Source organism: Pseudomonas sp. D2002 (assembly GCF_013385735.1).
GTDB lineage: Bacteria > Pseudomonadota > Gammaproteobacteria > Pseudomonadales > Pseudomonadaceae > Aquipseudomonas.
This window is the reverse complement of the sequence record NZ_JACAPL010000015.1, coordinates 1-53,132: the sequence shown is the minus strand read 5'-3', so window position 1 is coordinate 53,132 and position 53,132 is coordinate 1. Positions and strand designations below refer to the sequence as shown.

Below are 53,132 nucleotides of genomic sequence, written 5' to 3'. Positions count from 1 at the left end.
AGCGGGCAGCGCCTAGCTGGCCCTTGTCGTCGGAGAACACAATTTCCACCCGGCGGTTCTGCGCGCGGCCACGTTCCGAGGCGTTAGCTTCCACCGGGTACTGGTCGCCATAGCCTTCGACCTGGATACGTTTTTCGTCGATGCCCAAATCCATCAGCACATCGGCCACCGATTGCGCACGGTCGCGGGACAGTTTGAGGTTTTCCTGCTCGCCACCGGTGTTATCGGTGTAGCCCTCGATGCGCACAACGCGCTTGGGGTTCAGTTGCAGAAACTGCACAATCTTCAGCACTGTGCGGTTGGCTGAGTTTTGCAACTGCGCCTCACCTGTGTCGAACAGCACATCGCCCAGGGTCATCACCAGGCCGCGATCGGTCTGAGTGGTGGTCAGGCTGGCGATTTGCTCTTCGAGCCACTTGCCCTGCTGCTGCACGCTGGCCAGTTTGTTTTCGCGCAGAGCCAATTGCAGGCGTTGGCGCTCCAGTTCCAGCTTGGTGCCGCGCTCGGCATTAAGCCCCTGCTCGGTATGTTCGCGGGCGATCGCGCTGTAACGCTGGCTCAGGTAGGCGTAATGCACCACGTCGGCGCCGCTGCCCCAGTAGCTCGACAAGCGATCGGCACGGGCCAGGGACTCACCGGCGCGAATCACATCCTTGGGCGCGAAGCGCAGCACATTGGCGTCTTCCTTGACCTTCTGGAAATCGGCGCCGGCCTGTTGCAACGGCTGCTCGCTGTTCGGCTGGCTCGCGCAACCGCCCAAAGCGGCGCTGCCCAGCAGCAACACACAGCTCAAACCACGGATCATCGGGCTCATTGGGCTTCTCCCAGCTGCAATTGCTTGCGCAGGCGGGTGATGCGCGTGTTCAGCACGTTGAGTTGCTCCTGGCTCTTGCGGGTCAGAATCTTGGCCTCAGCGAGGCGCGCGTCCAGTTCCGCCTGTTCGGCGCGCATGCGTGCGTGTTTGTAGGATTCGTCGGCCATGTCGGCCTTGGCCCTGGCGAACTTGTCTTCGGCCAGTTTCAGCTCAGGCGAATCGTCGGTGCTGGCACCCACGGCGCTGGCTTGTTCCAACGCTTGCTGGGTGAGGCGTATTTGCTCATTCGGCGCAGGATCGGCTGCACATCCCGCCAAAGCGACAACGGCGAGGGCCGCGAAAAGAGGTCGAATAGTCACTGTAAATCCTTACTTTGCTGGGGTGCCGACGGGTTGCTGCAATTGCGCTTTCCAGCGCTCGAGGTTGCGCTGCATCGCTGCTTGCACCACACCGGACGCGGGCAATTCTGTCATCTTTTTGGCGAGCTGTCCGCGCAGCCACGGATCGTTGCAGGCGGAGTTGTGGGAAATCGCCAGGTACAAGCCGGGCTGATCGATCGGCACGTCGCGCGCAATCAGGTCGTTGCTCATGCCCAGGGTCTGGGCCATGGCCATGCCGGAATATCGCCCGGCGAGCACGTAGTCCATTTCCCCGAGCAGCAGTTTCTGGAAGGCCGGCGTCAACGTAGGCAAGCGTTGCAGGCTGAGCTGCTGGGCGGCGAAGGTGTCGAAGTCGGCACTCAGGCGTGCGCGTTCGGAGACCGCGCCCTTATGGCCGTGCAAGTCGGCGGCGCTGGTGTAGACCAGCGGCGAATCCTTGCGGGTCCAGACCAGGTAGTCGATTTGCGTCAACGCCGGGTGGATGTAGTCGAGGGTTTCCAACTCGCCCAGGTTCAGCGGCGCATCGGCGAGAATGTCCATGCGCCCGCTGCGCACCTCATCCAGGGCCAGGGAGCGTTTGCCGCCGTAGAGCAGGTCAATTTTAAGCCCCAGCTCCTTGCCCACTTGTTGCAATACGTCGGCGGTGGCGCCGATCAGGTGCGTCGGGTCTTGTGGGTCGCGCCATAACAACGGTGGTGCGTCCGGGCTGCCGGTGATCACCAAGCGCTCACATTTGCCGGCAGCCAGCGCCAGGCTTGGCAGCAGCGACAAGGCCAACACTACGTGACGCAAATCCATGGCAGTTTCTCCAGGTTAAAAAGGCGCGCAAAAAAAAGCCCGGTCCAAAGACCGGGCTCTTTATAAGTGAAGCGGCTGGATTAGACCAGCTTCTCCAACTCAGGTACGGCTTCGAACAAGTCCGCAACCAGGCCGTAATCAGCCACCTGGAAGATCGGTGCTTCTTCGTCCTTGTTGATCGCGACGATCACTTTGGAGTCTTTCATACCGGCCAAGTGCTGGATCGCGCCGGAGATACCGACGGCGATGTACAGCTGTGGCGCAACGATTTTGCCGGTCTGGCCGACCTGCATGTCGTTGGGTACAAAACCTGCGTCGACGGCCGCGCGAGAAGCGCCGACCGCAGCGCCCAGCTTGTCGGCCAGGGCGTACAGGTGCTTGAAGTTGTCACCGTTCTGCATGCCGCGGCCGCCGGAAACGACGATCTTGGCAGCGGTCAGTTCAGGACGATCCGACTTGGCCAGCTCTTCGCCAACAAAGCTGGAAGTGCCAGCGTCGTGGGCAGCGGAGACGGCTTCAACGGCAGCCGAACCACCTTCGGCGGCAACCGGGTCGAAACCGGTGGCGCGTACGGTGATGACTTTTACCGAAGCGTTGGACTGCACGGTCGCAATGGCGTTACCGGCGTAGATCGGACGCTTGAAGGTGTCGGCGCTTTCAACCGAGATGATCTCGGAGATCTGGTCAACGTCCAGCTGCGCGGCGACGCGTGGCAGGATGTTTTTGCCGTTGGAAGTAGCGGCAGCCAGGATGTGGCTGTAGCCCTTGCCCAGTTCAGCAACCAGCGGCGCGACGTTTTCCGGCAGCTGATGCGCGTAGGCGGCATTGTCAGCGTTCAGGACTTTGCTCACGCCAGCGATTTTCGCGGCGGCTTCAGCCACGGCGCCAGCGCCTTGACCGGCTACCAGCACGTGAATGTCGCCACCGATTTTAGCGGCGGCGGCCACGGTGTTCAGAGTGGCCGGGGCCAGCACTTTGTTGTCGTGTTCTGCGATTACCAAGATAGTCATGGTTAGATTACCTTCGCTTCGTTTTTCAGTTTCTCGACCAGTTCAGCCACCGACTTGACCTTGATGCCCGCGCTGCGTGCAGCCGGTGCTTCAACCTTGACGGTCTTGTTGGTGGAGGCGGTGGAAACGCCCAAAGCGTCTGGAGTAACCGACTCAAGCGGCTTCTTCTTGGCTTTCATGATGTTTGGCAGGGACGCATAACGCGGCTCGTTCAAACGCAGGTCGGTGGTAACGATGGCCGGCAGTTTCAGCGAAACTGTTTGCGCGCCGCCGTCGATTTCACGGGTAACAGCAACGCTGTCGCCGCTGACTTCGACTTTGGAGGCGAAGGTGCCCTGGCCGTAACCGGTCAGTGCAGCCAGCATCTGGCCAGTCTGGTTGTTGTCGCTGTCGATGGCCTGTTTGCCGAGGATCACCAGTTGAGGCTGTTCCTTGTCGACAACGGCTTTGAGCAGCTTGGCCACGGCCAGGGAGGTCAGCTCTTCAGCGGATTCAACCAGAATGGCGCGGTCGGCGCCCAGTGCCAGGGCGGTACGCAGCTGCTCTTGGGCAGTGGTCGGGCCGATGGAAACCACTACGATTTCAGTCGCCACGCCTTTCTCTTTCAGGCGTACGGCTTCTTCCACAGCGATTTCGCAGAAAGGGTTCATCGACATCTTGACGTTAGCGAGGTCGACGCCGGAATTGTCCGCCTTGACGCGAACTTTCACGTTGTAATCGACAACGCGTTTGACAGCTACAAGAACCTTCATGGATTCCTCGTTACTCTCCGGTGAAAAGAAAGTCGCCTAGGCGAACCTGGCGGTTGATGCTCATCGGCACACAAGGGCACCTCCAAAAACCTCGGTGAGTGACTCAGCGATGGGGAAGTGACGACCGTTCGTCAGTGGTGACTGAGAGGTCATTCTTTATCGCAGCGTGTAAACTGCGCGCCATCGTTTGGGCGCGCGTCACCTGTCTTGCTTTTGGACGTGCTCTTGAAACCTGCAGTCTGCCTACGGTAAGCGCGAAACCGACCGTATATTGACCGGAACGCCTATTCTGGTCAATACGGCAAAATAGCCAGTCATAAGCCGCGCCTCTTTGATTTACCTAGCCTGCGGGCAATTCAAACAAACGTTTGTATTGGACGCTGCCAGTGGTGTAGATATAATGCGCCACCTAGAGAGAAAGGTGGGTCATTGCTGCTGCAAATGCTGTGATGACAGACACGACACCGAACCTCCACCCATTAGAAAAAAAGCCTGTTGAGCCTTGAGTAGGAGATAGCCTGTGGAACGCGAATACATGGAATTCGACGTGGTCATCGTCGGCGCTGGCCCGGCAGGCCTGTCTGCCGCCTGCCGACTGAAGCAGAAGGCCGCCGAAGCCGGTAAAGAAATCAGCGTCTGCGTGGTCGAGAAAGGCTCCGAAGTCGGCGCACATATCCTCTCCGGTGCCGTGTTTGAACCCCGCGCCCTGAACGAACTGTTCCCGGACTGGAAAGCACTCGGCGCCCCGCTCAACACCCCCGTAGTGCGCGATGACATCTATGTACTGCGCAGCCCCGAAGCTTCCACCAAGGTGCCTGACTTCTTTGTGCCCAAGACCATGCACAACGAAGGCAACTACATCATTTCCCTGGGCAACCTGTGCCGCTGGCTGGCCCAGCAGGCTGAAAACCTTGGCGTGGAAGTCTACCCAGGCTTCGCCGCCCAGGAAGCGCTGTTCGACGAGAACGGCGTGGTTCGCGGAATCATCACCGGCGACCTCGGCGTCGACCGCGAAGGCAACCCGAAAGAAGGCGTGTACACCCCCGGCATGGAACTGCGTGGCAAGTACACGCTGTTCGCCGAAGGTTGCCGTGGCCACATCGGCAAGCAACTGATCCAGCGTTTCAACCTGGACAGCGACGCCGACGCCCAGCACTACGGCATCGGCCTGAAAGAAATCTGGGAAATTGACCCGGCCAAGCATCAACCAGGCCTGGTGGTGCACACCGCCGGTTGGCCGCTGGACATCATGAGCACCGAAAACACCGGCGGCTCGTTCCTCTATCACCTGGAAAACAACCAGGTGGTTGTCGGCCTGATCGTCGACCTGTCCTACAGCAACACCTTCCTGTCGCCGTTCGATGAGTTCCAACGCCTCAAGCATCACCCGGTGCTGGCTCAATACCTGGAAGGCGGCAAGCGCGTCAGCTACGGCGCGCGTGCCTTGGCCAAAGGCGGTATCAACTCGCTGCCGAAGATGGTCTTCAAAGGCGGCGCCTTGATCGGCTGCGACCTGGGCACCATGAACGTGGCCAAGATCAAGGGCAGCCACACCGCGATGAAGTCCGGCATGCTCGCTGCCGACGCCGTAGCCGAACGCCTGTTCGCCGACTGCGAAGGCGGCGACGAACTGACCAATTACGTCGACGGTTTCAAAGCCAGCTGGCTCTACGAAGAGCTGTTCGCCAGCCGCAACTTCGGCCCGGCGATGCACAAGTTCGGCCCGATCCTCGGCGCCGGCTTCAACTGGTTCGACCAGAACATCCTCGGCGGCAAAATGCCGTTCACCTTGCACGACACCAAGCCGGATTACGCCTGCCTGAAGCTCGCCAAGGACAGCAAGAAAATCGATTACCCAAAACCCGACGGCAAGCTGAGCTTCGACAAGCTGAGTTCGGTGTTCATCTCCGGCACCAACCACGAAGAAGAACAGCCGTGCCACTTGAAGCTCAAGGACCCAAGCATCCCGATCGGTACCAACCTGCCGCTCTACGATGAACCGGCGCAGCGCTACTGCCCGGCCGGCGTCTATGAGGTGATCACCAAGGAAGACGGCGAGAAGCGCTTCCAGATCAACGCCCAGAACTGCGTGCACTGCAAGACCTGTGACATTAAGGACCCTTCGCAGAACATCACCTGGGTGACCCCGGAAGGTGCGGGTGGGCCGACTTACCCGAATATGTAAGCCAGCTGCTTGAACAAAAAGGCTCCCAACTGGGAGCCTTTTTTATGCCCGGTAAAGACCAGCCAACTCGGTCAACTGTGGGAGCGGGCTTGCTCGCGAAGGCGGAGTGTCAGTCAATACATCTGTGGCTGCCCCACCGCATTCGCGAGCAAGCCCGCTCCCACATTTAGATTGTGTTTGGCCTGGGCTAACTAGGCAGCGCGCTCTTCACCGGGGCTGCGCTCAAAATAGCGCTTATATTCGCGACTGAACTGCGACGTACTCTGATACCCCACATTGTGCGCCGCCTGCGCCACGCCCATGCCTTCGACCAGCAACAACTGCTGGGCCTTGAGCAAGCGCAACCGCTTCAAATACTGCACCGGCGACAACAACGTGCAACGCTTGAAATGCTCATGAAACGTCGATGCACTCATGTGCGCATAACCCGCCAAGGTCTCGATATTCAGCGGCTCGGCGTAATGGGCATGCAGGTGATTCAACGACGTGGCGATACGTGAAAACTGCCCCTGCTGCTCGACCAGTGCGCGCAACACATCGGCCTGGGGCCCGCGCAAGGCGGTGAACAACACTTCCCTGACCCGCGCCGGGCCCATGATCCGGCTTTCCAGCGGATCGTGCAGGCACTGCAACAGCCGTTCGACACTGCCGCGCATCGCGTCATCGAGCATCACCGAACTCATCGACTCCAGGGTCTGCGCCGTCGGCGGCGGCCCGGCCTGCATGCCCATGGCCATGACCAATTCACCCAGCACCACGCGATCAATCCCCACCGTCACCCCGTACAGCGGCGCCTCGGGGGCCATGGCGAACGTCTCGCACTCGAACGGCACCGGCATCGCCTGAATCAGGTAATGCCCGGCGCCATACTCCAGCGTCCGTGGGCCCAGGTAAGCGACCTTGCTGCCCTGGGCCACGAACATCAGGCTTGGCTCGTAGATCTGCGGGCCGCGTGCCACGTCGCAACTGGCGCGCAACACCTGCACGCCGGGCAGGTGGGTCGGGGAGAAACCGTCGCAGGGCGTAAGGCCCTCAATCAAAGCCACCAGCGTGGCATTGGCGTCGAGATGGCGAGTCAACAACATGGCAAAAAACTTCGCAAAAAAGGGATGAGAACATCATCGCAGGTCTGAGGGCGCATGGATCCAAACAAGGGGCACTCCCGGACGAATAGGCATGAGACTCGGAGCAATCGCCATGGCCGCATCCGGGCCCGGCGCGGAGAATGCGCCGCCTCCCTAGTTATTCCTGTTGCGAGGTTTCCTCATGTATACCGCCATCGGTTATGCCGCCCAGTCACCGACCACTCCCCTCGCCCCCATGTCCTTCGAACGCCGCAGCCCGCGCGCCGATGACGTGGCCATCGAGATTCTCTACTGCGGCGTGTGCCACTCCGACATCCACCAGGCACGCAACGAATGGGGCATTGCCGTGTACCCGCTGATGCCGGGCCACGAGATTGTCGGCAAAGTCACCGCCGTCGGCGCCAGCGTCACCGCGCACAAAGTCGGCGACCTGGTCGGCGTAGGCTGCATGGTCGATTCGTGCCGCCACTGCGACGCCTGCCACGCAGACCTGGAGCAATACTGCCTCGAAGGCCCGACCATGACCTACGCCACCCCGGACCGGGTTGACGGCAGCAACACCATGGGCGGCTACTCCGACAGCATCGTGGTCAGCGAACACTTCGTGGTGAAGATCCCGGCCAAGCTCGACCTGGCCAGCGCCGCGCCGATCCTGTGCGCCGGCATCACCACCTACTCGCCGCTCAAGCACTACGGCGTAAAGGCTGGCGACAAAGTGGGCGTGCTGGGCATGGGCGGCCTGGGCCACATGGGCATCAAGTTTGCCAAGGCGATGGGCGCAGAAGTCACGCTGTTCACCCGCTCGGCGAGCAAGGCTGAAGAAGGCCGTCGCCAGGGCGCCGATCACGTGATCGTGTCCACCGACGCCGAGCAAATGAAAGCCGCTGCCGGCAGCTTCGACTTCCTGCTGGACACCATTCCGGTGCAGCACGACTTGAACCCCTACCTCGACGTGCTGCGCTTTGACGGCGTGCACATTCTGGTCGGCCTGATCGAGCCGGTGGATCCGCCGGTGAATGCAGCCAAGCTGGTGCTGGGGCGTAAAGTGTTGGCCGGTTCGTTGATCGGCGGCATTGCCGAAACCCAGGAAGTCCTGGATTTCTGCGCCGAGCACAACATCACCTGCGACATCGAAATGCTCGACATCCGCCAGATCAACGAGGCTTACACGCGCATGATCGCCGGTGATGTGAAGTACCGCTTTGTCATCGACATGGCGACCTTGAAGGCCTGACGCTGATCGTTCCCACGCTCTGCGTGGGAACGCAGGCTGTGACGCTCTGCGTCACCATTGTGGACGCGGAGCGTCCGGGGCGGCATTCCCACGCGGAGCGTGGGAACGATCAATTCCCACGCGGAGCGTGGGAACGATCAATCAGGCCTTCGCGCCCAACTCCGCTGACAGCCGCGCTGCGACCTGTTTGATCACAGGGATCAGCTCGGCCATTTTTTCCAGCGGCATGTAGGGCACGGTACTGGCGATGCTGATACCGGCGACGATTCGCCGGCTGGCATCGCGCACCGGTGCCGCCACACACCGGATCGACGGTTCGTTGTCTTCCAGGTCGAACGCATAACCGCCCGCCACGTATTCGCGCATGCGCTGCTCGAACTGTGCCCAGGATTGCTCCGGGTGCTGCGGCCATTGCTGGCTCTTGCCACCGACCGGCAGGCTGGCTTCATACAGGCGCTGCCACTCCTGCACCGAATCATCCAGCAGCATTGCCTTACCCACACCGGTACGCGCCAACGGCATGCGATGGCCGACGCGCGAGCGCATTTCCGGGCCGTTGCGGCCAGGGTTCTTGTGCAGGTAAAGCACGTCGTCGTATTCACGAATGGCCAGGTGGATGGTGTCGCCGGTCAGTGCCGACAGTTCATCCAGGTACGGGATGGCCAAGGTCACCATCGGCAACTCTTCACGGGCCTGGAAGCCCAATTCGATCAGCTTGGGCCCCAGCAGATAACCGACTTGCGGCACCACACGCAGGTAACGCTCCTCCACCAGGCAACTGGCCAGGCGGTGGGTGGTGCTGCGGGTGGTGCCGATGCGCTTGGCGATCTCTTTCAAGTCGCGCGCACCGGCCGCCACCGCTTGCACCACGCCCAGGCCACGCAACAGGGTCTGGGTGCCAGTGGGCGCGGCGTCTTTGACGGGGGTGTGGGCGTTTTCCTGCATATCGGGCCTATTGGGGAAGTACGAAAACGGCGCCATTATGGCAAATAGCGAACCTCAATACAGTGGAGATCCAACTGTGGGAGCGGGCTTGCTCGCGAATGCGGTGTGTCAGTTAACACATCTATTTCTGATACACCGCATTCGCGAGCAAGCCCGCTCCCACATTGGATTTTCAGTGTTGCTGAGACCGAGTTTCTAACGCTGCTTCATACGGTCGATAATCACCGCCAGCAACAGGATCGAACCGCGAATCACGTACTGATAAAACGTGTCGATGTTCTTCAGGTTCATCGCGTTCTCGATGATCGCCAAAATCAGCACACCGGCAATCACGTGCCGAATCATGCCGATGCCGCCGCTCAGCGATACACCGCCCAGCACGCAGGCCGAAATCACCGTCAACTCAAAGCCCTGCCCAATCATCGGTTGGCCCGAGGTCATGCGCGAGGCGAGGATCACCCCAGCCAAGGCGCCGATCAGACCGTGCACGGCAAAGATGATGATCTTGGTGCGATCAACGTTCACCCCGGCCAGCAACGCCGCTTCCTGGTTACCGCCGATGGCCATGGTGTTGCGCCCGTAGGTGGTGTAGTTCAGCAGCCAACCGAAGAACACAAAGCACAGCACGGTGATGATGATCGGCACCGGCACGCCCATCAACTGGCCGTTACCGAACACGAAGAAGCGCTCATCCATCACCCCGACGGCCTTGCCGTTGGAGAAGATGTAGGCCAGGCCACGCACAATCTGCATGGTCGCCAGCGTCGCGATCAACGCGTTGATGCGCAGCTTGGCGATGACGATGCCGTTAATCAGCCCCACCACCAGGCCCATGGCCAACGCCGCCGACACGCCGAGCACCACGCTGTCGGTATCGCGAATCACAATCCCCGCCACCACGCCGGCGCAGGCAATCACCGAGCCCACCGACAGGTCGAAGTGCCCCGACGCCAGGCAGAACAACATGGTGCAGGCGGCAATGCCGACCGTGGAAATCGCCAGGCCGAGGCCACGCATGTTCAGCGGCGAGAGGAAGTTATCGATAAACAACGCGCTGAGCACAAAGATGCTCAACGCGGCGAGCAGCATCACCCAATCATCCAGAAATTTGCGTTGGTTGAAACCTGGCCAGAAGCCTTTTGCAGTCTTTACCTGGGACATCATTCACCTCGAATTCTTCAAGCCCGCGTACGCGGAAGTGCCAGTTGCAATAGCTGTGCTTCGTCCGCCTGATCGCGGTTCAACTCGCCGGTCAGCACGCCTTCACTCATCACCAGGATGCGGTCGGAGATGCCCATCACTTCCATCAGGTCGCTGGACACCACGATCACCGCAATGCCGCTGGCCGCCAGGTTGTGGATGATCTGGTAGATCTCCGACTTGGCGCCGATGTCGATGCCGCGTGTCGGTTCATCGAGCAGCAACACCTTCATCGGCATCGACAGCCAGCGGCCAAGAATGGCCTTCTGCTGGTTGCCGCCGGACAGGTACATGATTTTCTGTTCGGCGTTCGGCGTTTTGACTTTCATCGCCTTGATTTGCTGGTCGGCGTTGCCCTTCTCCCAACCCTCACGCAAGAGCCAGCCAAACGTGGAATGGGCGCCGCGTGCGCTGATATTGATGTTCTCGGCGACGCTGGAGAGCGGAATGATGCCTTCCTTTTTACGGTCTTCCGGGCACAGCAATACACCTGCCGCGATGGCATCGCGGGGTGAGCGCAGTTGCAGGTTTTCACCACCGAGTTGCAGTTGCCCGGCGGTGGAACGCGTCAGCCCGCTCAGCAGCCGAAACAACTCGGTACGCCCCGCGCCGACCAACCCGAACAGGCCAAGAATCTCGCCCTTGTGCACCTGCAGGTTGACCGCTTCACGCAGGCCCGGGCCGAGCAAACCCTCGACCTTGAGCGCCACTTCGCCACGCTCACGCGGGCGATAGTCGTAGATGTCCTGAATGTCGCGGCCGACCATGCAAGTCACCAACTGGTCGTGGGTCAGCGTGGCCATGTCGTCAAAGGTGCGCACGAAACGGCCGTCCTTGAACACCGTCACCGCATCGCAGATCCGGAACACCTCTTCCATGCGGTGCGACACGTAGAGCACCACTTTGCCCTCGTCCCGCAGGCGCGTGATGATCGCCATCAAGCGGTCGATTTCTCGCGCCGAGAGGCTGCTGGTGGGTTCGTCGAAGGCAATGACATGGGCGCCACGGGACAGCGCCTTGGCGATTTCCACCAGTTGGCGCTGGCCCAGCGACAACCGCCCGAGTTTCTCCTGCGGGTCGATTTCATCAGCCAGGCCTTTGAGACATGCCAGCGCCTGCTTGCGCAGTTGGCCGCCATTGACCACGCCGAAGCGCGACGGCAAATGCCCGAGGAACAGGTTCTCGGCCACGGTCATTTCCGGCACCAGGTGCAGCTCCTGGTGGATCACCGCGACGCCGCTGGCAATGCTGTCGGCGGCGGATTTGAAGTCCATGGTCTGCTCGCCGATCTGCACCGTGCCGCTGCTCGGAATGTAGGCACCGCCGAGGATTTTCAGCAGCGTCGACTTGCCCGCGCCGTTCTCGCCCATCAGCGCGTGTACCGAATGCGGCCGCGCTTCAAAGCTGATCTGCGCCAAGGCTTTGACCCCGGGAAAATCCTTGCCGATGCCGTTGAACCGCAGGGCCGCGCCGGTCATTTCCACAGACCGATTTTGCTCAACTCTTCCTTGAAGTTGGCGCGGGTGATCAGGGTCACGTTGTCCAACGCGGTGAACTTGGCAGGTTCCGTGCCTTTGGTCACCCATTCGAACATCGCCGTGGCGGTTTTGTAGCCCGAGGCGTCAGGGCTCAGCAACATCGAGCCATAGAAACCGGTGTCGGACTTTTTCAGTTCTTCGATGGCGTCGGTGCCGTTGATGCCCACGCCGATCACGTTGGCGGCCTTGAAGCCCGCGCTTTCGGTGGCGCGCACGCCGCCCAATACGGTGCTGTCGTTCATGCCGCCGATGATCAGGTTTTTCGCGGTACCCGGCAGTTTCACCAGCGCCGAGTTGGTCGAATCCATGCTGCCCGGCACGTCGAGGGTTTTCTGTGCGCTGAACAGGATATGGTCGGCGGGCAAGCCGGCAGCCTTGAGGCCTTCTACCGAACCGTCGGTGCGTTTCTTGCCGGTTTCCAGCTCGTCAAAGGTGTTGATGACGGCGTAGGTTTCCTTCCAGTCCCAGTTGCGATGCTTGGCTTCGGCGGCCATGGCTTCGCCTTGTTTCTGGCCGATTTTGTAGGCGTCCAGGCCGACGTAAGGCACGTCTTCCATGGGCTTGCCTTTGGCATCGACGAAACGGTCGTCGACGGCCAGCACTTTCAAGCCATTGAGCTTGGCCTTGGCCATGATGGCCGGGCCCAGGGACACGTCCGGCGGGCAGATCACAAAACCCTTGGCGCCGTTGGCCGCGAGGGTGTCGATGGCCGAGAGGGTTTTCTCGCCGTCAGGCACAGCGATCTTGATCACGGTGAAACCCTGGTCCTTGCCGGCTTTTTCGGCAAAGGCCCATTCGGTCTGGAACCAGGGCTCTTCCGCCTGTTTGACCAGGAAGCCGATCTTGACTTCTTCGGCAGAGACGAAGCCGCTGAAGGCCGCGGCGAGCGCCAGGGCGCCGAGTGTTTTCTTGAACATGAACCACCTCGTTCTTGTTATTGGAAACGTTTTTAGTCGTGGTACATCACAGACCGCCCGCCATCGATCATCAGGCAGGTTGCATTGATAAAGGGCGCCTCATCCGTGGCCAGGAACAGCGCCGTCATCGCCACCTCGACCGGCTGGCCGATGCGCTTGGGCGGGTGCAAATCGAAGGCACGCTGGCGCTCGGCATGCGGGTCGGGGAAACCGTTCCAGTAGTCGATGTTGAGCTGGGTTTCGATATAGCCCGGCGCGATGGCATTTACGCGGATGCCCTTGGGCGCGTATTCGATGCCCAGCGCGCGGGTCAGGCCGAGCAGGCCGTGCTTGGCGACCGGGTAGGGAAAGCAGCCGGGGATGATGTGGCTGGAATGGGTGGAGGCGATGTTGATGATGTTGCCGATGCCCTGTTCGATCATGTGCGGCAACACCGAACGGCAACCGAACCAGGCGCCGTCGAGGTCGATGGCGAAGCAGCGGCGCCAGTCTTCGTCGCTCATTTCCAGCGGGTCACGGAACACATTGACGCCGGCGCAATTGACCAGCACATCCACGCGGCCATAGCGCTCGATGGCCAGGTTGACCAGCGACTGCCATTGTTCTTTGGAGGTGATATCGACGGCTTGCGCGACAATCTCGGCGCCACGTTCACGCCAGTGGGCGGCGACTTTCTCAACCTTTTCGGCCTGGATATCAGCGATCACCAGACGGGCCTGCTGGGCCTGGAAGCAGGCGACGATCGCCTCACCAATGCCTTGGGCCGCGCCGGTAATGATCACAACTTTGTTTTTCAGCCGCTCGCCGTAGGTGGGCTCGGGCACAGCGGGTAACGACAACGGTTGGGGCTGCATCGCTTCACCTGTTTTATTTTTGGTAGTGAGTGCTGATGCTGCCGACTATAAACCCATCTTTTGAGATATCTCAATATATAAATTTGCATCCCATATATTGAAACAAAAACAAAAAAATGTGGGAGCGGGCTTGCTCGCGAATGCGGTTGTTCAGCCAATGATTTATTGACTGATGCACCGCATTCGCGAGCAAGCCCGCTCCCACATTTGATCTTCGGTGTTTTAAGACGGGTGATTTCAGCCTTGGGCGAAATCGCGCAGCGCGTCGCCTTCCATGCGGTACCGCACCCATTCTTCCTGCGGCTGCGCGCCGATGGATTTGTAGAAGGCAATCGCCGGCTCGTTCCAGTCCAGCACGCTCCATTCGAAACGTCCGCAACCGTTGTCGCAGGCGATCTTCGCCAGGTGGCGCAGCAACTTCTTGCCTGCGCCGCCGCCGCGTTGTTCGGGGTTGATGTAGAGGTCTTCGAGGTACAGGCAGTTGCTGCCTAGCCACGTGGAGTAGCTGAAAAAGAACACCGCAAAACCAATCGGCAGACCGTCCCGCGAGCAGATCAGGCCATGGGCGGTGGCGCCTTCGCTGAACAGGCTGCGTTCGATGTCCGCCACACTGGCGATCACTTCATGCCGGGCTTTTTCGTACTCGGCAAGCTCGGTGATGAACGCCAGGATCTGCGCAGCATCGCTGGGCACGGCGGGGCGAATCTCGATGGTCATGGGCGAGCCTTGGGCAAATTCAAAGCACACATACTAAGGCGGTTTCATGACGAATTGCAGCGCAATTTAGCGCTGGCCGGGGCGCCTTACTCCGCCGTGGGCTAATGCAAGCACCACCAAGCACAGAACAATCTGTTGCGCTGTGCATGCTAAAAATTGGCCATAACTCTAACGCGCTCAAGGTTTAGCCATGCATGCCACTGCACCCGTAAAAAAACGAAGCGCAAAGCTCTTCGCGCTGTTTTGCCTGGCCAGCTTCCTGCTGTCGCTGTCGTACGGCTCGACGTTTCTGCTGTCGCTGCTGATTCATTCGCGCGGCGGCAACGAGCACGATGCCGGCAGCGTGATCTCCACCGCGATGTTCAGCACCTTTGTGGCAGTGCTGTTCTCCGGGCATCTGGCCGATGCAGTGGGCGCCGCACGCGCGATTGCGTGGACCGGCGTGTTGCTGGTGGTGGCCTGCCTGGGGTTCGCCCTGATGCCAGGGTTTGGCGAGGGCTTGATGCTGTTCGGGCTCTCATTGGGCTTGGGCTGGGGCGTGTTCTACACCTTGGGCCCGATTATCGTCAGCTTGTTGGTGGAGCCGTCGCAGCGGGCCAAGTACTTTGCCTTGCTGTCGGGCAGCATGTTGAGCGGGATCGGCTCCGGCCCTTTGCTCGGCCGAGCGGCGAGTGCGCTGGAGCTGCCGCTGACCACAGCGTTTTACATCGCCGGGCTCGCCAGCCTCGTCGGGGTGGTGATGTTCTGGCGCATGGGCGCGCAACTCAAGCAGCACGCCAATACGCCGACCTCGAGAATTTCCTGGGCCGCCAGCCGACACGTGCTGTCATCCAAGGCGGGGTTCGCCATCCTCATGGTCGGCCTGGGCGGCTGTGTATTTGGCGGCCTGTCGTCGTTCCAAACCAGTTACGCAGCCGCACGTGGCTTGGACTATTCGCTGTTCTTCGCCGGGTTCCTGAGCGCCGCGATCACCAGCCGTTTGTTGATTGCCGGCCATGTGGTCAAGCGTGATGCCTACTGGGCCGCCTGTGTGTTGTCCGGAGTGATGCTAGGGGCCGTCGCACTGCTTGCCTTTGGCGTGAGCGGCAACCTCAGTTACTTGCTGGCCGCTGCCACGCTGGGCGTGGGATACGGCCTGACGTATTCGGTGATCAATGGGTTGGTGGCCAACGAAGCACCAGCTGGCACTACGTCCCAGGCCTTGCTGCTGTTCAGCCTGGCGTACTTTATTGGCGTGTTCGGGTTCCCGTGGTTGGCGGGCCAGATCATCGTGGACCACGGCCTGCCCACACTGCTGGCGATTGTCGTGGGCGTGGCGCTGTTTAACTGGCTGATCGCGGTGGCGCGGCTGGTGTGGCGCAGTGTCTCGGCACACAAAATCTTACAGGTACGCTAATACCGTTCGTCGCCATCAAGGCACGAACCGCAAGTGGGGGCTGACCAATAAAGGGTAAGGACATTAATCATATGGAGACACCCCCATGAAGAATTCCAAGTTTGCCGCCCTCGCCCTCACCGGCCTGTTGTCTGCTGCCTCGCTGAGCGCCTTTGCTGCCACTTCGTCCACCGGCAAGACCGACCCGGTCGGCAGCCCGCCAAGCCCTGCCACGCAGGAATCGCAGAAATCGATGGGCACCGGCCTCGACACCAATGGTGGCGCGATCATCGACAACAGCGCCGGCGCTGACCCACGTACACAGGGCAACGACACCCAACGCCAGGCTCCGGCCGCCGTCGGTAACGGCAAGATGGGCCCAGGCATCAACAATGAGCCCAAGGTCAACAAAGGCGACGACTCGAACATCCCAGGCGCGCCGAAACAACCTGCGCCTTGATGCACCAATAGCCCCACCAACACCCGATCATTTCCCAGTGAAGAGGTACGCATGAACGTCGATAGAAACCTTGAAAAAGAAGTCCTCACCCGCCTGCTGCACGCCCACCCGAACGGTTTGGGCAAGGAGGTGCTGGATAACTACCGCGGCGAGAAGGAAGTGGCCAGTGTCTTGGCGTTCCTGCAGGACCGTGGGTTTATCAAGGATGGGCATGTGACCACCGACGACGCCGGTGAATATTCGTTGAACCTGCCGATCAAGCTGACCGCGTCCGGCGTTGACGAGGCGCGCAAGCTCGACGGCGAACGCGCGCAGTAAACGAAGATCCAAATGTGGGAGCGGGCTTGCTCGCGAATGCGTAGTTTCAGTCGACATTTCAGTGACTGATCTACCGCATTCGCGAGCAAGCCCGCTCCCACTTTTTTATTCGGTGTAAAGCCTGGGAATCAGCGCTGAGCCGAGACCAGCAGCATCATTGGGCGCTCTTGTTCTTCGGCCAATTCGGGCCGAGCTTTCAGGTCCGCTTCGCTTGGCCCCCACTCCTCCACATGACTGAGCGTAAACCCTGCCTGGATCAACAAATTGAGCAATGTGCCCAGCGTGCGGTGCTGTTTGATCACGCCCTCGGCCAGCCAGTTCGTTACCCGTGGGCCTTCCAGTTGATAGCCATCCACAGGCCAGCTTTTGCGACCCTGATCGTCCACCAACCAACCCGGATTACGCGGTGCCATGAAGATCGGGTGCTCGATGGAAAACACCAGGCGCCCGCCCGGCACCAGCGCTTGATGAAGACGCGCGAACAGCCCCTTGAGGTCGACGATGTAATGGAACGCAAGTGAGCTGTAGGCCAGATCGAATGCGCCAGCAGGCAGGTCGAGTTGTTCCAGATCGGCAATCGCATAGCTGATGCTCGGCGCCGAGGTCATCTCGGTGGCCCGCGCCAACATCTTTTGCGACACGTCCAGGCCGAGCACCTGCGCTGCGCCCTGCTCCTGTGCCCAGCGGCTGAACCAGCCGTAACCACACCCCAGGTCCACCACCTTCAAGCCACGCATCGGCGGCAGCAGCGCCTGCAACGCGGGCCACTCCGGCGCACCGGCCAGGCCTTCGACCGAGCGGCCCATTTTGCTGTAGCCCTCGAAGAAGGCTGGCGTGTCGTAGATATTCTGGGTCATGGGCTGATTCCGTGCGCAGAAGGCCCTATTTTGCCAACAATGCATCCACTTCGTCAGTACCGGGTGAAGTCGCCGGGCCCCAGCGCGTGACCGCCAGCGCAGCCGCCGCATTCGCGCGGCGCGCCGCAGCAGCCGGTTTCAAGCCTTTTGCCAACCCGGCAAGGAACACACCGGCATGCGCATCGCCCGCGCCGTTGCTGTCGACGGCGGTCACTTTGAAACCCGGCACATGCTCGGCCTGGCCTTGGCGGCTGACCCAGCACCCATTCGGCCCATCACGCACCACCAGCAGTGCTTCAGCAGGCAAATGGCGATTGAGTTCGAGCAGGGCCTCGGCCAGCGTACCGGCGCCGGTAAACGCCAGGGCTTCCGGGCCGTTGCTGGTCCAGATATCGATGCGCGGCAGCAAGGCGACCATCAAGGCCGAATCCGGCGCCTTGACCAACGGCCCCGGGTCGAACACCACCGTGATTTCACGCGGCAGCACCAACAGCCAATCGAGCAACGCCTGGGCCTTGCCTTCGAGCAACAGGCTGTAGCCGCTGACGTACACGTAGTCGTCCGCACGCGGTACGACACTGGCCAAATCCTCGGCGCTCAAATCCCCTTCGGCGCCGATATGCGAAATGAAGGTGCGCTCGGTGGTGGCCTCGGTCAGCGACACGCATAAACCCGTGTCCTTGCCGGTGCTCGCCGCTTGAGCCATCTCCACGCCTTCGGCCTGCATCGCCGCGCGGGCCAGGTCGCCGAAGCGCCCGTGGCCATGGCGGCCGAGGTAGACCACCGGCAAGCCGTTACGCCGGGCGGCAGCCATCACGTTGAAACCACCACCGGCTTCGAAGCTGGCGGATTGCGCCAGCACGTCGCCGCCGGTCGCCGGCAAGGTGTCGAGGGCCATGACCAGGTCGACGATGACCTGGCCGGTGTGCAGCAATCTAGACATTAGGGCTCTCTACTAAAGCCGGGCGACGGTCAGCTGCGCCGCCCAGTACCGCATAAATCCCACCGGCCACCAGGAACGTGACGATCCAGCCCAGGCCGTTGTGGCCCAGCCAGGAGTCGGACAACGGCCCGGCGAACCAGATGTTTTCGGCCGTGGTGCCGATGGTGGTGAAGCTAAAGCCCAGCACGATCGCCACGGCCCAGGCGCCGAAGGCACGCCATTCCACACCGCCGCGATACCAATAGGCGCTGCTTGGGCTCACGTCCAGCAGGTCTTTGGCGCTGTAGTAGTGACGGTGAATCAAGTCGACCACGAAGATCCCGACCCATGCGGTAATCGGCACGGCCAGCAGCGAGATGAAGGTGATGAAGGGGCCGTAGAAACTGTCGGCGATGAGCATGAAGTAGATCGAACCGGCGAAGATCGCCACGATGTCGACGATCACGGCGTGCACGCGCTTGACCTTCAAGCCGAGGGTCAAGGTGGTGAGGCCTGCCGAATACACCGACAGGTTATTCGACAGCAGCAGCCCACCGAATGCAGTGATCAGGTACGGCACGGCCATCCAGGTCGGCAGCATGTCGCGGATCGCGATGATCGGGTCGGTGGCCGAGGCCAGGTCGTTGTTGCCCACCGACAGCAAGCCGCCGAGGGTGATCAGCAGCACCAGCGGAATCCCCGCGCCAAACGCGGCAGACGCCACCAGGCGCACGGCCTTGACGCTGCGGTGCTGGTAGCGCGACATGTCGGCCCCGGCGTTGGCCCAACCGATACCGGTGCCGGCCGCCATGGTGCCGACGCCGATGATCATTGCGCTCAGCGGCGCCGGGGTGGCGTTGAACACTGCGCTCCAGTCGATGGTGGCGCAGAGAAAGCCGCCCACCAGAATATTCAAGCCGCCGAAAACGTAGGTGGCCCACTTCTGGATCACCAGCAGGGTCGCGTGGCCTAGGCCGGAAACGGACAGGGTCAGCAAGACGAAAATGGCGATGAAGATCAGCGTCAGCACCGGCGCGCTTTTCGCCTCGACCGGCGAGTGGAACAGGATCGAACACAACGACAGCAACACGAATGCAGCCGTCGTGGTGTTGACGGTTTCCCAGCCCAGACGCGACATCAGCGACACGATGGTCGGGCCGATATTGCCGCGCACGCCGAAGATCGCGCGGGACAAGGTCAGGCTGGGCGCACGGCCACGGCGACCGGCAATCGAGATGATCCCGACCACCGCGAAAGAGCCGGCGGCACCGAGGATCGCGACGATAATCGCCTGCCAGATTGCCAGGCCGCGAAACGCTACGAGGGTCGCGCCGAGCGGCAAACCGAGGATGCTGATATTGGCCGCGAACCACACCCAGAACAGTTGCAGCGGATGGCCGTTGCACTCGCTTTCAGGAACCGGTTCGATACCGCGTGTTTCCAATTGCCCGGCGCTTTGGCCGGAAGAAGGGGTGCTCATGAGGGGTGCTCCTGGTGCCTGTATTGTTGTGGTTGTGGCAGATGTGAAAAGTGAATCTTTAGCCGGTCTCCATGACTCAATGCGGTCAAATGTGGGAGCGGGCTTGCTCGCGAATGCGGTGGTTCAGCCAACTGATAGGCCACCTGATACTCCGCTTTCGCGAGCAAGCCCGCTCCCACATGTCTACCTGCGGCGCTTATCGAATGTGCAGCAGCCCCTGCACCAGCGGTTGCAAGTCCAGGCCATTGACCTGCTTGACCTGTTCAATCATCGCCTCAGGCCAGCACTGCAGGCCCAAACACGCGCCCAGCATCGCGCCGAGAATCGCGGCGATGGTGTCGGTGTCGCCGCCAAGGCTGGCGGCCAGGCACACCGCTTCAAAGGCATTCATCGCGCCCACCGCCACTTGCTGCGCGAGGGCAAACGACACCACCACCGATTCCTGGGACGCGACGGAGGTGCCGATCAATTCATAGAGCAGGTCGGCGAACAGGGCTTTGTCGCCGCTGCCGACGCTCAACGTTCGTGCCCAACTGATACGCGTGGAGATGCGCCCACCGGCAATCCAGTGGCCATGGTTTTCGGCCTGCTGGGCGATCTGGGTGCCGATGTTCAGCGCTTCGCCCAGGTCCACGCCGTTGATGCCGGCCGAGACCACCGCCGCAACGGCCGCCGCGCTGGAGATGCCCAGCGAGGTGTTGTGGGTGACCTGGCAGGCCTGGATCACCGCTTGAATAAACTGCGCCGGATCGCTGACATCGGCGGCGATCCCGACGGGGGTGATGCGCATGGCCGCGCCATTGGTGGTGCCGTAGCGCCCGGATTCTTCCGGGGTGTGGCCGGCGAGGATCATGTCGATGGCGCGTTTGGTCGATGGCCCGAGCAAATCCTGGGAGCCCTTGGCACGCATCACCGCTTCCCAGTCGATCAGGCGCTGGGCGAGCACGGTGGGTTCGATCTTGCCGTGGCCTTGCACCAGCAATTCCCCGACCAGGATCGCCTGTTCGGTGTCATCGGTGATCGAGCCGGCGGGCATGTTCGGCGCGATGGGCTGGTCGGCGTCGGCATCTTCCAGCGCGGTGATGGCACCGAAGCGTTGTTGCACCTGCTCGCGGCTCAGAGACTGGGTGGGCATGCCCAGGGCGTCGCCCAGGGCCAAGCCGTAAAAGGCCCCGAGGGCGCGATTTTGCGCGGTCATTTTGAAGCTCCAAACTGCAGGTGCAGGCGAAAGTGCAGAGGGTCGAGCAAACTTTCGACGTACTCCATGAAACGCTCGCGGCGGTCGTAAGTGGTGCGCGAGGCCTTGAGAAACACCGTGCCGGCCGGGCGACCGAGCAGCTCGGCGTCTTCATCGCTCAGGGGCTCGGCGCCGATCCACTGGTCACCTTCGGCGCCGACGTAGCCGTAGGCCGCCAGGGTGATGGTCAGGGAATTGTCGATCAGGCCGACGCGGGGCAGGCTTTCCAGACTTCCGGCGGCGGGCATCAACGAGCGCTCCAGGGACACCGCAGTGCCATCGGTGGTGCGCCGACGCCGGTCGAGGGCGATGAATTGGTCGCTGCCGAAACGGCTGAGCAGGTCCGGGCGGGTCACGGCTTCCAGGCGCAGGATGTCGGTGGTGACCAGCGCGCCGGTATCGGCCAGGGCCTGGGCCCAGCCGTTGCGTTGGTCGAGCACCATGCCGTCAAACGTCACGATGGAGCCGACGCCGCTCTGGGTGGCGATGTAGTGACGGCGTTTGAGCTCAGCCAGGGCTTCGCGCAAGGTGCCCCGGCTGACCGCGAATTCTTCGGCCAACTGATGCTCACCCGGCAGCAGATAACCGTCGGCCATCACTCCAGCCTCGATACGGCGGATGAGCTCGTCGACGACGCGTTTTTTCTTATCAAATCGGACATGTCTAATCATGTACAAATTGATAACCGAAAGCGTCCGATGACAGCAAGCGAATTATTTCACAGAGATGAAAAAACTGGTCTCAGGGCTCGAGGCCAATGCGGAAAAACTCCCCGCCACTCCATACGCCAAGCCAGTTCTGACCGTTGATCGGACGGCTCACCGCGAGTTCGACCAATTGGTAAAACACGTTGCGATGCACGAGGGCTTCGAGGTTGGTACGCACCCGCAGATAGGGCGAGGGTTCCTGGGTGACGGGGTCGATGACGACACGCAGCGGGTGTTCGAGGCCAGCCTCGATGGGCTCGTCGACGTTGGTGGTGAACCGCAGCACCTGCTGTTCGCCCTGCCCTTCGACTTCCAGAGTTACTGCGACAAACGGCGCATCATCGACGCTGATGCCGACCTTTTCCACCGGAGTGACCAGGAAATAATCATCGCCATCGCGGCGGATGATGTTGGAGAACAGCTTGACCATCGGCTTACGCCCGATCGGCGTGCCCTGATAGAACCAGGTGCCGTCGCGGGCGATACGCATGTCGATGTTGCCGCAAAAATCCGGGTTCCACAGGTGTACCGGCGCCGGCCCTTTGCCCTTGGGCAGTTGGGCCAATAGGTCATTGGCCTTGGCGGAATCGGACATGCAGTGCTCCTTGAGTGTTACTGATCTCCCATGCCCAGCAGGCCGCGAGCGTACTGCGCCAGGGGGCGGGCAATCAGATCTTCTGGCTTGTTGTCGTGGAACGTCAGTAAACCGCCACGACTGCGAATACGTGCAGTATCAATCAAATACTGGGTGCTGGTCTCGATCAACATGATCTGGATGACGCCGCTGTCCAGACCGACGCGGTCGAGGGCTTGCTGATCGGTCCATTCATCGGCATTGCCAATCCGGTCATCGGCTGCCGCAAAGCGGCAATACAGCAGGTAATGCGCACCCGCCGCACGGGCTTCGGACATCGCTTGTTCCAAACCTTCCGGCTTACGGGCGCGGCGCACCATGGGAAAGTATTCGACGAAACCGTTGAAGGCTTCTTCGGCCACCACGTTAGGCCGCGGATAGGCGCTGCCCGGCGGCACAAAGGCGCCCTGGGCGATAAATACAAAGGAGTCCGGCTGTATGCGAATCGACGCGGTACGGCGTGTATCACTGTGGTCCAGCAACCCGGCGTCGCTCATCTGATAACGGGTGCCTTCGGCCATATCGCTGACGGTCATGCAACCACTCAGCGTCAATGACGCCAGCAACAAAACCAGACTACGCATCCTAATCCTCCAGAAGCCGGTGACGGAAAACCGGCGAATGGGCACGTGATGCAGAATCCGCGCCATTTGGAGGGATGCACAAGCAAATGTGGGAGCGCCAGCTTATAGGCTAGCCGCCAATGATCTTCATGATGGTGGCCCCGCCGGAGAAAGCCACTTCCTGTTTGTCGCCAAGCGCCTTCATCAACAGGCCTTGCAAGGCCGGCAGAGCCTGGTGGCGCGGTTGGTCGAGCAGGTCGCCGACATAGTGCCGGTTGCTCGACGACAGGCAGCCATGCAGCCAACCGGTCGACGACAGGCGCAGGCGTGAACAGGTACGGCAGAACGGCACGCTTTCGTTGGCAATGACGCCAAAGAAGCCCTTGCCCGGTACTTCGTAGCGCACCGCGGTGGCGTCGACCGGGGCATTGGCTTGCAGGTATTCGTGGTGTTCGCCGATCAGGCTGAGCAGTTGCTGCAGGCTGACGAACTGTTGCAGGAAGGCGTTTGAGTCCTTGGCCAGATGGCCCATGCGCATCAGCTCGATAAAGCGCAGCTCGTAGCCACGCTCCAGGCAGTAGTCGAGCAGCGGCATGACCTGGTCAAGGTTCTGCCCGCGCAACGGCACCATGTTGACCTTGATCTTGATCCCGGCGGCGCGGGCCTGGTCCATGCCATCGAGCACCGTGGCCAGGTCGCCGCCACGGGCGATGCTGCGGAAGGCGTCGGCGTCGAGAGTGTCGAGGGACACGTTGATGCGGCGAATACCCGCGTCCACCAGCAGCGGCAGTTTGCGCGCCAGCAGTTGGCCGTTGGTGGTCAGGCTGATATCGCTGAGGCCCATGCCGCCCACCGCGCCCATGAAGGCTTCCAGCTTGGGGCTCACCAGCGGCTCGCCGCCGGTGATACGCAGGCGCTCGATGCCTGCCGCCTCGATCAGATACGCCACGCCACGGGCCATGGCCTCGGCCGAGAGCTCGTCCTGGGCAGCCACCAGCCGCTTGCCGTTCGGCACGCAGTAGGTACACGCGTAATTGCAGGCTGAGGTCAGGCTGATTCGCAAATTGCGAAACCGCCTGCCTTGACGATCAACGATCATGGATCACTCCGGCAGAGGATGATTCGGGCGTGCTAAAAACTGACTTATAAATCAGCTTTTAGCAAGGTCCTTGCCTGAGTATATTCCTGGGGTACTGCAACTGGCAGTAAATCATTGCGCCATCACGGTCGGGAATGGCTTAAGTAGCAGGGGTTTCACTGCTCTTGGGCTCAGCGCTCGGCAGTTCGGCGCTGTGCTTGCGCTTGTTGCCCATGCGCACGCCGATGTCCATCAGGAACTGGAAAAAACCTTCCTGATCTTCCAGCACGTTACTCCAGAACGGCGAGTGGTACAGCGCCACGGCGCCGTGCACCAACGCCCAAGCGGCGCAGTAGTGGAAGTACGGCGGCACGTCTTCGAGCTTGCCTTCACTGATACGGCCCTTGATCAGCAAGGTCAGGCGTTCGAAATTCGAGGCCCGGATCTTGTGCAGCTCTTCGACCATTTCCGGCACTTGATGGCCCTTGACCACCTTCTCTTCCAGGCGGTCGAACAGGCGGTAGCGTTGCGGATCTCGCATGCGGAATTCGAAATAGGCCCGGGACAGGGCTTCTTTGTCTTTGTCGACATCGGCCGAATGCAGCAGCTCGTTCAAGTCGCGCTCGTAGTCGAGCATCAGGCGCAGGTAGATCTCGGCCTTGGACTTGAAGTGCTTGTAGATCGTGCCTTTGCCGATACCCACGGCATCCGCAATCATCTCGACGGTGACGCTGTCTTCACCTTGTTCGAGAAACAGCTTGAGTGCGGTGTCGAGAATTTCCTGTTCACGGCGGCGAAACTCACGGACCTTACGGGGTTCTTTTTGCATGAGGGAGAGGTCTGCAGAGGTCAATGTGGGAGGGTTGCGCAGGGCCAGTGATACGTGGCGATACGATTTACCCAGTGCGAGGGATTATCCCGACTGAACAGTCGTTGGGCAACGCCTATGTGAACCCGTTATGCACTTAACTTTCAGCGCGCCAACGTTTTTGCCCTTCTCAGTCAGAAACAATACACATAAATGACACCTGTGCACCCACGCAATGAGAACTCAAGCGAAGCGCGCGTATTCCAAATCTGTTTAAAAAACGATCAGATGCGACTGGACTGAATGGGATAGTGATCAATACTTCAACTGTCGACGTGGCATCTCCCCCAAGTGACGCGTCGACCTGGGTACCGACGGACTGTGTGCCCTTGTTTTACTCCTAATGGTCTTAGCCCGGATTCACCCCCCAGAACCCGGGTTTTTTTTGCCTGCGATTTGGCCACTTCAGCCGGCGACGTGAGCCAGCGGGAACAGACGCTTGAAGTTGGCTGTGGTTTGCTCGGCAAAGCGCTCGTACGACTCACCCCGCAGCATCGCCAGGTAATCCGCCACGTCACGCACGTATTCCGGCAAGTTCGGCTTGCCACGATGAGGGATGGGCGCCAGGTACGGCGAATCGGTTTCCACCAGCAGGCGGTCGGCCGGCACTTGGCGTGCCACGTCGCGCAGTGCATCGGCATTGCGGAAGGTGACGATGCCCGACAGGGAAATGTAGAAGCCCAGGTCCAGGGCGGCCTTGGCCATGTCCCAGTCTTCGGTAAAGCAATGCAGCACGCCGGCCTGGGGCAACGCCGCTTCGCGCAGCAGGGTCAGAGTGTCGGCACGGGCGCCACGGGTATGGACGATCACCGGCTTGCCGGTTTGCTGGGCGGCTTGCAGGTGCAGGCGGAACGACGCCTGTTGTAGTTCAGCGGCTTCAGGCTCGTAGTGGTAATCCAGGCCGGTTTCGCCAATCGCCACCACGCGTGGGTGGTTGAGCTCACCCAGCAGCCAGTCGAGGGCGGGGGCTTCACCGGGCTTGAGGTCCAGCGGGTGGATACCGACCGAGCAATCGACATCGGCATAACGATCAGCCAGTGCCTTGACGTCGGCGGCGTTCTCGGCACTCACGCCGATGCACAGAAAGTGCCCTACCCCACGCTGGCGCGCCGCTTCAAGGGCGGCGTCGAGCGAGCCGCCGTGCTGGGCAAGGTCAAGGCGATCAAGGTGGCAATGGGAATCTACGAGCATAGGTAAATACAACTTCATTCACTGAAAGTGTCTGGCCAACGATACACCCGTCGGCCACGGAAATTAACGCCGGCCGAGCAAGCCAACCCACTGCACCAGCAATGCTTCGAGCAACAACACGCGGTTGAGGTTGGCCTTGCCGAGAACCTTTTGGCGCTGGGCCAGAATCCAGTCCTGGATGTTCAGCACCTTGTCCTGCGCACTTTTCTGCGCGAGGTACTGCACTACTTTGCGCATGTCCGGCAGGCCCAGGCCATTTTCATCCTGGGTCAACTGGTAGCGCAGGATCAGGCTCGACCAATCGCAGAACCAGTCGAACAGCAGCAATAACGGAATGTCCTTCCAGGCGCTTTCGGCCAGTTGCGTCGCGGACAGCTCCTGCTTGAGCAGCTTTTTCACGCCATCCACCACCAGCGCGCGTTGCTCGCGCACGCCTTGGGCGTGCAGTTTCACCGCCGCCAGGGGCGAACCGGCTGCCAGGGTCAGCAGTTCGATGCGTTCGTCTTCGCCGCACTCGGGCAGCGCCTGCGCCAGCCACTGCAAGCTCATGGCTTCGCTCGGCAACGGGCAGGCCTGCTGCACGCAGCGGCTGCGAATGGTCGGCAACAAGCGGCTGGATTGGTGGCTCACCAGCAGCAACACCGTATCGCCCGAGGGTTCCTCCAGGCTTTTTAGCAAGGCGTTGGCGGCGTTGATGTTCATCGCTTCAACCGGCTCAATCAACACCACCTTGCGCCCGCCCATCTGCGCGGTTTGCACCACGAAGCTGACGAGGTCACGCACCTGGTCGACCTTGATCGCCTTGTCGGCTTCCTCGGGCTCCAGCAGGTAGTTATCGGGGTGGCTGCCGGCCTTGAGCAACAGGCAGGATTTGCACTCACCGCACGCTTCCAGGTTGACCGGGCGCTGGCACAGCAGGCTGGCCATCAGTCGCTCGGCCAGCGCGCGCTTGCCGATACCCGCAGGCCCATGCAGCAGATAGGCGTGGGCATGCTGGGCACGGCCGGCCAATTGCTGCCAGAGGCTGTCCTGCCACGGATAAGCCTCAGCCACGGGCACGCTCCAGCAGCGTCGGCAACAGGGCGTCGATGGCCTGCTGCACCTGCGTCAGCGGCTGAGCAGCATCCAGCAGGTGGTAACGCGCCGGCTCAGCCTTCGCGCGCTGGAGGAATGCGCTGCGCACTGCATCAAAAAACACCTGGCCTTCCAGTTCGAAGCGGTCCAGGCGACCACGGGCACTGGCGCGGGCCATGCCGACTTCCACCGGCAGGTCGAACAGCAGCGTCAGATCAGGGCGCAAGTTGCCCTGGACGAAGGTTTCCAGGGTGGCGATACGCTCCAGGCACAAGCCCCGGCCGCCGCCCTGGTAGGCGTAGGTCGAATCTTGTTTTGGAATGGACAGAAATGGAAACAAGAGAATATACTCAGCTACGAAAAAAATGTAAACAAACCAAAAACGCATTACAGATCAGGGGCTTAGTTAGCATGAAGATAGTCATAGGGCTTGCAGCCAAGGCTCGGTCGGGCAAGGATACAGCTGCAAAGCTCTTGCTTGAACATGCCAATGTCGCCGCATTTGCCCTCGCCGACCCGCTCAAGCAAGGCTGCCAAGTTCTCTTTAATCTGTCAGATGCCCAAGCGTGGGATGATAACTTAAAGGAGATAAAGGTGGAGGCTTGGGGCTTCTCACCGCGTGAATTCTTCCAACGCGTGGGCACTGAGTGGATGAGAGGGCATAGTCCTGTTCACTGGCTGATGCGCGCTGATCGAGAAATCAATGCCCCGCAGGTCGTCCGCGCCCTGGAGCCATCGCAGCTCAATCACCCCGACCTCCCTTTCATCCTCGCCGCAAAGGCATTCTTCAACCTCCGTCACCACCAGTGTTGGGACGAGAACCTAAAGAACCAGAAAGACGCGTTTTGGGATATGTCTCCGTGCGAAATGATTGCGCTCGTTAAAGCCAAAGCACTCGCTGACTTTCCAGATTTTGCCGAAAGGCGAAATGCGATGCCGCCGCAATTGATCAACGAGATGGCATTCTTCATAAAGCCAAACCTTGATACTGAAAACAAAAACATCATCATTATCAAAGATATTCGATTCGAAAATGAAGCTGCCTATATCAGAGATATGGGCGGAAAGATCTGGCATATCGTTCGAGACAACGCAGAGTCTGTCAACCAACACTCGTCAGAATTAGGGATAGAAATCCAACCAAGTGATATTGTTATTTCAAATAACGGAACTATCGAAGAATACAAGACAGCTCTGACTGTCGCATGGGAAACATTATCCCACCTCCATGCGAAAAAGAGTTAGACATGGATCATCTTTACCAGCCTAAAGAGGCTATCCATGATGTTGTGCTCAGCTCAGACAACTATAACGTAGAGTGCCTATACCAAGGCCATTCGTTTTATAGCCGATCAAAAGCTATTTGCCTAGCGCTGCATTTGACGTTTATTAAGTACTGTCCAACTCGAAGCAGGATAACTGCAAGTTCCTTGCGCAGAGCGATCTGGATGTTTTTTAGCTTCTGCAGCGAGTACAACCTTCGCAACCCGGCGGGCCTATGGATTACCCAAATTACTGATCTCAGCGCCGAAGTTTACAAACAGTTTGAAGGCTACCTGCTTCAGAATGACGAGCGACTGGAATATGCAGCTCGATTAAAAGCTGCACTCAAGAGCGTCTCATCTTTAACAGAAGCGATTCCTGATCTACTGCTCCCATTCGCGACAAGAACTGCCACTCAGGCTCGAGTGCCGTTCAGTGATGAAACTGAGCAAATGTTGGCAGATGCATTTACTTCGAGCATCGACAAACTCTATGAGAAAATCGAATTTCGGAACTTGGTTAATGGTGCCGTAGCGTATACCTATGAAGAAATCATTGAGGAAATGACACTTACACGCAAGTCGATTTTTCAGTGGATTCAACATTTGCTGGACAATGAAATAAAACTCGACTGGAGAGCCTTACACCTAAAACTGTCAAAGTCGACTGACCCGGAACTACAAAATATCGCCACCCTTTCGAACTGGCGGGATGTAATTTTTCAAGCTTATGAAGACAGGGGCGATGAGTACGTCTTCCAGAACCCCAGAAACCCCTTTCACCGGGGTAATACGTCTAACTTTGAGCCCGACCCAGTACGGGCAGTTAAAACGATCATCGATGGCGGCTACCCGTTCGAGATGACCTTGGAGGAGATCGGTACTAAATACGCCGTCGCTGCTCTTTTCTCCATGGATCGCTGCGAAGATGCTCTGCAGCTGATCATGTATAGGTTGCGAAACCCATACACCCCGCCAGGGATGGCCGTTCCGCTGAAGTGGGAACACTTGCTGGAGATGTACTATCCAACGATGCAGGACATGTCCTGTCTTGTGCAATTCATCATGCTTCAAACCAACTGGAACAAAGAGGCAGTGCTCGCTGTAGATCCTGACAATTTCGAGCACGCTTTGACCGGCGCGATGAACGAAAAACACGTCATGATTCAGACAGAGAAAAACCGAAGCCAAGGTATAGGTAAGCCTTACTACGCCCCTAAAGAGATTGTGGCTGTAAGCACGACCTCCGATATGTATTCAGCGCGAAACCTAGTGTCGCTGGCTGTGAAGCTGTCTGAGCCTCTTGCAGGGCGTGACTTTGACTACGTCCGGCACGGGATGACCAGCAGTGACTATAACCCGGCGTTTTTATGCATGCGTTTCTACCCTGATTGGGTCAATAAAGGTGGGCGTCATACCTCATCTTCCAATGAGAAGGCGTTCCAGCAGGGAAACAAGCAATTTTTGAAGCAGTATCCAATCTACGACGAGTTTGGTGAGCGTCTGACGGGAGGTAAGGATCTCACGTGGCGGCTACGACCTACGTGGGTGAAGCGCCGGAAAGAAATGACTGGCAGTTCGCATGGCTTACTAGCAATGTTCCTTGGACACGCCAGCACCGTGACAACTGACATCCACTACGACAACTCTGCTTTAGCCCAACAGGAACGATACGATCGGTTAGAGTCTGAGCTAGAAGCAGTTATTAAGCTGATGCGCGCAGGTAAGTTCGAAGGAATGCTCGGTGTTCCGCCTCAAGAAGCCGCTACCCAGCTTCCTCTCAAGATCTTCCACATTCCGGGGATGGAAAAGCCACTTTGGGGCTGCGCCAATCAGTACAAACCCACTTGGCTGGGGGCAGTTCGACACGTAGAACCAGGAAAAAGGTGCTACGTCATCAGCCAATGCACATTTTGTTCCCAGTGCATCATTTTTGAAGACTCGCTCCCATATTTGATTGAGCGTCGCATCCACGTGGTCGAGATTATCGATGATCAGCCTCCTACCGCGTCTGACTACAGCAGCAATCACGAACTTGAACTGGCAAAGATTGAATCAATTTTCGAACGCTGGGATGACGAACAGGCAATCCGAGAAGCGTCACGGTATCAGCGTCGTAAAACCCCACTACTCCCTCGGGATCTGAATTTTCTCCAAGTGATCCTTGAAGAAGAGGACAGGCAGAATGAAGAATAAAATTGATGATGCGACCCAAGCCGCACTCGACACTCTTGCTGAAGACATGGACATCGATTTTTCCGAGGATATGCAGGATGCTGCTGAACAAGAGATTGAGCAACTTTTGCTTGAAACTGGCGGTGAAGCCCGCCAAATCGAAAGCACTTTATTGAAAAAGCTGGAGCTCTATCCTGCGGGTAACTTTCCGGTATCCGCTTACTCTTTATATAGCGACAGTAGCTGGATCATCTTCAAGGACAAGGACGGCACCGTAACTCGCGTCACATTTGATGACATGTCGGAACATGCGATTTCAATTAAAAAATCGATAATTTACCACCTCATACCTGATTACGCGCCTTTTGCGGGTATCCGCTCCTACACAACAACTTTGGGTCATGCTCGAAACTTTCGCAGACTCATTAATTACGTATTGATTGACAACCATCTGTCTGGCGACCTGGAGTCATTGTCATTTATCACGCCTAGGCTTTTAAATGACGCTCTCGACAGGGCAAAAGAAGTACCCCAGTTCACGCATTACCACTATCTTTTTTTGCACATCCGTTTCTGGATCGCATTGAGTGCACAGAAGCTAATCCCGAAAGAAAATCGTTTAGCTGTATCGGCGACGTCAGTAGATACCCCAGAACGACGAAAGGACGTTATTCGGCATTTTACCGGCTCGCTGGCGACTTGGGCGCCATATAATGAAAGCGATCTCAAAAAACTTGTTGAATACGCGCTTTTCTGGACTGAGAAAGCCATGCCGCGAGTTCGTGAGGCGTCCGATTACCTGCTATCGCGCAACTTTGTCACCAACCATTCTAAAACGATATCCCGGGTCGCCGAAGACCTAGAGCTTGAGAAAAATCTTGACGTTGTAGTTGAAGGTATCCGAATAGTAGAGATTCAAAAAAACAAGCGTGACTATGAGACCGTCTTTTGGAACTATTCATGGATTAGCAGCTTTCAGCGCTCCCTGACCTCAATTCGCAATGCACTGTACATACTGGTCGCCCTAGTCACCGGACTGCGCGTAAGCGAGTTAGAGGCGCTCAAATTTGAACACGTCATAGAAACGAGAAACGGACGCTTCAAATTACAGGTTACCCGATATAAAACCAGTCAAGATCCTAACTACAACGGAGACATTAGCTTCATACCGCTCCCCAAATTCGTCGGCCAAAAGCTCAAAGAATTTAAGAGTCTTCGCGACGATCTTGATCAAAAACGAGAAGGCTTTATATTCCAATCCGTGCTTGGCAGGAGAAAAGTCGTCCGCCAAGGATCTGTCAAAATCGAGAACATCACCAAAAAACTCCAAGAAGAACTCGAAATAGATCGCATCCACACTCATCGCTTCCGGAAAACGATTGCCGAAATATTAATCAATCGTAACGAACGCAACGTTGATATTATTAGACTCTTATTCGGACACGCTAGTTATGCGATGACGCTAAGATACATCGGCCGCAATCCTTACATCGTTCAAAGCGTGGCGAAAGCAATTGAAGAAAACTATATTCAAGAGTTTACCGAAATCATAACGCAGGTTAAGCACTCAACCTCCTCTGGCGATAATGCTCGCCGTTTGGTAGACAAGATTGCTGCCCGTCCGGATGCGTTCACCGGACAAAACTTGAAAGTTACGGTCTTCACTTATGTGACCCACTTGCTATCTTCTGGTGAACCTTTGTTCATCCACCGGACGGCCATGGGCACCTACTGTGTTAGTACAGAGGTGTACTCCTCACCCGACCTGCCTCCCTGCTTGGCACACTACAAAACCGTGGTTAAAGGTGCGCTTCCAGAGCCTTCCAACTGTGATACCTCATGCCCACATGCGCTTATTGTTAACAAAGCGGCCAAGGCCTTGGAAGATAACACGAACTTTTATCAAGACATGTTGATTCGGGCAGGCGACACGCTTTCCGAAACGTCCAAGGCGATGCTCCGAAAAAAAGTTTCGGATAATACTAGGCACCTCGAAACTCTGAAGACTAACGAGCAGTATAAAATTATTCCGTCTATGGATATTCACGCATGAGTAGCCAAGCCACCCGTGACAAGCTAATAAGTATTATCAAGGAGCACCAGCTCAGTCACGGCCAGACCAAGCTTCCTATTCTAAAGCTCGCGGAACTAGCAGGTATTAGTCGGCAGGCGTTTAATCGGTATTACGACGATTTGAAGGCTTATTCAACCGGAAAAGAATCGATCGCTAAACTGCTTGTCGACGACAATGCCTCGCTGAGTGAAATAATCGAAAATAACGAGGCCCGCATTTACCGGCTGGAGCAGGAGATCGCATCAACCAAAGCAGCGCATCAGGCTGAGCTCGACTCCGTGATCCTGAACCATACTACGACCTTGATGAACAACGACATCATAGCGTTCAACGCTAACCAGTTGTCGTCTACGCTCACCAATCAAAGCAATCACAATGCTTTCATGAGAAAGCGGCTAACAGAACTTGAAGTTACTAATGCGAAGTTAACGATTGACGCAGTTACCGCTTCCAGCGCCTCCTCATCGGCATTTGCTGAAAAATCGGACAAGAACTTCATCACGTTCGACCTAGATCTCACGCTCGCGAAAAAATCTTATGCGCTCTCCAAAAACTTCTCAACCTACGAAGATGCGAAAGATCTAGCTATTACGAAGACTATAAGTGATATCAGAAAATTTCCGACACCCGAAAGTCTTGACATCATTTTTTTCCAAGATAAATACATTTCCGACTTCAGTCTCTTCTGCTCTAGATTATCGCCTAGGCATGATCGCACGCTGATAATTGTACGCCTACCTATCTACAGTCGAGAAGAAATACAAATAATACTTAAGCACATGCACCCACTCGCTTCGGTATCTATTCATGTTCCGTACAGCTCGTCTGACGCCATAATTTCGGCAAAACGGAAGTTTAGTTTCAGAGATATTCCCGAAGAAGAGCTTCAAGATGCAGACTCCGCAAAGACTCCGCTCATCACTTGGGGATTTGAAAGCGTAGTAGTATCGAAAATCAGGCAGGGCGACTGATGATCAATTTTGACTTCAAACCGATTAGTTACTACAGCATTGACCTTGGAAAAGATGTTAACCATTACATTATGACTGCCAATTACAAGAACAAGTACCTAATGTTAAGCATGGTTAACTTATACCTTTACGAGAAAACAAGGTCATCCGAGCAAACATCCAAAAGATACGTGACATTAATCACCAGCTTCTACAAATTTATTTCCGAGCTGTCAAGGTTTCGCGCTGTTAATCCAGGTGATTATCACTTTCATGTTATAAACGCAGATTTGCGAAAATGGCAAGTTTACCGTCAGACGCGCAGGGTTATGCTAAACAGCGTCCATCCTAGCTCAGATACCATCTACAAGGACGCATGTGTAGTTCTTCATTTTTTCAAGTGGTTGCATGACAAAAAAATCCCGACCGGCGTAATAATCACACTGAAAACTTGGGTCGCAAACTTTAAAGACCGCCGAATGTTGAGCTACATCCAAAAAAAATCCGAATCAGTTTTGGACACGAATTCTATCCGAGTGCTCGACCGAGAAGCGCGGCAGAAAAAGCCCAAGCGCCTTATATCCAATCGAGACATTACGACCCTTCTCGACAGTTATCCAGACCAGGTTTACAAAGTCTTGTTCAACTTTGCGCTGGCAACTGCCATGCGCCCCATGGAACTTGTGAAATTCCCTTACATGGGCATTGGCAAAAACAGACACATCCTTCCATACAGCGAGATGAAAAAGGACGTTAAAACGGTTCAATACGAGGTCTTCGGGAAAGGGGCTAAATTCAGGGACATCATCATTCCCGCCTACGCATTACAAATGCTAGACGAAAGCTATATTAAAACCGAATATGCAACGAGGGCAAAGCTGTATAAAAATAAATTTGGCAAGAAATGCCCGCTTTCCACCCTGTTCCTGACCGCAGAAGGAGAACCCGTAACTGCGTCAATGATTTCAAACGCGACCAATTATGCTAAGCGGTTAGCTCGCGAGAAAGATTCTAGCTTCGTCTTGAGCAATATTTTCTACCATACACGCAAATGGTGGCCCACTCTTATGATGATACAACATCATAATGGCGAGGGTATTTTGGAAAAAAACGCTGAAGTTATGGATCTTGCGATAACTGAAGTTATCACCAACCAACTTGGTCATGAAAGTCCTGACACGACGTATCAACATTATCTTGTGCTAGGTCGATTCGTTGTGATGGCTCGAAAAGGTATTACTTACGAGCTCATTCATGAGAAGACCATTAATGTGCACGACGCTATTGCGGCTTATTCGTGACGCCCATTAGCTTGCGTGTGCTTGTTAGGACGCTGCCGTGCAGGGTATCGGGATACGTGAGGCAAGGTGGCAATAAACGCCTCGCCCTCGCGGTCGAATTTGGAGAAGAGCAGGGAGACTTCCATTCTTGAGGTTCGATGCAGACCCGCCTTGCGGGCCGGCTGTCGTTAACCAAGCCATCGACGCAGTCGACGTCTTGGCCCTGCGGGCTTCCATCCTCCTGCCTACGCCCGGTCGGCCTGCGCGCTCCGCTTGCTTGAACCGAGGCGCGACTATAACCTCAGCGTATGTCCACGGCGCTTTTTCATGTGAGTTTACAAGTCCAAGCCATCAAGCGGATATAGAATCTCTTCCTTTACAACTGCGAGATCCGCGTTTTTTAAGAAGAAATAGAAAGTAGAATCAACAACCTTCAGCTGCCTAGAGTTGGAGTCATATGCCAGCACAGGCGGGCTAATCCCCTTCCCGGACTAAACCTCTGCAAGCCCCTTGATAGCATGCAATATTCAGCTGGCAAAACTTTAGTCCTGAGCGAATGAGTTTTCGTTGGAAGTCTTGGCTGGTGAAGCGCTCTATTCAGCTGAATGCTGGAATTGCATCTTGCTGGTACCGCAATCAGGTCACCGTCCAACCTCCCTGCTATCTGCAGCCAAGAAGATCAGCTGGATCTAGCGGTACCATCCTCAGCACCAGGCTCATCAGCGACCAAGTAGTGCCCGCTCGATGTTCTGCCGTAGTAATTCGGCAGGTCATCAAGCTCCAAGATTTAAGCACGTTGAATTATGCGCTCCCCTCATTTACTGCTCGTATTATAATGACATTTAAAAATAGACTCACACATCGTCAAAACTGAGTTTCTGAAAACACATACCAAAAATTTAGCTCAAAAACATATGTCATAAATTGACATTTTAGATATCTGCATAACTATATAGTCCAGATAAAGAGAGCCAAGTCATAAGCCCGACTACCTTTCACCAACACCGATGGTTAATGATTAAAGCGCAGGGCAACCCGTTACGTATTACACTGTAGTTAGGGACGTGAGGAAAGACTTTAGACACACGTGCAAAGTGTGCTAGCTTAGTTCACATCGATTTACCTAGTCGAGCGGTCGGTTCGCAAAGTGCCCATTGTGGCCTCAGGTTGCTTCACCTCCCTACGCACGCTTTCGACAATCGTCAGAGGGCAGCCGACACCCTGACGCAAGATTGGGAAAGTCTCATGCGCATACCTGTTTTTCAGTCCGACCTGCTCACGAACCGTCACTTCAAACGCATTGCTAAAGAGCTTCACGCCTGCTGGCCGTTTCCTGAGCCGCTGAAGCTTATGTCAGCACAAGAGATCTTGGCCCGGGGACTCGGCTATAAGGACTTCCACGATCTTCGTCTGTCGGCAAATCATACAACCCAGGGCACATCGACGCCGACGTTGTCTGAAGCAAGGGATGGGATTGCGACGTCAGTCGTGGTCTTCCTCCAGTCCAAAGGTGTTGTGAACATCGATAACGCTGAAATCAATCGTCTGATGTTGATGCTTCCGCTCAATAAGCTCAAAGCCTTCGGGGAGTCCGGCGAGAAGCAAACAGCTGATGGGGTGCCGATTGCTGCCGGCGAAGCCGATCCAGTACCGCGCGATCGTCTAAGCAGCGAAGTTTCGCTCGAAAACCTCCGCGCACGTCCATTCGGTTCGATCAGCGTCGAAAATCTGACATTGATCGCAGATGCTGTTAGACGCGAGGGCTCTCTGCGTGATCAAGCTCTACTCGGGATTGCAATGACGGGAATCCGGGCGCTCGAACTCGGGGTACTCAAGGCGAGTGACATCCACCATGACGCAATAGGCTCAAGCCTGCTCGTTCGCCAGTTCAAGGCTCGCGAAGGGCACATGCAAACCAAATTACCAAGCGCCACAGCAGCCATACTCCACCGGTACGTAGAACAGACGGGGTTGGTAGAAGGTGACTGGCTGTTCCCATCCCGCTCAAGTCCTGAGCGCTCCATGAGCCCAAGTGAGATGAACAAAGTCATTCAGGCGTGGGCTGTGAAGGCGTTGACGAATCTCGAGCACGTGACTGTCCATACGATCCGGCAATCGTTGATCGAGGCGAGGTCAGGGGTTTCAAAAGCTGATGACTTGATTTCGACTTTGTCGAAGCAGTTTGGGCACGAATTCAGAGGTTTGATTAGCGATTACCTACCCGGCATTGAAAAGAAGTCAGAATAACTCTCCTCGCATCACTGCCCTACAACGTTTCAGCATTGCGCGGCTGGCTGCTGCGCATAGCGCTCCCTGTGCTGGTATCCAATTGTGGTATCAGCGTGGGGCCAGGTGTAACTCACGACTAGGCTAAAAGCTGACTATTAACGTACCCTCGCGGCCGGTTATTGTGAACCATGCCCGGGCACTACGGCTTGGATCAGGGCCCCGTGGCTCCCCATCTTACGCCTCGGCCTTGCGGCCTCCGCGCTCCGCTTGCCATCTGAGTTCCAGCCGACAATCGATAGTCACGGTAGTTGATGGTGACCTAAGCGATGGATGCGTCTGGTACCAAAGTAAACCAAAGAGCGTTGGTATCACTACGGAAATGGTCTGATTTGTCGGTCGGCTATCAACTGCGGCTACGCAGGAATGCTCGATGCGACTCCAAATACTGCATCTCGCTTACCCAATGCTCAAGAAAGCTGTGCCAGTCGGTGGCATAGGGCCCCTCTGCTACTCGGGTAGAACCAATGCTGGCTCTCATGAACCGTTCGCGCTAAGGCTGAGGGATCGCCGTCTCACACACGATGCTAACCCCGATGGGATGTGCCTGTACTCGTACTGAGCGACGAAGTTCTTCGATGGCTAGGTGCTCTGCTGGCAAAGAGGCATCCTGAAGCTCCTGCAGGTCGATCTCATCAAGTACATCAATAATGCCGGCCGCACGTGAATCGCCTGGCATAAGGTGAGCGAGTGTCCAGAGCGCTTTTCGTCGAGCAATCTCACGACTTGCTAGGTCTACATGTGCGGTCATGGCGGGCACTCAAGGGCGGTGTGAATAGCGGGAACCGGCGTTATAGACCAAACCCCTACAAAATATTTTTCAGAGCCCAGTTGAATTGTATCAGGGCGGATTGAGATGCCAATATCTTCCGCGAAACGTTTATTTTCGCCAGCCCTCAAGTTTTCTCAAGAACTTCCGTTTAACAATTAAGCGGCTTATTTATGAGAGAAAACGCATGAGCTTAAAACTACCACCAAACAGATTTTATACTTTCAAGGATCCTTCGCTCGACAATGGGTCGCTAGAGATCACGTATGCTGTATTCACTCGACCCGGCACACCTGAAGTTGGAGCAATAGACGAGACGAATAGCTATGGGGTCTTCTTGGACAGGGAGCTCGACGGCATTATCTCCTTGGACATCGATGACTGCCGTTTTAATTTGACTCACAAACAAGCGCGTGTGTTGGCCTCAAGACTTACAGAGCTATCACAGGTTGATGAATGAGTATCAGCACCTCTCAGTGCTAGAGCCTTCAGCACCCTAGGATAGTCGCCGGCCGAATCCAGTCTCACCCCCGCAGCTGTACCTCAACGAACTCTATCGAAGAATTCAGCTCGTCCTGTATTTCTTTGAAGACTGATTCAAGGCCGGCATTATTGCCTGATGATCGTAGCTCAGCCACTAATCTGGAAAGCTCCCGTCCCTTGGCCATGGGCATCTGGATGTTGCAGTACACAGTGTCTTTGTCGTCACGAGTCATAGATCCTCCGGTCTGTTTGGGGCGCCATTTCTTGCTTCTTGAGACAACAAATATTTTGAGCTTGAAGATTGGAAAACGTTGACCGTTGGTGCTATGCGCGCCCTTCGGGACGGCTGTCGTGAACCGAGCCGCTCGCCATGGCGGCGTCTCGGCCCGGTGGGCTTCCATCCTCGCGCCTCGGCCTTGCGGCCTGCGCGCTCCGCTTGCAATCTGAGAGCCATTTAATTCCCGAAATCTTCATCGTTTGGCGGCTGCCAGTAGGATGGATAGGATTCTGGGGCATAGCAACAAAACTATCCTTCGATACCACTGTGCTTTTTGCACAAGGCTGTCAGCCTTGAATTCGAGAGGTCGGCGAGGGATAGACCCAATGCGGAAGCACCAAGCACAAAGCCCTTTGAGGAGCTTTAAAAATAGATCTTATTTATGTCAAACGGCGGGGTATGTAGTCCAGTTCTCAGAGCATCACGCGCCCTGGCCGGATTAACCTTTCTTTTGGAAATCGTTTCTTTTGTCACCTTAGGGTACAGCCCCAGATACTCTTGCCCAGCAAAGGTCTGGTCTGCCCTGTCCATAACTGGAAGGATCGACACTTTCCCTGGTTTGAAACCATCAAAATATCCCAACTCCCAAGGCATCCATTTGGAGGTCGACGCGTTATCGGTCGCCAGATAGAGAAGCGAATCCGACTGACGCATCCGCTCACGGAGAACACCGGCAGTTTTTTCAGTAACTTGGCTGCGCTCCAAGGCTGTGTCCTCTACCCAATCGACATAAACCTTATGGCCTTGCTCCTCCAGGAGAGTTTTTACTCCCAGTACAAGAACGGCGTCGTTTATTGAGTGGGATAGAAATATGTCGAATTTCTTAGTCTGCTGAAGCTGGGCATGTGAGCTTTTCAGTACTTCCTGGGCAGTCCGCCCGCCACCCATTGCCCTTTTTGCTGCAGCCTGAGCCTCTGACTTTGTGAAAAATGCCATTTTCTGTTCTTCCTAGCATCATGATCGATAGCGTGGCTAATCAACCCCAACGGCCGCTGCCTTATGAGTTATCAATTAGCCTGAGAGAATAGCGGTTTGGATAGATAACGATCGAATAAAGATGCGAAATCAACATCTTCCAGACTGCATCCGTCGAAGTAGCCGTTATCCCTTGCAAGGCTCAATGAGGCGCCTCCTGGGGCAGCAACCGGGAGAATTATTGCCTCAGGATGGAATTGCTTGAAGAGCTCATACTCGACCTGCACTCCGTCCATGCCTCCTATGAAGACTGCGCCAACCAAGTCGCCTCGAGATAACATCTCCTGCCGCATGAGAAGTAAGCTGCCATCTAGGTCATCAGGCACTGCATCGGTGTAAACGACATTGTCAAATCGCTTGTTCTCCTCGGGATAGCGGCCTTCGAAAAACCGGCTTTGATACAAAACGACGGAATGCGTGTAGTCGACGCCCAGGTCTTCGCAGATGCTCCAGATCATAGGAGTAATAGCAGGGTGGCCACCCCATACGATTTTCATCTTTCTAACGACCGCGATTGCAAGCTCACGCACAGCACACTGAATCAGAAAAGGATCAGCAGTTTTGTAATAATCGCCTCGCCCCGCGACTGGGACGCTTGCCGAGAGAAAAATAGCATCCACGTTTCAACCCTCCCAATCTGCAAACTGCCAACCTGCCTCGCATGCCTTCACCCACTTCGTGACGTGGATGTGCGAACCGAGCCAGTCCATATGATCCAACCATCGGGGATGTAGCCCCACATGGTCATACAATATGGCCACGGATTCGTCTGGAGAGTTCATTGACGCTTCGTGCATGGTTGTTGAAGTGGGCACTCCGACAGTCGGGTAGACCACGATCAGTCTGCCTGTGGGTAAGCGAACACGGATGCCCCTCCCTGCTCCCATTCCGATCACTTCACCGCCGATAGTCTCAATCCCTATTCGTAGGTTGCTTACTAGGTTGACAGTCCGCACCGCATGACTTTTGCTTCTCACCGCCTCGAGCTGCAGACAAATGCGAGCGATCGCGGAGTCCTCGATGAACCCCGTTTTGCCATCCAATTCGTCTTCAGCCAATTCCGCGAGACTCGCAGTTCCCAGTCCCCGGGACGGCTTCGTCTCAGGCCAGACGACTCTTAGTACGCTGATACCTTTCGCGAGAGCCCGGCCAAATTCGGCAGATGTCCAACGGCTGCTGAAGTAGTCAGGAGTATCTAGCATTAACAGCACGTCAGAATCGCAGAGCCTATGCCATAACATAGTCTGAAAATCCTCCGCAGGCGCGATGCCATGGGTATCCAAAAACACGTCAAAATGCCTTGCCGAAAGTGCATCGAACATCTGGAGCGCTGCGACTCTGGCCTCCTCCCGGCGGTAGCTTACGAAGACCCGCCGTTGCTTCGGAAGCAATCCAGCGCATTCAAGAAGCGCTGTCGAGATACGCTTAGCTCCACCATTTTCGTAGGCTAGGCAATTTAGCGGTTGTAGCAGTGCAGGAATCTCCTCTGATACCCGTCGTAGATCGGAGACAACAGGAATCACCGGGGTACCACTGCGTAGCAAGCTCGATAAGCTTGGGTGGTCAACACCAACCCCGCCAAAAAATACAACCGCGCTCGATCGCAATTGGCTGGGTGCAAATGTGTCAGGCGTTACCTCCCAACTCACCTCCTGCCCGAGTCGGAGCCCGAACATTGCCATGGCAGTACCAACAGCTTTCTCCAGATCGCGAAGTTGCGCATCCGAAGGAGAGCCTAAGACAGCGAGCTGATAGATTGGAAGCATGAACGCCCTTGGATGCAAATGCAGTTATCGTCAATGGTGGGGTTTCTCAACCGAATCGCGGTGCCTGTAGTAACCTCTCATCGACCCCCAGTTCCGCATAAAGCTTATCAACATGTTGGAGTCCGCTGATCCGCCTAATGAAGTCGAGGCCATCCGAACGGGAGTCGGAGTTAAGCCACTTGATAAAATGTTCATAATCCATCGTGTAAGTGGACTGCGGGAGTGAGTATCTGAACTCGACGTGCTTACCTTCAACCGCGGCTTCTTCGAATTTCCGATATCCCTCCAAACCCGTCCCGAGCTGCTTGCGCTCCGTCCGTTTTACGTTTTGCGCAAACATCAGTTCGGAGAAAATCCAGGGAGAGGAAAGTCGCTCCGCATCCGACATGTATTCATCAATCTTGATCGAATTTTCCGTGCCTAAGAAAATGAAAAGCTCAGATTGATGGATCATTTGTTGGAGCGCTGCGTTTAGGATCAGGTGGACGTTAGTTGTAGTTCTGTTCCTCAGTCCGTAGCTGTAATGCTCCCAACCTGAAGGGACGCAGAATTTGTCATCAATTTTCTGAAGAAGCTCGTCAGCGTAGCCCCATACACAAGAATCGACGAAGGGCTTTAAGCCAATCGCTTCCAGGCTCAGTGCAATACGGATGGCTTGATCTTCATCGCTATGTGAGTGAGAGATGAATACGTCAATATCAGTTTCTGGGAATACGCTTTGCTGTATTTTGGCGGCATCCAGCAGGTTGCTGCCATCAAGCAGGTATTCTTCAAGCCTGATAGCAATCCTGTCTTTTTTCGCTTTGTAGGACGCGACGTCAGAATCACTCCAGATTGAAGCGTACGGCACGACATTCTCAACTTTCAAATCCAGGAACATATAACCCTCATTATCGATTCAAAGTAGTTTGGGTAAATTTGAACGAATGACTCGCAAAGCGCCGGTTAAAAACGCTCCCACTTCTCTGCATGATGTCCATCAAAAAACCTTGAGCGCACTTCAGCAAAGTGCTCCTTGCCCGCCTCATTCCCCCGCGCAGCCATTTCCTGGATTGCCTCTAGGTCATCAAGCTTGATTTCGACAGGAGTTTGTTGGTTGACACGCAAATGGCGTGTAGGCCCCAAGAAACTTTCAGCCAACGCGAGTGCACCGTGTTCCTGTGCAGCAAAAAACAGATCAACGCTATGAGGAGCCCATCCGGCTTTGCCCTTGCCCAGTTGGTCTGTAAAGTCGCTTTCGCTGCTGAGTGTTCCAATGCTCAATACATCGATCCGATCCAGCGGGATTTTCAGGTACCGAACAGCTTCCGCAAGCGCAGGCAAAATGGGATTGTTTGCCCAAACGCCCCCATCGAGAAACGTTTCGAGAGCGATCGGCCCCTCCCACGTCGACTCGTCGAAAAATGTTGGTGCTGCTGACGAAGCCAAGGCCGCATCTACGGCAGAGATATCGCGATACGCAGTACGGTCTGGACTGTGAGGAGTGACTATTGCCTCTGCTTGACCCTGTTTCGCTCTTACAGTGGGGATTACCAGACGACAGCGTGAATCGGCAGCCAGTGTCTTTTCGCCGTACACCTCTGTAAGGAGCTGTCGCAGGGTGGCCGATTCATGTTTGGATTTGAGCCAATGCCTAAGCTTCCGATCCTTAGGAAAAATCTTCGGGCCCTTTTCTTCGTAAAAGGCCAGAATTTCGCTTGGATTCAGGCCAAGGGCTAACCCAATGGCAAGGATAGCGCCCGTCGATGTTCCTGCAACCAAGTCGAAATGGGAGATGATGCCATTACCGCCGCCGGCTTTTAGCATGTCGTCCCACTTAGCCAGCACTGCTGCAGTAAATGTGCCCCTTAGTCCACCACCGTCTAAAGCCAAAATGCGGAAATTTCGGCCTCGCATTACACTCCTTCGTGCGAGGGGCAAATTTTTGAGTTGATCTACGATAAGGTCGACAACTGAATCAACAACAGTGCCATGAGCTATGACCTCGTTCGCTTCGTGGCTCAATCCGTTTCGAAGGCGGCTGATTAGCGACGGATCTTCCTTGAGATAGCCAGCGATAGCGCCACCAAAACCGGCCGCGATGAATCCGGGCTTTCCAAGCTCCAGCATGGTATCCAGTTCGCTGGGTACACCTGCATTTGCTTTGTTGACATCCCACCATGCGCCCCCAACGCAGACAATCGCATCTGAACGATCGGCCATCCAATCGCGCATGGGTGTCAAACCTTTTTCCGGCTTTCCATCTTCAGAATCTACTGGAACGATTTCAACGGCCGCATAACGTCGCTGATCATCGATTTCGGCAGCGTACTCATCGGTAGCGAAGCTTTTTGCTCGTACCAGAGTGAGCGCGCCTTTGTCTCCACCGGCTGCAGTAAATCCTTCGGCTGCCTGTTTTAAAGGGGCGGTAAACGTTGGGTGACTGCCATGTACTATCGATCCCCCTTCGCTGAAAACTTTTGCCGCCAACCTGCTCACGAAGCGGGAAATATCTTCGTTTTGCTCTTTATTCGAACCGGATAGGTGGATTCGCACGCCCGCTAGGCGTTGTTTGACTGCCATTCTAAGCACCCATATTTATCTTGAGACATCAACGCCTGCTCTTAGTAGATCGGCTTAGTCAGGATACTGCGTCGCGTATCAATCCTTTTGCCGAGTGCCCCTCGGCAAAGGAAAACGCTCCAGGTAGGAGCTCGCGCTGACTAGCGGCCAGCTAGTCCGGCAGCTGTTTCAATCCAGCCAGAGATGTTCTCTCTACCGTTCTGAGCTGCGTAATCGTATCGCAGGTAGTGTTCTGAGATTTTGGTTACGTTAGAGGTAGTGGGTGCCGCAAACCACAGGTCGGATGCAGGGATCGCCGAAGTATAATCCTCGTATTTGACCCATTTACCGCCTTTAACTTCAGCGAAATAAATTTGTCCGTTCGAACAGTAAACACCTACTTCGGAGAGTGGATCGATTCCTTTTTTCCCCAAAACCTGCGCATTGTTTCTTACGCCATGAATGTCAACGGTCAGTAGACCATTTCCCTTCAAAACGCTGCGTACAATTTCGTATCGAACCCAGCGCCTGCTGGCGGTGTACTGACCCGCCAAAACGCACGTCACCGATGTATTTTTGAGCCCATCGCGGAGAAAATTTTTAAGGGCAGTGTCGCCTTCCTTCTGTGATGCTTCGAAAACGCTAGCATCATAGAATCCTTCTGATTCTTTATCTTTTGCCACAACCCAGCTGTTTCGGACATTCCACGCACGCCATACATCTTCTTGATAGTGGAAAGAAAAGAACGTTTTTCTCGGCATAATCTGCTTCCTTTCGTATGAGTTTGCTGCCAAAGAATCCTTAGCATCCGTTGCCAATGGTCTGCGAAAGCAGTGCTGACGAACCGCAACGAAGCTGCATGACACCGACAGATATAGAAGGTTCCGAGGCTATCATCAAACTTCAGCCCGCGACATCATCTCTGCGCCCCACCCGGCCCACGGCTTTGTCGGCGTCATCGGGCTTTTAGCAGGCAGATCGGAAACCTCAGATCAGACGAGGGTGATTTGAGCATAGCGCCTCCAGAATCACTGAAAATGCGTTTTCCAGGGAGGCTAGAATGCTGAACGTTGATCCCGCACGCGATAGTTGGCTGCATATTGATCTAAGTCAGGCTCTGGATTCAGTAATGTCCTGCGCGGAGTTATTCTTCGATTTGTACAGAGCCGGTCACTCCAAGATCGACTGCGAAGCACCCTATGCGAGACTTAGGGGTACCTTCACACGGTCAGTTTATCGATGCCTCAGCCCAACTGATTGAGCGAAATACAAAGCATCGATCCGCGAAATTTGATGGAATGGTGCTTGTGTGAGATCGCGAACCAAGTTCCTTACGGCTGTGGATATACGCTCTCCGAACATCAAGACTAAGCCACTTGGTGCTTTATTTAGCTAATCTCTGAGGAGCCGCGAATGACCGATAGCACAGACGTACCAGGCAGGGTTTATCAAGCAAGCCGTGTCCTGAGCGCGTGCAGATCGAAGAACGGGCCACGGTACTCTCAAAGGCCGGTTAGCTATCTCACTAATGATTGGTGGCAGCCGCTGAGCGCTGGCGGAATTGGAAGAAATTAGTAAAATTTTAATTGATGGAAAGCAACGTCTGCACAGCATGGAGGAGTATCCCCTCGACCGGCTGGAGATTCCTGATGCACACCGACAGCCAAGGATTTGGTTTGAGCTCGGCAACGGCGAAAGAGGTCGGTTTCTGTCGAGGATTTTTTACCCACGTGCGAGTTTCCTCTGCCGACGAAACAGCATTGCGCAAGACGTATAATCTTTGTGCACAGGGAGCCGTGCCCCGATCATTTAACCAGCGCACCTCTTCGCTAGTCATCGACGCTGCGGTTGTCGTGGCACGGACTTGCAGGGACGACTACCGTTAACCAAGCCCTGTCTTCGACAGGTAATGACCCTGCGGCCTTCCATCCTCATGCCCTGCGCGCTTCGCTTACATTGCAACGCGAGACATCTACTATCGCTGGCATGAATCACGCTGCTGCTACGTCAACATCTGATTACCAGCACTGAGTATTTGGATTCAGATTATCACCCAAACATCTCACAGCCTTTTCCTACCTACATCAAAGGTGGCTCATGCACGTTTATAACCGCAGCGCGAGTACATGACTGATCAAACATTTGACACGCCTGTATCAAAAAATACTGCAGCTACGCCAGCTAGATCCTAGGAGCTGCAGCACCGATCCTGCGCGAATCCCAAAATAATGGTGCCCATTCTATCTCTTCACCATCAAGCATTACCGGCCCCGCTAGCCACATCACGGGCAACACTGGCTTTGGAACGCTAGATTGAAATACAACTGTTGAAGCATACCCCTCCGCTCCCAACTTCCACTTCAAGATCTTCGCAGGCTCAATATCTGGCACATGTAGCTCGCAGTCAAGATTATTTCCCTGGGCGACAGCCGCTTTTTCTGCTTTTCTTTTGGCCTGCTTTTCTAAGAATGGTTTGATCAGCTGAGCGCCGATGTCACCGCACAGTTGAACCGCTGCCGCACTCGCCCCTCCCCACAATTTGGTGCGAGAAAAAATGTAGGGTTCGATGCTCGCGTCGATAGCTTTGCGCACGGATACGTCGCTGCGATCCGGTAGGTCAGCGAACCTATGATCAACGCCATCGCGAAGAAATGTAAAATGGTGCTCCGCCGAAAGAACAGCAAATTTTCCGGCAGGGTAATTGGAAACCGCCAGTCTGCCCGCTGCCAATCCTGCATCTGCCGCTGCGCAGTATCGAAACTCAATCCTGACGTTGGACTCCATGAAGGTTGGCATTTTGGAGAGCAGATCTAGGCGCTTCACCAATTCGACACCGCTCCACAGTCCGTCTTCATAGACGTAGAGAATGTCAGCATCTAATGACTTAAAGAAATCCGGATTTCTTAGATCTAGAGAACAGATTTCTCTTTCAGTCCAAAGTTTGCTCAGCACATCACTGACCGAATTGGAACTCGCCCCGAGTTCATCATCAGCGACGTAGGCATGGAGACAGCGCTGACCGATATTGTCACCTTCTAACCCTCGCCCCCTGAATGCCTCTCGGATCTCACCTTGTGTGATTACGCGAAGCCCCTTGAGGAGATTTTTGGCAACTGCTCCATACCCGCGAGACGAAAACTGCTGGTACCACTGCTGTACAGTGGCGTGAGTGATGGCAGATTTACGCCACTCTGCATTTGCGTGAGCTTGCCACTCCAGATCGCAATCTCTTAAAGCCGTTTTAATTTTGGCCTTCATCGTTTTCGTTGATGCAGCGCTTTCAACAGCATAACCAGCTGCGTTTATTCGCTTTTTATTCGCACTCGCACCCTGCACAAAAACTTTACAGTTTTCATCTCCATCGCGCTTCAAGGTTTGAATGAATTCTGTGGTCAGTTCTTCCTTGTCTTCTCCGACACTGGTGATCTTAAACTGGACGTAGCGCTCCCAGTCCAGTCGGCATGACTCATGGATATCTCGCCTGAGCTCCTGAGCTTCGTTCCAGTACATAACTATGAAGATTTTGACGCAAGGGCCTTGCTTGAGATGCACTACCACGACTGCCGAGCCTCCTGCGCAGCGTTATTATTCCGTCCTGAGGACGACGGTCAACGACTATCGGGTACGCTCTAAAATGGCGTCCATCATAAGTCCTGCAGGCAGTTTGAGCTCTCGTAGCTCAACAACGCTGAGTCGGCTGATAACAATTCCGATAGCATCGCGGAAAACTTGGTCTGCATGAAGGGTTCTCTCTGAGACGTCTTGCATTACAGCAGCCGCGCGCGTGCTATCGCTAGTTCCAGACTGAGGCTTTTTGGGCTTTTTGCGCTGGGATTCTGAAAGGAAATGCAGCAATCGGGCCCGGTCACCTGGATTGATGTCCATCCCAGCCAAACGCAACTCAAACAGCTCCTTTATTCGTTCGATACGATAGATGCTCCAGGCATTCATCCCCTGGCCGAAAGATTCCCTCAGCTCTGCTACCCATTGTAGGTACGGTGTGGTGGTGCTTGGGTACTCTGGCTGACCTGGCTTCGATTGAGTGGCCACGAAGGTTTCCTTCATCCTCTCGATGTCGTCTAGCAGAACTTTGGGTATTACCCTCAGGCCTGCTAGGTCGGCATTAGGCTCCACTAAAGTGGGCTGCTTGTCTGAATCACGAATCGCGAATTGACGTCGCTCATCTGCCTTAGCAAAGGCAGTCCAGAATGGATACTCAGGCTGAACCTTCAAAGGTTCACCTTTCTGTCCAACGAAGTAGAGGGTATCGCCCCCTTGCACACCATCGGCAGTGAGCACGTCAGAGAGGTACAGCGATATGAGCTTTGAAAGCGTGAGCCTAGGAAACTCGAGATTCTTAAGCCTGAAATTACACTGGTTTATGAGAATCTCGCCCACCTTAGAACCGGTGATGTAATCGCCGCGATGGATTTCCAGCTTTTCCTTGAGGAGAGCAACAGCTACGTTCAGGTCTTGTTCTGTGTGCATTATCAATCCTTGAAAACAAAAAGGCCCGCAAAAATAGCGGGCCATTTTCGTCGCTAACCTTAGAAATCCAAGGGTCGCGGTCGATGCATTTTCTGGGCTCGGCTTGCCAGTATAGGTGCCCACTCTACACTGCGAAACTACGTCATCAGAAGGTACGAGTAGCCATCCAGTGTTAGGAATAATCCCTCTGGAGCTTCGGTACTGTGAACAGTAGTTCTCAATCCTCTGAAGCCACACTGCCCATACAGTATACCGATGCTAACGCTGAGGCATCAAGCCCTCCGATTGCGCCACCAACCTACGCCTACAAGCGACAAACACACCCATGATGGCAAAGCCTTATTAACATTGGTTGGAGTGCTGGGCTGGACAGCCTCCCACAGTCAACGCTGAGCTCTAGTATAAGTTGACCATTTAAGGTGGCCGGGGAAGGAAGATGTGACGACGGTGCAGAGGCTTTTCCGAGCTAGGGCTGAACGCCACCGTCAATGGCGCAAATGCATATTGCGGAAAAAATCGAGTCACCGTCAAGCCTCGCATCACTAACAAAAGATTTGGGTTAGATACAGTTCTGCCCTTGGCGTCGCAGAAGTTCCACGGGCTTTTTCGCAACAAAAAACCGACTATGATGTCTCGATGCATTGCCTAACAAGACGTCAAAAAAGCACATGAATACCCTCCGGAGGTGAGTGGTCGGCTCCCAAGAAAAGACTGATATTCAATAAGACACTTTTGGAGCGAGCAGGGCTCGTTTTCTGGGCACGAGAAGGTTAGATGACGCATGGCGAAGCCCTGATTCGTGAAGCCGTTCGGCTCATGAGCTTGCCTTCCGTACATGAGCATCAGGAACAATTCGAGCGCTGCCTAGCGCGGGATGGGTTCACTGTTTCCTGGGATGCTGGCGACTGCGGACAGGGCACACCTCCTTGGCTAAGGCGAAGCTTGCCAGAAAATGTGGATTTGCCTGCCGGCGATGATCAAGTTCACCAGCACCTGAAACGATTTGGTTTCGTCAGATCTTGCGGTCATCTTGATCAGGCTATTGACGCGCATACGAGAGGCGACTGGGCGGCAGCAAACTCGCAGATCAGGACATTCATCGAGAGCCTCGTTCTGGAGATAGCAACGCAGATTGCGCCCGCTGACCTCCCTCCTCACCCGGGCTTGAACAACGGTTTTCAAGCGTTGGCCAATCGCGGTTTTTTATCGGAAAGCCGTTCAGAATGGAGCCAGGATGGGAAAGGTATGTTCAACGGGTTGATGAAGATGTTGCACTCAGATGGTTCGCATAAAGGCCTTTCGGATGAAGACCATTCAACCATGCGTCTTCATATAGCCTTAGTGACCAGTCGGGCACTCTTGAATCGACTGGCCAACAACGGGTGAGGAACAGATAGAGCCTATTGCGAACAGCTTTTCTCCGGTGCTGCGCCCTTGGCTGGCAATTAATTAGGACTTTGGTAGCCAGGAGCGAACATGGAGCTCTCTACTCCGTAAAGTGCGAGAGGATCCTTTAGCCATAACCGGTAGGCCTTATCCGTGATGCTGTGATCAGGGGAGCAATCGACGTGATATTGCTGCAGGACATATCCAGCCATGGCGGCGCGAACGCGTAGTTTGAGCACGCCATCAAGCATGTCGTAATCACGCTTCACGATCTCTGTAGAGTCTTTATCGGGATGCGGGACAATAGGTAACTCGAGCATCCGATTCCACTGATCATCATGCTTAGGCGTTTCATCGTCTCCCGCTTTCTCCCCCATCTGAATCTCGGCATACCCCACTCGAGTTAGAACGAAGTCTGCAAACTTTTTACGTTTCCGATCGAACGCCCGAACGTGCCAGCGAAGACCGTCACAACCAATAGCGAACGGTACGATGGTTCGCTCTGACTGACCTGAACCGGAGGTGTAGCTAATTTTTACGACACGCTTAAGGTGTATTGCCCGGGTGATGGGCGCTAAAACTTCTACCTTCGATTTGCTGAGCAGCGACACCGACTCGTGCGGGATGAGCGGCTTTTCATACGAATCCAGACCATAACCAAATCCCTGCGAAAGCGCAGTGAGAACTCGCTCAGATGCGTGCGCGATCAAAGGAGAGAATTTTTCGCGTATCACGTACTGCTTCGTGACCGTGTCGAGCTCCGTATTCTGTGGAGCAACATCCTTGTACTGAGCGAAATCACGGGTGGCAGCAGCGGCGCCTACGCCAAACCTATCCATGAGATCCGCACGTGAGACGGCGCCTGTGAAGTAGAGGCGGAAATCGATGTACACCAGGCGCTCCCGTTGCGCCTGGCTGTACTCGCTCAAATCAATCATGTCATCTCCATCGAATCTAAAAGTCGGTCAAGCCCGTCACGTTTCACCCAGCATAACACATGAGCAGTTGACGTCATCAAAATGATGATGATAGGCTTTGCAAATGGCTCAGATACATATTCATCACTAGCGCTACAAGGAGGCTTCTGCGCCTGCATTGGACTAGATGGTGGAAAGCCAGAAACAAAAAAGCCGATCAAGTTCGCACCTTGACCGGCCTTTGGGAAAAGACGTCTGAACAGACTCCAGATGTCTCTCGCGCTTCGTTGAAGAAAGCTTTGCGATGGTAGCCCCTGTGGGCTCCTTTCGCAAGGGAGCGAGTTCTGTGTTTGAGCCTACCTCAGCAGGAGACATTTTATGTCCCAGATTGAGATGTTCGAAAAACCCGACGAGGAGGGTGAGGTCATCTATCGCATGACCATCACCACCAAAACCGGGAAGGTGATTCGACGTGCAAACGGTCAGCCGTTTCGTATCGTCATTCGCCCTAAAGCAGCCAAGTAATTTGACTGCTTAACAGAGCTCGGGGCACACAAGTGCCCTGTTCTCCCATCGCCGCAATGAAGAGCCTCATGAGCCTAGATTTCTATGATATGCAACACAAGCCGATCGCTTATACAGATGACGACGAGCACTTATATGCATACTGTGGCCGTCCACTCGCCTACTTTCACGAAGGTTCGGTCTACTCCTATCCTGGCTTACATCTAGGATTTATAGCGAATGGCTACATTCGCGATAATAACGGCCACATCGTGCTACGCACACCAGAGTCAGGCGGTGGCTCAATGAAGATGTGGCTCCTACCCCCTCCGCCGAAGGGGCCCAAGCAAATGCGATATCTCAAATGTCGAAGGCGTCCCAAATTTTATGCTCTGATGCGTCTCTTTCAATCAAAGATACCTGGGGATGAGTTTTTCTCTTGATAAGAGATGATATGCCCGCTCTCTCGGCCATGGTTAAGAACGATAGCGGTGTAAGCACCGGCTTTGAGCCAACGGATGATTCAGACCTCCGACTAATGAGGTAAGAGACAGGCTATGGAAGATCTCGCAACGAAAATCATCCCATTGGTACAGACGCTTGTTCCTGGCTTTCTGACCACCATGATCTTCTATTGGTTGGCCGATGTTAAAAAGCCCGGGCAGTTTGAGCGCACAGTTCAAGCACTGATCAGCACTGGGCTGATAACGATGCTGGTGTCAGGCATCAAGCCCGTGCTGTGTTACATCGGCGAGCATCATTTTCAGCTGGGGCAGTGGACGGTTCAAGTAGAAGGCGTTTGGGGAATAGGCTTGGCGACATCTCTAGGCCTATTGCTAGCCTTCGCTTCGAACCACGATTACCTGTACAGATTTGGTAGGTGGTTGACCTTGACGTCTCGCTCGTCGTATCCCGAGTGGATTTATGCCTTCCGCAAACGCGAAGGCAAAAGCGTGGTGCTTACCCTGCTTGATGGACGGCGATTATTCGGGTACCCGGCAGTATGGCCAACCGAGCCTAAAGATGGGCACTTCCTCATTACACAGCCGAGCTGGATGAACGAAGAGAATGAGTGGGTCGACACGCCCGGCATCGAGAGTTATTTGATTGCAAACAGCGATGTGTACCTAGTCGAGTTTCTAGAGTAGGAGATCAGAAGTGAATAACGAAAATAAACCTAAGCATCACGTGCTTGAACAGCGAACTGGTAATGAGGGGATGAATGTTAATCCTCCTGCACCAGCTAACATTCGTCCCTCAGCACCACCGCCTGCGCCCCCTAAAGCGCCGAAAAAATAGAGGTCGAAATGTACGAGGAAAGAGGTATATCGCCCCAACCACGCAAACCGAGCAGTGGACAGGAAAACGCCCCAAAGCCATTTGCGCAAAGACCAGTTAATCCTCCTAAAGCCCCTCCTCCACCAACCAAACGGTGATTAAGATGACAAACCAAACTGGCAGTAAGGTTCATGTGAATGATGGGATAAGCAAGCAGACTACCAGCCAGAGGCCTGCGGCTCCGCCTCCACCGCCACCACCTAAGCGCTGAAGTTATCGCGCATTTCGTCACACAGATATTGTGTAATCCTTGGGAAGCCTGTCTGGAAACGCTTCATGCAGGCATACCTAGGGAGACGCTGAACAATTAACCCCGTTCGCACCGCCCCCGTTTCCAAGTCGTTTTTTCAACCTGCCAACCTTGTTTTGCGTCTCGGGGGCAGGTTTCTCCCCTCATTTTGCTGATTTACGGGCCAGTCCCGTCTTTCAGGCGGATTTATCCCGCCGCCCGTTGCAAATACCGCTTGG

Annotated in this window: 47 protein-coding genes and 1 pseudogene; 15 read left to right on the top strand and 33 right to left on the bottom strand. The window is 55.8% G+C overall.

Annotation, left to right across the window (positions count from 1 at the left end; all coding sequences use genetic code 11):
* From HX783_RS25395 to HX783_RS25375, 5 genes are all read right to left on the bottom strand, one after another.
* On the bottom strand, positions 1 to 814 hold an 814-nt coding region (locus HX783_RS25395; protein WP_177018689.1), incomplete at its 3' end, for an OmpA family protein.
* A complete protein-coding gene (locus tag HX783_RS25390; protein WP_159959035.1) occupies positions 811 to 1,173 on the bottom strand; it encodes a DUF4398 domain-containing protein in 363 nt (120 codons plus the stop codon). The genes HX783_RS25395 and HX783_RS25390, both read right to left, overlap by 4 nt.
* A gap of 9 nt (positions 1,174 to 1,182) precedes the next feature.
* Positions 1,183 to 1,992, bottom strand: a complete 810-nt coding sequence (locus HX783_RS25385; RefSeq protein WP_177018688.1) for an ABC transporter substrate-binding protein — start codon at positions 1,990 to 1,992, stop codon at positions 1,183 to 1,185.
* Positions 1,993 to 2,072: 80 nt separating this feature from the next.
* Entirely contained in the window at positions 2,073 to 3,002 is a 930-nt protein-coding gene (locus HX783_RS25380; protein ID WP_177018687.1) for an electron transfer flavoprotein subunit alpha/FixB family protein, read from the bottom strand.
* Positions 3,003 to 3,004: 2 nt separating this feature from the next.
* Positions 3,005 to 3,754, bottom strand: a complete 750-nt coding sequence (locus HX783_RS25375) for an electron transfer flavoprotein subunit beta/FixA family protein (protein ID WP_016973648.1) — start codon at positions 3,752 to 3,754, stop codon at positions 3,005 to 3,007.
* A 520-nt stretch (positions 3,755 to 4,274) separates the two neighbouring features.
* Here HX783_RS25375 and HX783_RS25370 point away from each other — a divergent pair.
* Positions 4,275 to 5,939, top strand: a complete 1,665-nt coding sequence (locus HX783_RS25370) for an electron transfer flavoprotein-ubiquinone oxidoreductase (protein ID WP_177018686.1) — start codon at positions 4,275 to 4,277, stop codon at positions 5,937 to 5,939.
* Positions 5,940 to 6,130: 191 nt separating this feature from the next.
* On the opposite strand, the gene HX783_RS25365 is transcribed toward HX783_RS25370, so the two are convergent.
* A complete protein-coding gene (locus HX783_RS25365; RefSeq protein WP_159959045.1) occupies positions 6,131 to 7,024 on the bottom strand; it encodes an AraC family transcriptional regulator in 894 nt (297 codons plus the stop codon).
* A gap of 181 nt (positions 7,025 to 7,205) precedes the next feature.
* Between HX783_RS25365 and HX783_RS25360 the strand changes: the two genes are divergently transcribed.
* A complete protein-coding gene (locus HX783_RS25360) occupies positions 7,206 to 8,258 on the top strand; it encodes an NAD(P)-dependent alcohol dehydrogenase (RefSeq protein ID WP_106576183.1) in 1,053 nt (350 codons plus the stop codon).
* A gap of 141 nt (positions 8,259 to 8,399) precedes the next feature.
* On the opposite strand, the gene HX783_RS25355 is transcribed toward HX783_RS25360, so the two are convergent.
* The 6 genes from HX783_RS25355 to HX783_RS25330 all read right to left on the bottom strand — a co-directional run bounded on the left by HX783_RS25355 (position 8,400) and on the right by HX783_RS25330 (position 14,429).
* Positions 8,400 to 9,203, bottom strand: coding sequence for an IclR family transcriptional regulator (locus tag HX783_RS25355; protein WP_159961607.1), 804 nt, complete (start codon positions 9,201 to 9,203; stop codon positions 8,400 to 8,402).
* Positions 9,204 to 9,398: 195 nt separating this feature from the next.
* Positions 9,399 to 10,364: an L-arabinose ABC transporter permease AraH gene (gene araH, locus HX783_RS25350; RefSeq protein WP_017138344.1), complete on the bottom strand. Its 966-nt coding sequence runs from the start codon at positions 10,362 to 10,364 to the stop codon at positions 9,399 to 9,401.
* Between the two features lie 17 nt (positions 10,365 to 10,381).
* A complete protein-coding gene (gene araG / locus HX783_RS25345; RefSeq protein ID WP_177018685.1) occupies positions 10,382 to 11,881 on the bottom strand; it encodes an L-arabinose ABC transporter ATP-binding protein AraG in 1,500 nt (499 codons plus the stop codon).
* Positions 11,878 to 12,858, bottom strand: coding sequence for a substrate-binding domain-containing protein (locus HX783_RS25340; protein ID WP_159959049.1), 981 nt, complete (start codon positions 12,856 to 12,858; stop codon positions 11,878 to 11,880). Before HX783_RS25340 ends, araG begins: the two co-directional genes overlap by 4 nt.
* Positions 12,859 to 12,890: 32 nt before the next feature.
* Positions 12,891 to 13,712, bottom strand: a complete 822-nt coding sequence (locus HX783_RS25335) for an SDR family oxidoreductase (RefSeq protein WP_177018684.1) — start codon at positions 13,710 to 13,712, stop codon at positions 12,891 to 12,893.
* Between the two features lie 237 nt (positions 13,713 to 13,949).
* Complete coding sequence (locus HX783_RS25330; protein WP_159959053.1) at positions 13,950 to 14,429, bottom strand: GNAT family N-acetyltransferase; 480 nt, start codon at positions 14,427 to 14,429, stop codon at positions 13,950 to 13,952.
* Between the two features lie 190 nt (positions 14,430 to 14,619).
* Between HX783_RS25330 and HX783_RS25325 the strand changes: the two genes are divergently transcribed.
* The 3 genes from HX783_RS25325 to HX783_RS25315 all read left to right on the top strand — a co-directional run bounded on the left by HX783_RS25325 (position 14,620) and on the right by HX783_RS25315 (position 16,582).
* Positions 14,620 to 15,825, top strand: a complete 1,206-nt coding sequence (locus tag HX783_RS25325) for an MFS transporter (RefSeq protein ID WP_177018683.1) — start codon at positions 14,620 to 14,622, stop codon at positions 15,823 to 15,825.
* 85 nt (positions 15,826 to 15,910) lie between these two features.
* Positions 15,911 to 16,264: a hypothetical protein gene (locus HX783_RS25320; RefSeq protein WP_159959057.1), complete on the top strand. Its 354-nt coding sequence runs from the start codon at positions 15,911 to 15,913 to the stop codon at positions 16,262 to 16,264.
* A 51-nt stretch (positions 16,265 to 16,315) separates the two neighbouring features.
* Positions 16,316 to 16,582, top strand: a complete 267-nt coding sequence (locus HX783_RS25315) for a hypothetical protein (protein ID WP_159959059.1) — start codon at positions 16,316 to 16,318, stop codon at positions 16,580 to 16,582.
* Between the two features lie 128 nt (positions 16,583 to 16,710).
* Here HX783_RS25315 and HX783_RS25310 read toward each other — a convergent pair whose 3' ends face one another.
* From HX783_RS25310 to HX783_RS25255, 12 genes and pseudogenes are all read right to left on the bottom strand, one after another.
* Entirely contained in the window at positions 16,711 to 17,439 is a 729-nt protein-coding gene (locus HX783_RS25310) for a bifunctional 2-polyprenyl-6-hydroxyphenol methylase/3-demethylubiquinol 3-O-methyltransferase UbiG (protein WP_177018682.1), read from the bottom strand.
* A gap of 25 nt (positions 17,440 to 17,464) precedes the next feature.
* Entirely contained in the window at positions 17,465 to 18,382 is a 918-nt protein-coding gene (locus HX783_RS25305; protein ID WP_177018681.1) for a PfkB family carbohydrate kinase, read from the bottom strand.
* Positions 18,375 to 19,841 carry a cytosine permease gene (locus tag HX783_RS25300; protein ID WP_177018680.1) on the bottom strand — a complete coding sequence of 489 codons (1,467 nt, stop codon included), beginning with the start codon at positions 19,839 to 19,841 and terminating at the stop codon, positions 18,375 to 18,377. Before HX783_RS25300 ends, HX783_RS25305 begins: the two co-directional genes overlap by 8 nt.
* Before the next feature lie 196 nt (positions 19,842 to 20,037).
* Entirely contained in the window at positions 20,038 to 21,039 is a 1,002-nt protein-coding gene (locus HX783_RS25295; RefSeq protein WP_177018679.1) for an ADP-ribosylglycohydrolase family protein, read from the bottom strand.
* Complete coding sequence (locus HX783_RS25290; protein ID WP_159959069.1) at positions 21,036 to 21,749, bottom strand: GntR family transcriptional regulator; 714 nt, start codon at positions 21,747 to 21,749, stop codon at positions 21,036 to 21,038. The genes HX783_RS25295 and HX783_RS25290 overlap by 4 nt, the downstream gene beginning before the upstream one ends.
* Positions 21,750 to 21,819: 70 nt before the next feature.
* The gene (locus HX783_RS25285; protein WP_177018678.1) at positions 21,820 to 22,380 is read right to left on the bottom strand and encodes a DUF1285 domain-containing protein; all 561 of its coding nucleotides are present in this window, start codon (positions 22,378 to 22,380) and stop codon (positions 21,820 to 21,822) included.
* 17 nt (positions 22,381 to 22,397) lie between these two features.
* The gene (locus tag HX783_RS25280; RefSeq protein WP_083357207.1) at positions 22,398 to 23,003 is read right to left on the bottom strand and encodes a DUF4823 domain-containing protein; all 606 of its coding nucleotides are present in this window, start codon (positions 23,001 to 23,003) and stop codon (positions 22,398 to 22,400) included.
* 109 nt (positions 23,004 to 23,112) lie between these two features.
* Positions 23,113 to 24,081: a GTP 3',8-cyclase MoaA gene (locus HX783_RS25275; protein ID WP_159959073.1), complete on the bottom strand. Its 969-nt coding sequence runs from the start codon at positions 24,079 to 24,081 to the stop codon at positions 23,113 to 23,115.
* Positions 24,082 to 24,220: 139 nt separating this feature from the next.
* Positions 24,221 to 24,889 carry a TetR/AcrR family transcriptional regulator gene (locus HX783_RS25270; protein ID WP_159959075.1) on the bottom strand — a complete coding sequence of 223 codons (669 nt, stop codon included), beginning with the start codon at positions 24,887 to 24,889 and terminating at the stop codon, positions 24,221 to 24,223.
* Between the two features lie 444 nt (positions 24,890 to 25,333).
* Positions 25,334 to 26,119 (bottom strand): TatD family hydrolase, encoded by a 786-nt coding sequence (locus tag HX783_RS25265; protein ID WP_177018677.1) that lies wholly within the window; start codon positions 26,117 to 26,119, stop codon positions 25,334 to 25,336.
* A gap of 63 nt (positions 26,120 to 26,182) precedes the next feature.
* Positions 26,183 to 27,172: a DNA polymerase III subunit delta' gene (locus HX783_RS25260; RefSeq protein WP_177018676.1), complete on the bottom strand. Its 990-nt coding sequence runs from the start codon at positions 27,170 to 27,172 to the stop codon at positions 26,183 to 26,185.
* Positions 27,165 to 27,503, bottom strand: a pseudogene (locus tag HX783_RS25255) (dTMP kinase); the annotation flags it as partial. The pseudogene HX783_RS25255 and the gene HX783_RS25260, both read right to left, overlap by 8 nt.
* A gap of 101 nt (positions 27,504 to 27,604) precedes the next feature.
* Here HX783_RS25255 and HX783_RS25250 point away from each other — a divergent pair.
* From HX783_RS25250 to HX783_RS25225, 6 genes are all read left to right on the top strand, one after another.
* The gene (locus HX783_RS25250) at positions 27,605 to 28,438 is read left to right on the top strand and encodes a deoxynucleotide monophosphate kinase (RefSeq protein ID WP_177018674.1); all 834 of its coding nucleotides are present in this window, start codon (positions 27,605 to 27,607) and stop codon (positions 28,436 to 28,438) included.
* A 2-nt stretch (positions 28,439 to 28,440) separates the two neighbouring features.
* On the top strand, positions 28,441 to 30,651 hold the full coding sequence (locus HX783_RS25245; protein WP_177018673.1) for a hypothetical protein: 2,211 nt from the start codon (positions 28,441 to 28,443) through the stop codon (positions 30,649 to 30,651).
* On the top strand, positions 30,641 to 32,683 hold the full coding sequence (locus HX783_RS25240; RefSeq protein ID WP_177018672.1) for a site-specific integrase: 2,043 nt from the start codon (positions 30,641 to 30,643) through the stop codon (positions 32,681 to 32,683). The genes HX783_RS25245 and HX783_RS25240 overlap by 11 nt, the downstream gene beginning before the upstream one ends.
* Positions 32,680 to 33,675, top strand: coding sequence for a hypothetical protein (locus HX783_RS25235; protein WP_177018671.1), 996 nt, complete (start codon positions 32,680 to 32,682; stop codon positions 33,673 to 33,675). The genes HX783_RS25240 and HX783_RS25235 overlap by 4 nt, the downstream gene beginning before the upstream one ends.
* Positions 33,675 to 34,955 (top strand): hypothetical protein, encoded by a 1,281-nt coding sequence (locus HX783_RS25230; protein WP_177018670.1) that lies wholly within the window; start codon positions 33,675 to 33,677, stop codon positions 34,953 to 34,955. Before HX783_RS25235 ends, HX783_RS25230 begins: the two co-directional genes overlap by 1 nt.
* Before the next feature lie 1,224 nt (positions 34,956 to 36,179).
* The gene (locus tag HX783_RS25225; RefSeq protein ID WP_177018669.1) at positions 36,180 to 37,181 is read left to right on the top strand and encodes a tyrosine-type recombinase/integrase; all 1,002 of its coding nucleotides are present in this window, start codon (positions 36,180 to 36,182) and stop codon (positions 37,179 to 37,181) included.
* A gap of 1,931 nt (positions 37,182 to 39,112) precedes the next feature.
* On the opposite strand, the gene HX783_RS25220 is transcribed toward HX783_RS25225, so the two are convergent.
* The 8 genes from HX783_RS25220 to HX783_RS25185 all read right to left on the bottom strand — a co-directional run bounded on the left by HX783_RS25220 (position 39,113) and on the right by HX783_RS25185 (position 48,519).
* Positions 39,113 to 39,685, bottom strand: coding sequence for a toll/interleukin-1 receptor domain-containing protein (locus HX783_RS25220; RefSeq protein ID WP_177018668.1), 573 nt, complete (start codon positions 39,683 to 39,685; stop codon positions 39,113 to 39,115).
* Between the two features lie 71 nt (positions 39,686 to 39,756).
* Complete coding sequence (locus tag HX783_RS25215; protein WP_177018667.1) at positions 39,757 to 40,344, bottom strand: hypothetical protein; 588 nt, start codon at positions 40,342 to 40,344, stop codon at positions 39,757 to 39,759.
* Between the two features lie 3 nt (positions 40,345 to 40,347).
* Positions 40,348 to 41,490, bottom strand: a complete 1,143-nt coding sequence (locus tag HX783_RS25210) for a toll/interleukin-1 receptor domain-containing protein (RefSeq protein WP_177018666.1) — start codon at positions 41,488 to 41,490, stop codon at positions 40,348 to 40,350.
* Between the two features lie 46 nt (positions 41,491 to 41,536).
* Positions 41,537 to 42,370 carry a toll/interleukin-1 receptor domain-containing protein gene (locus HX783_RS25205; RefSeq protein ID WP_177018665.1) on the bottom strand — a complete coding sequence of 278 codons (834 nt, stop codon included), beginning with the start codon at positions 42,368 to 42,370 and terminating at the stop codon, positions 41,537 to 41,539.
* 65 nt (positions 42,371 to 42,435) lie between these two features.
* Complete coding sequence (locus HX783_RS25200; RefSeq protein WP_177018664.1) at positions 42,436 to 44,052, bottom strand: CBASS cGAMP-activated phospholipase; 1,617 nt, start codon at positions 44,050 to 44,052, stop codon at positions 42,436 to 42,438.
* A 140-nt stretch (positions 44,053 to 44,192) separates the two neighbouring features.
* Positions 44,193 to 44,792: a TIR domain-containing protein gene (locus HX783_RS25195; RefSeq protein ID WP_177018663.1), complete on the bottom strand. Its 600-nt coding sequence runs from the start codon at positions 44,790 to 44,792 to the stop codon at positions 44,193 to 44,195.
* A 1,420-nt stretch (positions 44,793 to 46,212) separates the two neighbouring features.
* Positions 46,213 to 47,589 carry a hypothetical protein gene (locus HX783_RS25190; RefSeq protein ID WP_177018662.1) on the bottom strand — a complete coding sequence of 459 codons (1,377 nt, stop codon included), beginning with the start codon at positions 47,587 to 47,589 and terminating at the stop codon, positions 46,213 to 46,215.
* 57 nt (positions 47,590 to 47,646) lie between these two features.
* Complete coding sequence (locus HX783_RS25185; protein ID WP_177018661.1) at positions 47,647 to 48,519, bottom strand: hypothetical protein; 873 nt, start codon at positions 48,517 to 48,519, stop codon at positions 47,647 to 47,649.
* 774 nt (positions 48,520 to 49,293) lie between these two features.
* Between HX783_RS25185 and HX783_RS25180 the strand changes: the two genes are divergently transcribed.
* On the top strand, positions 49,294 to 49,905 hold the full coding sequence (locus tag HX783_RS25180) for a hypothetical protein (protein WP_177018660.1): 612 nt from the start codon (positions 49,294 to 49,296) through the stop codon (positions 49,903 to 49,905).
* Positions 49,906 to 49,964: 59 nt separating this feature from the next.
* Here HX783_RS25180 and HX783_RS25175 read toward each other — a convergent pair whose 3' ends face one another.
* Positions 49,965 to 50,843 carry a YafY family protein gene (locus tag HX783_RS25175; RefSeq protein ID WP_177018659.1) on the bottom strand — a complete coding sequence of 293 codons (879 nt, stop codon included), beginning with the start codon at positions 50,841 to 50,843 and terminating at the stop codon, positions 49,965 to 49,967.
* 357 nt (positions 50,844 to 51,200) lie between these two features.
* On the opposite strand from HX783_RS25175, the gene HX783_RS25170 reads away from it, so the two are divergent.
* The 3 genes from HX783_RS25170 to HX783_RS25165 all read left to right on the top strand — a co-directional run bounded on the left by HX783_RS25170 (position 51,201) and on the right by HX783_RS25165 (position 52,474).
* A complete protein-coding gene (locus HX783_RS25170) occupies positions 51,201 to 51,347 on the top strand; it encodes a hypothetical protein (protein WP_010220512.1) in 147 nt (48 codons plus the stop codon).
* A gap of 56 nt (positions 51,348 to 51,403) precedes the next feature.
* Entirely contained in the window at positions 51,404 to 51,769 is a 366-nt protein-coding gene (locus tag HX783_RS30375) for a 4-fold beta flower protein (protein ID WP_371317711.1), read from the top strand.
* A gap of 114 nt (positions 51,770 to 51,883) precedes the next feature.
* Positions 51,884 to 52,474 carry a DUF6338 family protein gene (locus HX783_RS25165; protein ID WP_177018658.1) on the top strand — a complete coding sequence of 197 codons (591 nt, stop codon included), beginning with the start codon at positions 51,884 to 51,886 and terminating at the stop codon, positions 52,472 to 52,474.
* Positions 52,475 to 53,132 lie beyond the last annotated feature (658 nt).

Coding starts and splice junctions, on each gene's coding strand:
- HX783_RS25305 (WP_177018681.1), bottom strand. CDS start 18,382: ATGTCTAGATTGCTGCACACCGGCCAGGTCATCGTCGACCTGGTCATG.
- HX783_RS25175 (WP_177018659.1), bottom strand. CDS start 50,843: ATGATTGATTTGAGCGAGTACAGCCAGGCGCAACGGGAGCGCCTGGTG.
- HX783_RS25360 (WP_106576183.1), top strand. CDS start 7,206: ATGTATACCGCCATCGGTTATGCCGCCCAGTCACCGACCACTCCCCTC.
- HX783_RS25365 (WP_159959045.1), bottom strand. CDS start 7,024: ATGTTGTTGACTCGCCATCTCGACGCCAATGCCACGCTGGTGGCTTTG.
- HX783_RS25325 (WP_177018683.1), top strand. CDS start 14,620: ATGCATGCCACTGCACCCGTAAAAAAACGAAGCGCAAAGCTCTTCGCG.
- HX783_RS25210 (WP_177018666.1), bottom strand. CDS start 41,490: ATGCTTCCAATCTATCAGCTCGCTGTCTTAGGCTCTCCTTCGGATGCG.
- araG (WP_177018685.1), bottom strand. CDS start 11,881: ATGACCGGCGCGGCCCTGCGGTTCAACGGCATCGGCAAGGATTTTCCC.
- araH (WP_017138344.1), bottom strand. CDS start 10,364: ATGTCCCAGGTAAAGACTGCAAAAGGCTTCTGGCCAGGTTTCAACCAA.
- HX783_RS25320 (WP_159959057.1), top strand. CDS start 15,911: ATGAAGAATTCCAAGTTTGCCGCCCTCGCCCTCACCGGCCTGTTGTCT.
- HX783_RS25205 (WP_177018665.1), bottom strand. CDS start 42,370: ATGTTCCTGGATTTGAAAGTTGAGAATGTCGTGCCGTACGCTTCAATC.
- HX783_RS25380 (WP_177018687.1), bottom strand. CDS start 3,002: ATGACTATCTTGGTAATCGCAGAACACGACAACAAAGTGCTGGCCCCG.
- HX783_RS25310 (WP_177018682.1), bottom strand. CDS start 17,439: ATGACCCAGAATATCTACGACACGCCAGCCTTCTTCGAGGGCTACAGC.
- HX783_RS25340 (WP_159959049.1), bottom strand. CDS start 12,858: ATGTTCAAGAAAACACTCGGCGCCCTGGCGCTCGCCGCGGCCTTCAGC.
- HX783_RS25355 (WP_159961607.1), bottom strand. CDS start 9,203: ATGCAGGAAAACGCCCACACCCCCGTCAAAGACGCCGCGCCCACTGGC.
- HX783_RS25275 (WP_159959073.1), bottom strand. CDS start 24,081: ATGATCGTTGATCGTCAAGGCAGGCGGTTTCGCAATTTGCGAATCAGC.
- HX783_RS25300 (WP_177018680.1), bottom strand. CDS start 19,841: ATGAGCACCCCTTCTTCCGGCCAAAGCGCCGGGCAATTGGAAACACGC.
- HX783_RS25245 (WP_177018673.1), top strand. CDS start 28,441: ATGGATCATCTTTACCAGCCTAAAGAGGCTATCCATGATGTTGTGCTC.
- HX783_RS25250 (WP_177018674.1), top strand. CDS start 27,605: ATGAAGATAGTCATAGGGCTTGCAGCCAAGGCTCGGTCGGGCAAGGAT.
- HX783_RS25180 (WP_177018660.1), top strand. CDS start 49,294: ATGACGCATGGCGAAGCCCTGATTCGTGAAGCCGTTCGGCTCATGAGC.
- HX783_RS25280 (WP_083357207.1), bottom strand. CDS start 23,003: ATGCGTAGTCTGGTTTTGTTGCTGGCGTCATTGACGCTGAGTGGTTGC.
- HX783_RS25265 (WP_177018677.1), bottom strand. CDS start 26,119: ATGCTCGTAGATTCCCATTGCCACCTTGATCGCCTTGACCTTGCCCAG.
- HX783_RS25285 (WP_177018678.1), bottom strand. CDS start 22,380: ATGTCCGATTCCGCCAAGGCCAATGACCTATTGGCCCAACTGCCCAAG.
- HX783_RS25330 (WP_159959053.1), bottom strand. CDS start 14,429: ATGACCATCGAGATTCGCCCCGCCGTGCCCAGCGATGCTGCGCAGATC.
- HX783_RS25185 (WP_177018661.1), bottom strand. CDS start 48,519: ATGCACACAGAACAAGACCTGAACGTAGCTGTTGCTCTCCTCAAGGAA.
- HX783_RS25315 (WP_159959059.1), top strand. CDS start 16,316: ATGAACGTCGATAGAAACCTTGAAAAAGAAGTCCTCACCCGCCTGCTG.
- HX783_RS25235 (WP_177018671.1), top strand. CDS start 32,680: ATGAGTAGCCAAGCCACCCGTGACAAGCTAATAAGTATTATCAAGGAG.
- HX783_RS30375 (WP_371317711.1), top strand. CDS start 51,404: ATGAAGAGCCTCATGAGCCTAGATTTCTATGATATGCAACACAAGCCG.
- HX783_RS25225 (WP_177018669.1), top strand. CDS start 36,180: ATGCGCATACCTGTTTTTCAGTCCGACCTGCTCACGAACCGTCACTTC.
- HX783_RS25270 (WP_159959075.1), bottom strand. CDS start 24,889: ATGCAAAAAGAACCCCGTAAGGTCCGTGAGTTTCGCCGCCGTGAACAG.
- HX783_RS25195 (WP_177018663.1), bottom strand. CDS start 44,792: ATGCCGAGAAAAACGTTCTTTTCTTTCCACTATCAAGAAGATGTATGG.
- HX783_RS25385 (WP_177018688.1), bottom strand. CDS start 1,992: ATGGATTTGCGTCACGTAGTGTTGGCCTTGTCGCTGCTGCCAAGCCTG.
- HX783_RS25165 (WP_177018658.1), top strand. CDS start 51,884: ATGGAAGATCTCGCAACGAAAATCATCCCATTGGTACAGACGCTTGTT.
- HX783_RS25375 (WP_016973648.1), bottom strand. CDS start 3,754: ATGAAGGTTCTTGTAGCTGTCAAACGCGTTGTCGATTACAACGTGAAA.
- HX783_RS25240 (WP_177018672.1), top strand. CDS start 30,641: ATGAAGAATAAAATTGATGATGCGACCCAAGCCGCACTCGACACTCTT.
- HX783_RS25335 (WP_177018684.1), bottom strand. CDS start 13,712: ATGCAGCCCCAACCGTTGTCGTTACCCGCTGTGCCCGAGCCCACCTAC.
- HX783_RS25170 (WP_010220512.1), top strand. CDS start 51,201: ATGTCCCAGATTGAGATGTTCGAAAAACCCGACGAGGAGGGTGAGGTC.
- HX783_RS25295 (WP_177018679.1), bottom strand. CDS start 21,039: ATGACCGCGCAAAATCGCGCCCTCGGGGCCTTTTACGGCTTGGCCCTG.
- HX783_RS25290 (WP_159959069.1), bottom strand. CDS start 21,749: ATGATTAGACATGTCCGATTTGATAAGAAAAAACGCGTCGTCGACGAG.
- HX783_RS25200 (WP_177018664.1), bottom strand. CDS start 44,052: ATGGCAGTCAAACAACGCCTAGCGGGCGTGCGAATCCACCTATCCGGT.
- HX783_RS25230 (WP_177018670.1), top strand. CDS start 33,675: ATGATCAATTTTGACTTCAAACCGATTAGTTACTACAGCATTGACCTT.
- HX783_RS25220 (WP_177018668.1), bottom strand. CDS start 39,685: ATGGCATTTTTCACAAAGTCAGAGGCTCAGGCTGCAGCAAAAAGGGCA.